Consider the following 57,025-nt stretch of genomic DNA (forward strand, 5'->3'; position numbering starts at 1 on the left):
AACGTGCTTAATCGCAAACCGCCATGCAGAAACCGTTAACATCACGTTTTGTTTATTAAATAAGTATTAAATCAAGACGTTACACAATCAATTAGCATTATAATACTTGCCTTATTTGATTATTTTTATCCCATTAGTTGTGAATAATCCCGCTCTGCGCGCATACTATAGAAAATTCATCCTGGTTCCATCAGAAGCTATCCCATGAAAGAAGTCGAAAAAAACGAAATTAAACGTCTGAGCGATCGCCTGGACGCCATCCGCCACCAGCAGGCCTCGCTATCCCTTGTCGATGCCGCTGACAAATATGCCGAGCTGGAAAAAGAGAAAGCCACGCTGGAAGCCGAGATCGTGCGCCTGCGTGACGTTCACAGCCAGAAGCTGAGTAAAGAAGCGCAAAAGCTGATGAACCTGCCGTTTCGCCGCGCGATTACTAAAAAAGAACAGGCCGATATGGGCAAGCTGAAGAAAAGCGTGCGCGGTCTGGTTGTCGTCCACCCAATGACGGCATTAGGCCGTGAAATGGGTCTGAAAGAGATGACCGGTTTCGCAAAAACCGAGTTTTAACCTTCTGCCGGGTACGCACACGCTTGCCCGGCTCGCCTTTTCCCTCCCCTCCCTCAATTGGCCCAACCAATTATCCCTTAATCCGATCACTGGTTCACAGTTCATTAAAATTCACCTACACTAGCGTTGCCAATAAGCAACATTTGATTAACCATTCATTGTCATTACCCCTACATCCCAATATTGGCAGGGCCACTTTTACACATAATGTGACAAAGAGATGAGCAAAAGACTCATTGCATTATGCGTGTGACCCTCAGGAGACCTGCAATGAATCTCTGGCAACAAAACTACGATCCGGCCGGTAACATCTGGATTTCCAGCCTGATCGCATCGCTTCCGATCCTGTTCTTTTTCTTCGCGCTGATTAAGCTCAAGATGAAAGGCTACATCGCCGCCTCCTGGACGGTCGCAATCGCGCTGGCTGTCGCGCTGCTGTTTTACAAAATGCCGGTGGATAACGCTCTGGCTGCTGTGGTGTATGGCTTCTTCTATGGTCTGTGGCCGATTGCCTGGATCATTATCGCCGCCGTCTTTGTCTATAAAATCTCTGTCAGAACCGGGCAATTCGACATCATCCGGTCATCAATATTGTCGATTACCCCTGACCAGCGTCTGCAAATGCTGATCGTCGGCTTTTCCTTCGGGGCATTCCTTGAAGGGGCAGCGGGCTTTGGCGCGCCAGTGGCGATTACTGCGGCTCTGCTAGTCGGCCTGGGCTTTAATCCGCTGTATGCGGCGGGTTTGTGCCTGATCGTCAACACCGCGCCGGTCGCGTTTGGCGCGATGGGGATTCCGATTCTGGTGGCCGGTCAGGTCACCGGGCTGGACAGCTTTGAGATCGGCCAGATGGTCGGCCGTCAGTTGCCGTTCCTGACCATTATCGTGCTGTTCTGGATCATGGCGATTATGGACGGCTGGCGCGGCGTGAAAGAGACCTGGCCTGCGGTGATGGTGGCGGGTGGTTCATTTGCTATCGCCCAGTACCTCAGCTCTAACTTTATCGGCCCGGAACTGCCGGACATCATCTCGTCGCTGGTCTCGCTGGTCTGTCTGACGCTGTTCCTGAAACGCTGGCAGCCGGTACGTATTTTCCGCTTTGGCGATATGGGCGCTTCACAGGTCGATCAGACGCTGGACCGCACCCATTACACGGTTGGTCAAGTCGTTCGCGCATGGTCGCCGTTCCTGTTCCTGACAGCGACCGTTACCCTCTGGAGCGTTCCGCCGTTTAAAGCGATGTTTGCCCCAGGCGGCGCGCTGTACGACTGGGTGATTAATATTCCGGTTCCGCATCTCGATAAGCTGGTTGCCCGTATGCCGCCAGTGGTGCATGAGGCAACCGCCTACGCTGCGGTCTATAAGTTCGACTGGTTCTCCGCTACCGGTACGGCCATTCTGTTCGCTGCGCTGCTGTCCGTCGTCTGGCTGAAAATGAAACCATCTGCCGCAATCCAGACATTCGGCAGCACGCTGAAAGAGTTAGCGCTGCCGATTTACTCCATCGGGATGGTGCTGGCATTCGCGTTTATCTCTAACTACTCCGGGCTCTCCTCTACGCTGGCGTTAGCGCTGGCGCATACGGGCAGCGCCTTTACCTTCTTCTCGCCGTTCCTTGGCTGGCTGGGCGTATTCCTGACAGGGTCTGATACCTCATCAAACGCGCTGTTTGCCGCCCTGCAGGCGACGGCCGCCCAGCAAATCGGCGTCTCTGACGTGCTGATGGTGGCGGCGAATACCACCGGCGGCGTAACCGGTAAGATGATCTCTCCGCAGTCTATCGCCATTGCCTGTGCGGCAGTGGGTCTGGTAGGGAAAGAGTCCGACCTGTTCCGCTTTACCGTTAAACACAGCCTGATTTTCACCTGCATGGTGGGTGTGATTACCACACTTCAGGCCTATGTCTTAACCTGGATGATTCCGTGATTGTGATGCCAAAACGCCTGTCAGACGAGGTTGCTTCTCGTGTGCGGGCGCTGATTGAAGAACAACAGCTGGAGGCGGGCATGAAGTTGCCCGCCGAGCGCCAGCTGGCCGTACAACTGGGTGTGTCGCGCAATTCTCTGCGCGAGGCGCTGGCGAAACTGGTCAGTGAAGGCGTGCTGATCAGCCGCCGGGGCGGCGGAACGTTCGTTCGCTGGCAGCATGAAACCTGGTCCGAACAGAATATCGTTCAGCCGTTGAAAACGCTGATGGCGGACGACCCGGACTACAGCTTCGACATTCTGGAAGCCCGCCACGCCATTGAAGCCAGCACCGCGTGGCACGCTGCAATGCGCGCCACACCCGCTGATAAAGAGAAAATTAAGCTCTGCTTTGACGCCACGCTCAGTGAGGACCCGGACCTCGCCTCTCAGGCGGATGTTCGCTTCCATCTCGCGATTGCGGAGGCCTCGCACAACGTCGTGCTGTTGCAGACCATGCGCGGCTTCTTTGATGTCCTGCAATCATCCGTGAAGCAGAGCCGCCAGCGTATGTATCTCGTTCCGCCGGTGTTTTCAAAACTGACGGAACAACATCAGGCGGTGATGGACGCCATTCTGGCCGGTGATGCCGACGGCGCACGTAAAGCCATGATGGCGCACCTCAGTTTCGTCCACACCACCATTAAACGATTTGATGAAGACCAGGCCCGCCAGGCGCGTATTACCCGCCTGCCCGGTGACCATAATGAGATTTCCAGGGAGAACAAAGCATGATCATTTCAGCAGCCAGCGATTATCGCGCCGCAGCCCAACGCATTCTGCCCCCTTTCTTGTTCCACTACATCGACGGCGGCGCCTATGCGGAATACACCCTGCGTCGTAACGTGGAAGACTTGTCAGAGGTGGCGCTCCGCCAGCGCGTGCTGAAGAATATGTCCGACCTGAGCCTGGAAACCACCCTGTTTAACGAAAAGCTGTCGATGCCGGTTGCACTGGCTCCGGTTGGCCTGTGCGGAATGTATGCGCGTCGCGGTGAAGTTCAGGCCGCCGCCGCCGCCGATGCGAAAGGGATTCCGTTTACCCTCTCCACCGTTTCTGTCTGCCCCATCGAGGAAGTCGCGCCGACGATTAAACGCCCGATGTGGTTCCAGCTGTACGTCCTGCGCGATCGCGGTTTTATGCGTAACGCGCTGGAGCGCGCCAAAGCGGCGGGCTGCTCCACGCTGGTCTTTACCGTCGATATGCCAACGCCTGGCGCGCGTTACCGTGACGCCCACTCCGGGATGAGCGGCCCGAATGCCGCCCTGCGCCGCTACTGGCAGGCTGCGACCCATCCACAATGGGCCTGGGATGTCGGCCTGAACGGTCGTCCGCACGATCTTGGCAATATCTCCGCCTACCTTGGCAAACCGACCGGGCTGGAAGATTACATCGGCTGGCTGGCGAACAACTTCGATCCGTCGATTTCCTGGAAAGACCTGGAGTGGATCCGTGAATTCTGGGACGGCCCAATGGTGATCAAAGGGATCCTCGATCCCGAAGACGCCCGCGACGCGGTACGCTTTGGCGCTGACGGCATCGTGGTCTCTAACCACGGCGGCCGCCAGCTCGACGGCGTGCTCTCCTCAGCCCGCGCCCTGCCCGCCATTGCCGATGCGGTGAAAGGCGATATCACCATTCTGGCGGACAGCGGAATTCGTAATGGTCTGGACGTGGTACGCATGATTGCGCTTGGGGCCGATAGCGTACTGCTTGGCCGTGCGTATCTGTACGCGCTGGCGACGGCGGGTCAGGCTGGCGTGGCGAACCTGCTGGATCTGATCGAAAAAGAGATGAAAGTCGCCATGACGCTGACCGGCGCAAAATCAATCAGCGAGATCAGCCGTGATTCACTGGTGCAGGAACTCGGTAAGTCTGTTCCGGCTGCGCTGGCGCCACTATCGCAGGGTGATGCGGCGTAGGCTGGATAAGGCGTCAGCCGCCATCCGGCAATGTAATGTGCATCGGGGAGCCTGATGGCGCTACGCTTATCAGGCCTACAGGGTGAGGGTGAACGTATTTTCTGCTATTCTGCCCCCCGCACTTAAGGGGGCAGTTAAGCATGTTGAATATCGTATTATTCGAACCAGAAATCCCACCAAACACCGGCAATATTATTCGTCTTTGCGCCAATACCGGTTTTCGTCTGCATATTATCGAGCCGATGGGCTTCACATGGGATGATAAACGTCTGCGCCGCGCGGGGCTGGACTATCACGAGTTTGCCGCCGTACAGCGCCATCACGATTACGCTGCCTTTGTCGCCGCCGAAAACCCACAGCGTCTGTTTGCTCTGACCACCAAAGGCACCCCTGCCCATAGCGCGGTGAGCTATCAGGATGGGGACTACCTGATGTTTGGCCCGGAAACGCGCGGTTTACCGGCGACCATTCTCGACGCGCTGCCCGCAGAACAAAAAATTCGTATTCCAATGATGCCGGACAGCCGCAGCATGAACCTGTCGAACGCGGTGTCGGTCGTGGTATATGAGGCATGGCGCCAGTTGGGGTATCCTGGCGCGGTATTGCGTAGTTGATTTCTGTCGGATGGCGGCTGACGCCTTATCCGACCTACGGATCTGGTAGGCCCGGTAAGCGGTAGCGCCACCGGGCATAAAGTCAGATGCCGTCGCCGTATTCGAACGTATGGTGAATCCCGTTAAAATGCTGATCCATATCCATTGACGGCTTATCGCTGTCGGGCTTGCCGACAATCCGCGCCGGAACGCCCGCTGCGGTAGTGTGTGGCGGTACGGGCTGCAAGACCACGGAGCCCGCGCCAATCTTCGCGCCGCGCCCCACTTCGATATTGCCAAGGATCTTCGCCCCGGCGCCAATCATCACGCCTTCACGAATTTTGGGATGACGATCGCCGCTGGTTTTCCCGGTCCCGCCAAGCGTGACCGATTGCAGGATCGAGACATCGTTTTCGATTACCGCCGTTTCACCGACCACAATCCCCGTCGCGTGATCGAGCATAATGCCGCGTCCAATTTTCGCCGCCGGGTGAATATCGACCTGGAAGGTGACAGAAACCTGATTTTGCAGGAATATCGCCAGCGCGCGGCGGCCTTCATTCCATAACCAGTGGCCGATACGGTAGGCCTGGAGAGCATGGAAGCCTTTCAGATACAGAAGCGGCGTCGAGTATTTGTCTACCGCCGGGTCGCGGGTGCGTACCGCCTGAATATCACAGGCAGCAGAGGCGATCATTTCCGGGTCGGCGGCGTAGGCCTCTTCCACCACTTCACGGATGGCGATGGCAGGCATAATCGGAGATGCGAGTTTGTTCGCCAGCATATAGCTCAGCGCACTGCCCAGGTTTTCATGCTTGAGTAGCGTCGCGTGGTAGAAACTGGCCAACATCGGCTCACAGTCCGCCAGAGCCCGGGCTTCGGCTTTAATATTGTTCCAGACGATATCCAGTTCTTCACATGACATTGCTGACTCCAGGTATCAGGCTAACGACCGGCCCGTTCTTCGCGGGCCGGGTCATTTAATAAAACAGATCCTTACGGCTAGTGGCGACTACGCTCGTCCTTGCGTGCACGACCTAATAACGTCAATGCTGCCTCGCGCGCGTTTTTTCCGCAATACAATACTTGATAAATTTCCTCGGTTATTGGCATTTCGACACCAAAACGGTGCGCCAACTCACGAACTTCTTTTGTATTACGGTAGCCTTCAACCACCTGACCAATTTTGTCCTGCGCGCTCTGAACATCCATGCCCTGACCGAGCATCATGCCAAAACGGCGGTTACGCGACTGGTTGTCAGTACAGGTCAGAACCAGGTCGCCCAAACCCGCCATTCCCATAAAGGTGGTCGGATCGGCCCCCAGCGCCGCGCCAAGACGCGACATTTCCGTCAGCCCACGCGTGATCAGCGCGGTACGTGCGTTTGCGCCAAAACCGATGCCGTCAGACATGCCTGCGCCAATCGCAATCACGTTTTTCACCGCACCGCCCAACTGCACGCCGATGAAATCGGGGTTGCTGTAGACGCGAAAACTCTTACCGCAGTGCAAAAGTTCCTGCAAATCATCCGCGAAGGTTTCGTCCGTCGACGCCAGAGAAATTGCCGTCGGCAAACCCGCCGCCAGTTCTTTAGCGAACGTCGGGCCGGATATCACCGCCAGCGGGATGTCATCGCCCAGCGCTTCACGGGCGACATCCTGCAACAGGCGCCCCGTTTCCGCTTCCAGACCTTTGGTCGCCCAGACCAGGCGCGCATCAGGACGCATCAGCGGTTTAATCTGTCGCAGCACCTCGCCAAAGACATGGCTTGGCACCACCACCAGAATGTTACGGCTGGCCGCCAGCGCGGTGGCTAAGTCGCTTTCAAGGCGTAGCGTATCGGGAAAAGGCACATCAGGGAGGAACGCGACGTTGCAGCGGTCTCGCTCAAGGGTCGCGACATGTTTAGGATCGTGGCCCCACAGGACAACCTGGTGGCCGTTTCTCGCCAGGGTGATGGCAAGAGCGGTGCCGTACGAGCCAGCACCGATCACAGTCATTGAAGCATTACTTTGGTTCATCAGGCATCCTGATGTTCTTCAGTACCTTCGCCAGCTTGCTGCTGTAAATAGTTCATGAACAGCGCATCGAAGTTAACCGGCGCAAGATTCAGTTGCGGGAACGTGCCGCGTGAAACCAGGCTGGTGATGCATTCGCGGGCATACGGGAACAGAATGTTCGGGCAGTATGCACCCAGGCAATGCGCCATCTGAGTTCCTTCAATACCACTGATGGAGAAAATGCCGCCCTGCTGAACTTCGCACAGGAAAGCGGTTTCTTCGCCCAGGGAAGCCGTTACGGTAACACGCAGTACCACTTCGTATACGTCATCTGCCAGTTGAGTAGACGCCGTATCAAGATCAAGTTTAACCTCTGGCTGCCAATCTTTCTGGAAAACATGCGGCGCATTTGGCGCTTCGAAAGACACATCCTTGGTGTAGATACGTTGGATCTGGAAAGCCATTTCGGTGTTATTTTGTTCTGACATGTGTAGAAAACCCTTTAGTGTTGTCCTTAAAATACTTGCGGCATGTTTTAACGCAGCAGGGGATCCAGTCCACCACGTGCATCCAACGCATACAAGTCGTCACAGCCGCCAATGTGCTGTGCATCAATAAAAATCTGCGGAACCGTCGTGCGGCCACTACGCTTGATCATCTCTTCACGTTTTACGGCATCGCCGTCAATCGGAAGTTCCTGGAAACTCACACCCTTACTGCTCAACAGCGCTTTTGCACGATGGCAAAACGGGCAGGTTGCTTTGGTGTAGATCTCGATGTTGGCCATGACTTATCTCCCGTGTTGAGTAACGCGTTATTTCCCGCGCACTAATGGCAGGTTCTCACCGCTCCAGCCCGCAACGCCTTCTTTCAGCACAAAAACTTTCTCAAAGCCCGCTTTGATCAGTGCGTTTGCGGATTCCTGACACTGCATACCGGAACCATCAACCACGATCAGAGGCTTATCTTTGTGCTTTTCAAGCTCGCCAACGTTGTTGGCCTTGATTTCGCTCGGCAGCAGGTTAGTCGCGCCCGCGATATGGCCTTTGCGGAAGTCGTCACGCTGACGTAAATCCACCACAACGGCGTCTTCTTTGTTGATAAGACGCGTCGCTTCGCCGCGAGTAATAACCTTAACTTTAGACATCAGGCCTTTGAAAGTGGTGAACAACACCGCCACCAGTAACGCAATCCAGGCGATACTCAGTATGGGATGGCGGCCAACAAATTGCATAATTTCTTGCATGGGGGGTAACAACTCCCGACTCAGTGATTAAAAAACCAGGAAAGGAGTATACCTGCGCGTTGGCGCAAATACAGCCAGAGCGTGCAATGGATTGCATTTTTGCGGGGCGCTACGGAAAAAAAACGTCGATCCGCGCCGTCCCCGGCTCGCTCTCTGCCCCATTCTTTGATCTTCTGAGGCTATTTTATCGATTCAGCTGTAGTAAAATTACGCAATTATTTTGTCTATTGAGTGTGAGGTTGTCGCAATGTCGGTTTCTAAAAAACCTATGGTACTGGTGATTCTGGATGGCTATGGCTACCGTGAAGACAGCCAGGATAACGCCATTTTGAATGCCAAAACCCCGGTAATGGATGCTCTGTGGGCAAAACGTCCGCATACCCTGATCGACGCTTCCGGTCTGGAAGTGGGTCTGCCGGACCGTCAGATGGGCAACTCCGAAGTGGGTCACGTTAACCTGGGCGCGGGCCGTATCGTGTATCAGGATCTGACGCGCCTGGATGTTGAAATTAAAGAACGTACCTTCTTCGCTAACCCGGAACTGACGGCGGCGGTCGATCAGGCGAAAAATACCGGTAAAGCCGTGCACATTATGGGCCTGCTGTCTGCGGGCGGCGTGCACAGCCACGAAGACCACATCATGGCGATGGTCGAACTGGCCGCAGAACGCGGCGCAGAGAAAATTTATCTGCACGCCTTCCTTGATGGCCGCGATACCCCGCCACGCAGCGCGGAATCCTCGCTGAAAAAATTCGAAGACAAGTTTGCCGCGCTGGGCAAAGGCCGCGTAGCGTCCATTATTGGTCGTTACTATGCAATGGACCGTGACAACCGCTGGGATCGCGTTGAGCAGGCCTATGACCTGATGACGCTGGCGCAGGGTGAATTCCAGGCCGATACCGCCGTTGCTGGCCTGCAGGCCGCTTACGCGCGCGACGAAAACGACGAATTTGTGAAAGCGACCGTCATTCGCGCGGAAGGTCAGGCCGATGCCGCGATGGAAGACGGCGACACGCTGATTTTCATGAACTTCCGTGCTGACCGTGCCCGCGAAATTACCCGCGCGTTCGTTAATGCTGATTTCGACGGCTTCGCCCGTAAGAAAGTGGTTAATCTGAACTTCGTCATGCTGACCGAGTACGCCGCTGATATCAAAACCGCCGTGGCTTACCCACCGGCATCGCTGGCAAACACCTTCGGCGAGTGGATGGCGAAGAACGACAGAACCCAGCTGCGCATTTCCGAAACGGAAAAATACGCCCACGTCACCTTCTTCTTCAACGGCGGCGTAGAAGAACCGTTTGCAGGCGAAGAACGCATCCTGATCAACTCGCCTAAAGTGGCGACCTACGATCTACAGCCGGAAATGAGTTCCGCAGAACTGACCGAAAAACTGGTTGCGGCTATCGGGAGCGGCAAGTATGACACCATCATCTGTAACTACCCGAACGGTGATATGGTCGGTCACACTGGCGTGATGGAAGCGGCGGTTAAAGCGGTTGAAGCGCTGGATCACTGCGTTGAGCAGGTTGCTAAAGCGGTTGAGTCCGTTGGCGGCCAACTGCTGATCACCGCAGACCACGGCAACGCCGAGCAGATGCGCGATCCATCCACCGGCCAGGCGCACACTGCGCATACCAACCTGCCGGTTCCGCTGATTTATGTCGGCGCGAAAAGCGTAAAAGCGGTCGAAGGCGGCAAACTTTCTGATATCGCACCGACGATGTTGACGCTGATGGGTATGGAAATCCCGAAAGAGATGACTGGTAAGCCGCTGTTCATCGTGGAATAATCCTTCCCCATGAGGGGAAAGGCGTTTAATTCCATTACACGGGCCGTGAAACCACGCAGGTTTTCAGTCAGACCCATGATTTACGCCAGCGTGTTGAGCGCTGGCGTATTGTTGTGCGCCTTTTCCGCCCATGCGGATGACCGCGATCAGCTCAAATCTATCCAGGCGGATATCGCCGCCAAAGAGCGTGCCGTACGCCAGCAACAGCAGCAACGTTCCAGTTTGCTCGCACAGCTCAAAACGCAGGAAGAGGCCATCTCCGCCGCCGCGCGTAAACTGCGTGAAACCCAGAATACCCTTGCCCAGTTGAATAAGCAGATCGACGCGATGAACGCGTCTATCGCGAAGCTGGAACAACAAAAAGCCATTCAGGAACGCAGCCTTGCCGCGCAGCTGGATGCGGCTTTTCGCCAGGGCGAGCATACGGGGATTCAGCTCATTCTTAGCGGTGAAGAGAGCCAGCGCGGGCAGCGTTTGCAGGCCTATTTCGGTTATCTGAACCAGGCGCGCCAGGACACCATTGCCGAACTGAAACAGACGCGTGAAGAGGTGGCGTCTCAGAAAGCGGCGCTGGAAGAGAAACAGAGCCAGCAACAGACGCTGCTGTATGAACAACGCGCCCAACAGGCGAAGCTGGAGCAGGCGCGTAATGAGCGTCAGAAAACGATCGCCAGTCTTGAGTCGTCAATCCAGCAGGGGCAACAGCAGTTAAGTGAATTGCGGGCGAACGAATCCCGCCTGCGCAACAGCATCGCGCGTGCAGAGGCGGCCGCCAAAGCCCGGGCGGAGCGAGAAGCCCGCGAAGCGCAGGCGGTGCGCAATCGTCAGCAGGAAGCCACTCGCAAAGGCACAACCTACAAACCAACCGAAAGCGAAAAATCGTTGATGTCCCGTACCGGCGGTCTGGGTTCACCGCGCGGTCAGGCATTCTGGCCCGTTCGCGGCCCAACGTTGCATCGTTATGGCGAACAGCTGCAAGGTGAGCTACGTTGGAAAGGAATGGTTATCGGTGCGTCTGAAGGTACTGAAGTCAAAGCAATTGCGGACGGCAGGGTGATTCTGGCGGACTGGTTGCAGGGCTACGGTCTGGTCGTCGTCGTGGAGCACGGTAAAGGCGATATGAGCCTTTACGGGTATAACCAGAGCGCACTGGTCAGCGTTGGCACACAGGTTCGCGCAGGCCAGCCTATTGCGCTTGTAGGCAGCAGCGGCGGTCAGGGCCGACCGTCACTCTATTTCGAAATTCGTCGCCAGGGTCAGGCCGTCAATCCACAGCCGTGGTTGGGAAGATAAGTTTTGCCTCACTTTCGTCGCACAATACTCTCACTCGCCAGCCTGCTGGCATTCGCCTCCCCTGTTTTTGCTGGCAAACTCGCCATCGTAATCGACGATTTTGGTTATCGTCCGCACAATGAAAATCAGGTGCTGGCGATGCCGTCCGCCCTCTCCGTTGCCGTCCTGCCCAATGCCCCACATGCCCGTGAAATGGCAACCAAAGCGCACAACAGCGGGCATGAGGTGCTGATCCATCTGCCGATGGCGCCGCTGAGCAAGCAGCCGCTGGAGAAAGATACGCTGCGCCCGGAGATGAGCAGCGACGAAATTGAACGCATTATTCGCGATGCGGTGAATAAGGTGCCGTATGCCGTGGGTCTCAACAACCACATGGGCAGCGCGATGACCTCCAGCCTGTTCGGCATGCAAAAAGTGATGCAGGCGCTGGAGCGTTATAACCTTTACTTCCTCGACAGCATGACCATTGGCAACAGCCAGGCGATGCGTGCCGCCTCCGGGACGGGCGTGAAGGTGATTAAGCGCAAAGTGTTCCTTGATGATACGCAGAACGAAGCGGATATTCGTCGCCAGTTTAATCGCGCCATTGAGTTAGCCCGTCGCAACGGGTCCGCTATCGCGATTGGGCACCCGCATCCATCAACGGTGCGAGTCCTTCAGCAGATGGTCTATAACCTGCCTGCGGATATTACGCTGGTGCGTCCGAGCAGCCTGCTCAACGAGCCGCAGACAGATACCTCTACGCCAAATCTGACGCCGCCGAAAAACGGTACGCCGGATGCGCCGCGAAATCCGTTCCGCGGCGTGAAGGTGTGTAAATCGAAGAAACCGTTAGAACCTGTCTACGCCAGCCGGTTCTTTAGCGTGTTAAGCGAAAGCATTACGCAGAGCACGATGGTGAACTACTTCCGGCATCAGTGGCAAGGCTGGGGCAAGATCGCTGCCCCCCAGAACGCTAACGCGGATTAATCGCTTTACGGGCAACGCGGTGGTGCGAAGCCGTTTTATCACGCCACCGGTATAACCGACCCGACCACAACAGCGCCTGATAAGCCGCCTTCGCGCTTCGTATGTTAAGCATCATGCGCTTATACATGCCGGAGGCAAATATTTCGGCGATCATCCGCTGGCGAATAAGCGTGTCCTGCTCCTTACGCACCGCATGACACACCCGCAGCGCTTCCCAGGTAATTTGTTGCTTAAATTCAGGATAGACGGGAATGCAATCCGCATAATCACTATTCAACTTTTCTAATAAACGCGTGATTTTAATGTAGTGTCGCTGGTAATGCAGATTACGCTCACCTTGTCGTTTCAGGCGGCTAACAGACTGATCGTGAAGAAAATATTTATACAACGCCTGTTCGGTATAGCGTACGCGCGTGGCATTGAACATCACTTCCGTGGTCCACAGGATATCCTGATGATGTAATCCGGGAACAAAGCTAATCGCGTGTTTTTCAATAAGGGCGCGCCGATAAACGCCCATCCAGACAACATGCGTCCAGCGGCGTGAAGCCAGCCCCATACGCAGCCAGTCCGGGCCGGTTAATACCCCTGTCGACCGAATGCGATCCGTGGGGATGGATGGCCAGGTATGCCCCGTCTCAAGAATGCACCAGTCTGCATTACACTGCGCCACATCCAGGTCATCCTGTAGCGCCATGGTCATCAGCGTTTCATACATGTTCGGATACACCAAATCATCGGCATCGACAAAAGCAACGTAGTCGCCGGTCGCCGCAGCCAACCCCCGGTTGCGGGCCACGGACGCGCCTGCATTATCCTGATGCAACAGGTGAACATGTGAATGGGTATCGGCAAAATGCCTTGCGATATCAACGGAGTTGTCGGTAGACCCGTCGTTAACAATGATGATCTCCAGCGCATTCCATGTTTGTGCAATCAAAGATTCCATGCATGCCTGGAAGCTATTACCCGCATTGTATAACGGAATAATAACACTCAGTGTACTTGTGCTGCTTTTCATAGAATGGCCCGTCAGTCTTTAATACATTGGCCTTTTCTACCGTGCTTTCATTAAGAAATTATTAAGTCCAGTGGAGATAATGGTTAAGGCGCACAAAACACCCTACAGATGAGAAGCCTCACCATGTATACTACGCCTTCGTATTATACGTATTTAGAATACTTATCTTGAGGGAAGTGATGACCATCAGTAAGACACATGAAAAGGGCTATACGGTCTATTACAAAGAGGAAAATAAAGACCTTAAGTCCCTGATGGATAAGTATATGAATAACGAAATCAGTGGCAAACCGCTGAACAGCGGCAACGAATTCCGCAGCGTAGAACTTGTTGAATACCAGTCACGGAAGTTCATCATCAAAAACGATCGCGAAATAGACCCACGATTTGAGAAAAAGATTCAGAATTTTCTCTCCGGGCCTTTTTATTCGCAGCTGATCCAAAAACTGGACAGCCTGGCGCCACAAGTGCGTGCCTGTACCGCTGATCTCTACTGTGTGGCCGAGAAAACACGTTTTCGCCAGTGCTATGATGTGTATACCCTTCATGAATATATTGAAGGGGAGCCATTAAATGATATTAATGAAAGCAATAAAGAAGATATTAAGGCGTGTATTCAGCAACTGCACCGGGCAGGTCTGGCCTCCAATGATATTCATGCCGGAAACTTTATCCGCACACCTTCCGGGGAATTGCGCATCATCGACTTATCCTGCAAAGGAAGTCTAAAAATTTGCCAGGCAAATGATATTTTAGTATTACAAAATAAATACCATATGAATATTGAAGGTCAGGGTCTGGTTTATAAACTTATTCAGCTTAAAGAGAAATTCAGACGCTTATCCCGCAAGATGCGCGGAAAATAAAAACGCCATTTTACGGCCAGGTTCGGGAAAACCTGGCCGCCAGCAGGATGCTATCAGTCCCAGCTCAGAATCACTTTTCCTGACTGGCCTGAACGCATCGCATCAAAGCCTTTCTGGAACTCATCGATGGAGAAACGGTGGGTGATGATCGGAGACAGATCCAAGACAGACTGAATCAGCGCCGCCATCTTATACCAGGTTTCAAACATCTCACGACCGTAAATACCTTTAATAAACAGCCCCTTGAAGATCACCTTCGTCCAGTCGATAGACATATCCGAAGGCGGAATCCCCAGCATCGCGATACGACCGCCGTGGTTCATGGTATCCAGCATGGCGCGAAACGCAGGCGGCGCACCGGACATCTCCAGGCCGACATCAAACCCTTCAGTCATGCCCAGATTAGCCATCACGTCGGTCAGGTTCTCTTTCGCAACGTTCACCGTGTGGATGATGCCCATTTTACGCGCCAGTTCCAGACGGTACTCATTCACATCCGTGATCACGACATGACGCGCGCCCACATGTTTCGCTACCGCCGCCGCCATGATGCCGATCGGGCCGGCACCGGAAACCAGCACATCTTCACCGACCAGATCGAACGACAGCACCGTGTGTACGGCATTGCCGAAGGGGTCGAAGATAGAGGCTAAATCATCGGAGATGTTATCCGGGATCTTAAAGGCGTTAAACGCCGGAAGTACCAGATATTCCGCAAAACAACCGGGACGGTTAACACCGACACCCAGAGTATTGCGGCACAAATGCGTACGGCCACCGCGACAGTTACGACAATGGCCGCAGGTAATATGGCCTTCGCCGGAAACGCGATCGCCAATCCTGAAGCCTTTAACTTCCTGACCGATACCGACCACCTCGCCGACATATTCATGCCCTACCACCATCGGAACCGGGATGGTTTTTTGCGACCATTCATCCCAGTTATAGATGTGAACGTCAGTGCCGCAGATGGCTGTTTTACGGATTTTAATCAGCAGATCGTTATGCCCGACTTCCGGTACCGGAACGTCAGTCATCCAGATGCCCTCTTCCGCTTTCAGTTTGGATAACGCTTTCATCTCACATCCTCAGGCAATAACGCCCAGTTGTTTACCAATACGTGTGAACGCCTCAACCGCACGCGTGATTTGCTCAGGGGTATGCGCCGCAGACATCTGGGTACGAATACGCGCCTGACCTTTCGGTACAACCGGATAGAAGAATCCGGTCACGTAAATCCCCTCTTTTTGCAGCTCGCGGGCAAATTGCTGCGCAACCACCGCATCACCCAGCATCACTGGAATAATAGCGTGATCGGCGCCAGCCAGCGTGAAGCCCGCAGCGGACATTTGCTCACGGAACTGGCGCGCATTCGCCCACAGGCGATCGCGCAGTTCGCTCCCCGCCTCAACCATCTCCAGCACTTTAAGGGAGGCCGCCACAATGGCAGGCGCCAGGGAGTTCGAGAACAGATACGGACGGGAACGCTGACGCAGCCACTCCACCACCTCTTTACGCGCCGCCGTATAACCGCCAGATGCCCCACCCAGCGCTTTGCCTAACGTACCGGTAATGATGTCCACGCGTCCCATTACGTCACAGTATTCGTGAGAACCGCGACCGTTCTCCCCGGCAAAACCGACAGCATGGGAGTCATCAACCATCACCAGCGCGCCGTAAATGTCTGCCAGGTCACAAACGCCTTTCAGGTTGGCGATAACGCCGTCCATCGAGAACACGCCGTCGGTGGCGATCAGCACATGACGAGCGCCAGCTTCACGGGCCTCTTTCAGACGCGCTTCCAGCTCTTGCATATCGTTGTTGGCATAGCGAAAACGCTTCGCTTTACACAGGCGAACGCCATCAATAATCGAGGCGTGGTTTAACGCATCCGAGATAATCGCATCTTCTGCGCCCAGCAGAGTTTCGAACAAGCCGCCGTTGGCGTCGAAGCAGGAAGAGTACAGAATAGCGTCCTCCATACCGAGGAAGTCCGCCAGTTTTTGCTCCAGCTGTTTATGGCTGTCCTGAGTGCCGCAGATAAAGCGCACTGAAGCCATGCCAAACCCGTGAGAATCCATTCCCGCTTTTGCTGCCGCAATCAGTTCGGGATGGTTAGCCAGCCCCAGATAGTTGTTGGCGCAAAAGTTGATGACGTGGCTTCCGTCTGCCACGGTGATGTCCGCCTGCTGCGCAGACGTGATAATGCGCTCTTCTTTAAACAATCCTTCCGCACGGGCGGTTTCCAGATCGTTGGTTAACTGCTTATAAAAATCCCCACGCATTGCGATTCTCCAGACTGGGCAAATTTCAGCACATATTACCCAAAGCTATACATTGATACGAGATGACGCATCATCACTTCTTGAAAATGCAGCATAAATCACGCGTACCCGCACAGCTTATCGGTGAATGGCTGAAGCCTGGGCCGTGTAGTGATATGATAAGAAGTATTCGTGTCTGAGATTGTCTCTGACTCCATAATTCGAAGGTTACAGTTATGATCATCGTTACCGGCGGCGCGGGCTTTATCGGCAGCAACATCGTTAAGTCCCTGAATGATAAAGGCATCACCGATATTCTGGTGGTAGACAACCTGAAAGACGGCACCAAGTTCGTCAACCTGGTGGACCTGAATATTGCTGACTATATGGATAAGGAAGACTTCCTGATCCAGATTATGGCCGGAGAAGAGTTCGGCGATATCGAAGCGGTTTTCCACGAAGGCGCCTGCTCTTCCACCACCGAGTGGGACGGCAAGTATATGATGGACAACAACTATCAATACTCCAAAGAGCTGCTGCACTACTGCCTGGAACGTGACATTCCGTTCCTGTATGCCTCTTCTGCGGCAACTTACGGCGGTCGCACCTCTGATTTCATTGAGTCTCGTGAATATGAGAAACCGCTAAACGTTTACGGCTACTCTAAATTCCTGTTCGACGAGTATGTACGCCAGATCCTGCCTGAAGCCAGCTCGCAGATTGTGGGTTTCCGCTATTTCAACGTTTACGGACCGCGTGAAGGCCATAAAGGCAGCATGGCGAGCGTCGCTTTCCATCTGAATACTCAGCTCAACAACGGTGAAACGCCAAAACTGTTTGAAGGCAGCGAAAACTTCAAACGCGATTTTGTCTACGTCGGCGACGTGGCTGATGTAAACCTGTGGTTCTGGGAAAACGGCGTGTCCGGCATCTTTAACCTGGGCACCGGGCGCGCGGAATCCTTCCAGGCCGTGGCGGATGCCGCGCTGGCTTATCACAAGAAAAGCGACCTTGAGTACATTCCGTTCCCGGAAAAACTGAAAGGCCGTTACCAGGCGTTCACGCAGGCGGATCTGACCAATCTGCGCGCCGCAGGCTATGACAAACCGTTCAAGACCGTTGCCGAAGGCGTAACGGAGTATATGGCCTGGCTGAATCGCGACGCGTAAGAAGAAACATGAAAATACTGGTGATTGGTCCGTCCTGGGTAGGCGACATGATGATGTCGCAAAGTCTTTATCGCACGCTCAAGGCGCGCTATCCCCAGGCGATAATCGACGTGATGGCGCCCGCGTGGTGCCGCCCGTTATTGTCGCGTATGCCGGAGGTCAACGACGCGATCCCCATGCCGCTTGGCCACGGGGCGCTGGAAATTGGCGAGCGGCGCAAGCTCGGTCATCGTCTGCGTGAAAAGCGCTATGACCGCGCCTATGTTCTGCCGAATTCGTTTAAATCCGCACTCGTTCCTTTCTTTGCCGGCATTCCGCATCGCACCGGCTGGCGCGGCGAGATGCGCTACGGCCTGCTCAACGACGCGCGCGTGTTAGATAAAGAGGCCTGGCCATTAATGGTGGAACGCTATGTGGCGCTGGCCTACGACAAAGGCGTTATGCGTACTGCCCAGGATCTGCCGCAGCCTCTGTTATGGCCGCAGCTACAGGTGAGCGAGGGCGAAAAGTCCCTCATCTGCAACGAATTTTCTCTTTCCGCTGAACGTCCGATGATCGGTTTTTGCCCCGGCGCGGAATTTGGCCCGGCGAAACGCTGGCCGCATTATCACTATGCGGAACTGGCAAAGCAGCTCATCGATGAAGGCCACCAGATCGTCTTGTTTGGCTCAGCAAAAGATCATGACGCCGGAAATGAAATTCTGGCTACACTGAATACTGAGCAGCAGGTCTGGTGCCGCAACCTGGCGGGAGAAACGCAGCTGGAACAAGCTGTTATCCTTCTATCCGCCTGCAAAGCCGTTGTTACGAATGACTCTGGTTTAATGCATGTCGCCGCTGCGCTGAACCGTCCGCTGGTCGCGCTGTACGGCCCCAGCAGCCCGGACTTTACTCCCCCACTTTCGCATAAAGCGCGGGTTATCCGTCTGATTACGGGTTATCACAAGGTGCGCAAAGGGGATGCTGCGGAGGGGTATCATCAGAGCCTGATTGACATCACGCCGACGCGTGTCCTGGAAGAACTCAATAGTCTGTTATTACAAGAGGAAGCCTGACGGATGCGGGTTCTGATAGTCAAAACATCATCAATGGGGGATGTGTTACACACATTGCCCGCACTGACTGACGCACAGCAAGTCATCCCGGGTATTCAGTTTGATTGGGTGGTAGAAGAAGGATTCGCGCAAATTCCATCCTGGCACGATGCTGTCGATCGCGTGATTCCCGTCGCTATTCGCCGTTGGCGTAAGGCCTGGTTTTCCGCGCCCATCAAAGCTGAACGTAAAGCCTTTCGCGATGCCGTACAGGCACAGCAATACGATGCGATTATTGATGCCCAGGGGCTGGTAAAAAGCGCGGCGCTGGTCACAAGACTGGGACGCGGCGTAAAGCACGGCATGGACTGGAGTACGGCCCGGGAGCCCCTGGCCAGCCTGTTTTACAACCGAAAGCATCACATCGCTAAAGCGCAGCATGCCGTTGAACGCACCCGCGAGCTGTTCGCCAAAAGCCTGGGGTACAGCAAGCCACAGTCTCAGGGCGATTATGCGATTGCGCAACATTTCCTGAGCAATCTGAATGCAGACGCAGGGCAATATGCGGTATTTTTACACGCGACCACCCGAGACGATAAGCACTGGCCGGAAGCAAACTGGCGAGATCTGATCGGCCAACTGCGTGATGCGGGTGTACGCATTAAGCTGCCCTGGGGTGCGCCCCATGAAGAAGCACGGGCAAAAAGATTAGCGGAAGGATTTGATTATGTGGATGTTTTACCACGAATGAGTCTGGAAGAGGTCGCACGCGAGTTGGCGGGGGCAAAATTTGTAGTGTCCGTTGATACCGGGCTTAGCCATTTAACCGCCGCCCTTGATCGACCTAATATCACGCTGTATGGCCCGACCGATCCGGGACTGATTGGGGGATATGGGAAGAATCAGTGCGCGCAAAAGAGTCATTCAGGGAAGATGTCAACTCTGGGTGCGGATGCCGTCAAAGTATCATTGCTTGATTTTAATTTGCTATAACTTTTAAAGAGATTAATCATGCTTCGTGGACACACGTTTTCTCGCTTTATCCGCAGCACGCAAAATAATCCGTTTAACGTTATCTATTTTTTATTTTATGCCGGGTGCCTGACGACCCTGGCGATGCTGCTGATCAATCCAGACGAAGCTTTAAAAGTTTTTATTGCATGTGCGGTTCTGTCGCTACCGATTATCGGTAAACACAGCAAGTCACTTCTGAGTGATAAGAAAAACCTGCTGTTACCCGTGATGCTGCTGCTCTTCGGTTTAGTACAAATTATTTGGGTTGAGATCTTTAAAGAACCGGGCTCATCCTTTACTGGCGCTTATCGCTCATACCAGAACGGCGGTAAAGTGATGATCTTTGCCGCACTGATTGTCACAGCCCTGCAATCGCCAATCGCATGTGCGATGAAAGATCGTATAACCCGCTACTGGGTGATTGCGACGGCTGTTGGTTTGTATCTTTTTGCGGGTTATCAACTCCTCACCTCACCAGATCCGCTTAACTACCGTGTCGAACTGGGTTTTGAACATCCGACAGGAGCGGCTTATGCGTTGACGTTTGTCGCATTGCTTGCGTCCCAGGCCATCATCAACTTGCGGCTGAAGCATACAATCCTGCTCTATTTATTACACTTTTTGGTATCACTGGCGGTTATCACTATAACGCAAACCCGCGCCGCCATTCTGGTCTATCCGGTTCTGAGCATAGGGCTATTTTTCTTACACTATCGGCATAACCGTACCGTTTTGCTGCGTACGTTACTGGCCTTTATTGTTCTCGCGGGGCTGGCGGCAATCCCTTTAAAATCGGTGATTGAAAAGCGCTATAACAGCTTCGTAACCGATATGCATTCTTACAGTAAGAAGAACAGTAATACCTCGATTGGCGCCCGACTCGCGATGCAACGGGCGGGTATTGATGCTGGAAAAAACCACTACTGGGGCCAATCACTTGAACAACGCGATGCTGGAATGCGGGATTTTGCCCGACAGGATACCTCGTTAAGAGGAGCACTTGGGTTCGTCGACATCCATTTGCATAACGAATTCATTGATACTTTTTCTCTTAAAGGGATTTCTGGCGTCATCGCTCTGCTCTTTTTGTATCTGGCGATGTTTTTAAAAGCTTATACACAACGTAGCCCTCTGTTATTCATCATTTCCAGTGCTATAGTTATCTATGGTTTAAGCGACTTATTATTATACGCCAAAGGTGAAACTCTGAGCAGTATGCTGGCATTATGCGCGGCGATGATGCTGACACCAGGCACGATGAGAGAGTTATGCCATGATTAACGCTTCAGATTATTTGCTGAGCATTATTATACCGGCATACAACAATGCCGAATTCATTACGGATACGCTGGCGTCTTTACATCAGGGCATCACTAATGAGGTAGAAGTAATCATTATTAATGATGGCTCAACGGATTTGACTGAAGAACGCATAAATGCGTTTTATCGCGAACATCATTGCAACAACGTGAAATACATCTACCAGGAAAATCATGGTGTTGCGATTACCCGCAACGTCGGGCTTTCACATGCGACAGGGAAGTATATTGGCTTTGTTGACAGCGATGACATTATTAGCCCGGATTATTTTTCGGTTCTTCTCCCTAAATTAAGAGAAGAGAAATATGATATCGTTGAATTCAACTTAACCCGTGACATTAATAATCTCTATCAATGCCAAAAAGATAAGCCGGATGCAGTAAAACAGAGTGAAATCACGTTAACGGATGAAAATTTAACGCAGTTATTACCCACTTTCCGTGCGGGTCAATGGCACCTTGTAACAAAATTCTTTCGCCGTGACATTATTGGGCAAGACCGCTTTGAAGAACATCATCGTTATGAGGACATTATTTTTTGTCCATTTCAATACTTTAAATGCCATAAGATCTTAAAAATAGATAACAAGCTATATTATTATCGAATAAACGATCGGAGCATTACCGAGAATATTCTTGAAAATGATGCACAATATATTTTCTTCGCCATGCGTAAAATGTGTGACTATATAAAAGAAAATGATGAAAAACGAACTGTAGCCACATTAATGATCATTAACTGCTTCCTTGAAGGACGCAAGTTGCTGCGCAAGAAGAAAGGTTATTATCGCTACGAAGAAGATATGATCAGTGACATTCAAGATGCACTGACATGCTGTGATACAAGCATCGTTAAAAGAAAAGTTATTTATAAAATGAAGTACCCACACATTGATCGTTTTATTTCAAAAATACGATTTAAAGCCATAAACGCTTGCAAAATGTTATTTGTTAGCAAGGAAAGTTAATATGTTTGATAAAGTAGAAAGAATTCTTATTTGCAAGCTTAAGTTTTATGGCGATGTTCTGCTCATTACCCCTGTTATTGCCAGTCTCCAGGCACGTTATCCGCACGCAAAAATTGATCTTCTTCTTTATAAAGACACCAGGGCAATTTTGGCTGCTGATGAGAGAATCAACAACTTTTACCTTATTGAAAAAAAGAAAGGTCTGCTGGAAACCATTAAAAATTATATATCAGTACGCCGCCAGCTGAAAAAAAACCACTATGACCTTATTGTCAACTTAACCGAGCAATGGCCTATTGCCGCACTTATCGCTTCCCTACGCCGCCCCTCTATTGCCTTTAAAAGGGACAAGAAGCAGTGGAATTGCCTTTTTACAAAAGTCACACCAACAACCGGAACTCATATTGTTGAGCAAAACTTATCCATTCTAAAAGGCCTCGACTTTAGTGAAAGCGAGCTCAAAAAAGAGATGTTGCTCTGCTATCGCGAGAGTGACTATCAATATTTACTGACTCAGCTTCCCGCGCTTCCCACGCAAAAATACGTTGTGATTCAACCCACTGCAAGACAGTCTTTTAAGTGCTGGGATGACGAGAAATTTGCGCATGTCATAGATTATTTGCAGCAACGCGGTCTGCATGTTTACCTGACCTGTGGACCCGCAGAACAAGAACAGCAGCAGGTAGCGCGTATCGCTGGACTGTGTCAATCACCACCAGACCTGACGGTGGCAGGTAAAACGACCTTCCTGCAACTGGCAGCGTTAATCGATCATGCAGTACTGTATATCGGCGTGGACTCCGCCCCCATGCATATGGCTGCCGCATTAGGTACGCCGCAGGTATGTTTGTTTGGCGCCACAAATTATCAACAGTGGAAACCCTGGTCAGATAAAGCTGCGCTGATCTGGGCAGGCGATTATCATCCAATGCCGACCCGGGCAGAACTGGACAGATCCCGGAAATACCTGACCTGGATACCAGAACACGCAGTTATTGACGCTATCGACACTGTGCTCCATGATAGCAACCCGGTTGAAGGAAATGAGACAGCGTAAATGGATAACAAAACTAACGTAATTAATATTGCCTACTGCACAGATGCTAATTATCTGGAGTATGTTGCCGTATCCATTATGTCTGTCATAATGAATAACCCTGAGCAATCTCTCGCATTTTTTGTCTTTGTCTATGATGTCAGCGATGAAGATATTGCGAAGCTACAGTCGACCAGTAATAAAATTCAGGTTATCACGATCGATAAGGCTGATATTGAAAAATATAACAATGATTTTGCGATAAAACATCTCAATCGCTCAACTTATATGCGTCTGGCTGTGCCCCGTTTACTTAAAGACAAAGTAGAGCGTTTTATCTATCTTGATGCCGATACGCTATGCTTTGACTCACTCAGTGAGATTAACAGCGTTGATATTGATGATGTTGTTTGCGCCGTCAGCCATGACTCTCTCAACATTCATGATAATAAACACGCCCGGCGATTAGGGCTGAGCATCGATCACTATTTTAACGCTGGCTTCCTCTATATTAATGTCGCGAACTGGATTAAGCATGACATTGAACATAAAGCAAATACCGTATTATTTGAGCAAGGAAAATCATTGCCTTACTTTGATCAGGATGCACTCAACATTGCAATGAACGGCAATATTACGTTTATTGATAACCGCTGGAATTTCCTGTTTAACTGGTTTACTGACGAACAGAAAGAAAATTTCTTCTATCACAGTGACACGCTGCCAAGAATCATTCATTTTACAGGCGGAAGAAAGCCGTGGTATAAAGAACATACGGGACTGTCGCAACAGCTTTATATTTTCTACCACCATTTCACGCCCTGGCGGAATGCAGAGTTACGCTCTTATGCCCCTCGTATGAGGCCTACCGATTATCGGGTGTACTCCCGTCAGGCGGCAAAAAAAGGTAATTATTTTACCGCCATAAAATGGTACGCAAAGTACCTCAAAACCAAGATTCATTAAAAAAAGCTCCCCGAGGGGAGCTTTTTTACTTACCTTTTACTTTTTCAGCCAGATAGCCTATGTAGCTGATAATTGAAGCAATATATTTACCCTGTAGCCTTTCATGACGTGACTTCTTCTTATACTGCTTTGGCGTTCTGGCAGGCAACAACGGCACATTCGCCCATGGTGAAGCCTTCCATGCCTCCACAAAATACTGTGCAGACGGATAATTTGCCCAAGAATTCCAGGGTTTAGTTACCCCAATATAGTGAATAAGAATTGTATCCGCCGTTATATATTCTTTATAGTGTGATATATCTTTGCTTTTTAACTCTTGTTTTATACCATATATCGCATTGTAGATACGCGGTAAAAAGATCACTTTATTTAAGAAAAGAATATTTAAAACATCCTGATCGGGGAAAGAGAGTTTCTGATTTTTATCCAGGAGGATATCAAATGCAGCACCAATAAAGTTCTGCTCTTTCCACTTTTTGAGATTCGCATAGATCACACCAGAGTTAAAATAATCACTATTTTTCTCAATATCTCTGGCAGGACTATCATCGACGTCCCTTACTACCGCAGCAACATGCTCATCAAGGTTGAGATGACTCAATTCAACAAGTGAGCCTTTGCATATTACGTCGGCATCAATGTACAGGAGTGAATCAACTTTTTCACCTAAATATTCAAATGCGATAAAACGGAAATACATCGCATGAGACCAGGCATTACCGCTGGGCAATACCTTTAGCCCCTCGGCATCCATAACATATATTGAGATGTTAGTAGAGAATTGCTGCGCCAGCATACTTATTTTCTGTTGATAATCATCATCCACATAATCAGTAAAAAGATGGAAATGGATATTGATGTCTTTATTATGTATCAACACTGATGTCATCGAAATCGCGGCGCCAAACATGAAGTTTTTATCAACACCCCAGGCGATATTGAGCTGTGGACTCTCCCCGGCTGGTGCTTGATTAAAATCAAGTATCTTTTTTATAGACTGATGGCAATCAAAAATCATTCACTACACCTATTTAAATTTATTTTCAACAAGCCACTCAATGCACTTTAGCGCCGTGTAGCTTATTTTTAATATACATTATATGGCTAAATATAGAACGAATATATTTTCGCTGTATCCTTTCATGGCGTGACTTACGCTTATATAATTTTGCCGTATTTGCATTGAGTAACGATTTTTCGGCCCATGCCGATTTTTTATAAGCCTCAATAAAGTACTTAGAAACCGGATAGTTAGCCCACGTATGCCACGGTTTTGTCACGCCGACATAATGAATTAATACCGTACTCTCAGTGATAAAGTCCTGATAACGATATTCATTTTTATTCTTCAGTTCCTGGTCTACGCCATAAATACAATTAAAATCACGCCTCAGCAGGATCACATGCCCAACAAATAAGATATTCAGGATATCCTGGTCAAAATAAAGCAGTTCTTTCTGACGCTCATGCAAAACTTCAAAGGCTTTGGATAACAGTTTTTTTTCTCTCCAGACATGGAGATTAGCGAATACCACCCCTGAATTAAAATAGTCACGAGCTAACTCAGGAATACCCAGTCTCTGCCCGGATTTTAAACGTACTCGATCAATATCATTAACAACAGCCGCATATTCTCCGGCAAAATGAATATCCGTCAGTTCCCGCAGCGAATTTTTACAAACGATATCGGCATCCAGATACAGCACAGAATCCAGTTCACGACTTAAATACTCGAACGCAAAATAGCGATAGTACATCGCATAGGTCCATGCTTTAGTACTCGGCAACTTGCGAAACGCCTCATTATCGAAAACTAAGACCGTTACCGTTGTACCATACATTTGCGTGAGTCGTTCCACGCTTTCCAGGTACTCATCATCAACATAGTCCGTCACAACATAGAAATGGATATCAATATCAGGGTTGTTCACCAACACTGATGTCATTGAAATTCCAGAGCCAAATAAAAAATTTCGATCTACACCATATGCAATATTCAGCTTTTTGCTTTTCTGGTGTGTAGCGTTGTCGATAACCTTTTTTTGAATTATTACGTTTTCAAAATCAATGTTCATGATGAGATCACCTCAAACCCTGTATGTGATTTTATAACGCTTTTCTTATCGTTCTTTGTTTGATTTTTTGTGCTTTCGCCGCCGCTTGCTCAAGCAAACTGGCTTCCTTGCGAAGAATTTCACGCAGTGGCATCGAGAAATAAACGCGTAAAAAACGATAAATATCTCTCGAGGTCAGGCCAATTTCGAGTGAGGAGAAATAGAGTCCAATCAGATCCTTATCACGCCAGCGACGCGGCACCCGGCGACGAATTTGCGCGCGATGCAGATCAATCACGGAAAGTTTTATATCAGCCACATCAGCCGGTAATGGTTGCTGTAGTAAAAAATGGCAAATATAACAATCCCGATGATTCACCCCACCACGATGCATTTTCCCCACCATCTCCGCCAGTCGGGTGATAATGGTTCGTTTTAAGGTGAGGTCAGGACGTTCTTCACTCCACCTGGCGCAAAAGTCTTCAAGGCTTATTGCCGGCGAGAGATCTTCCGTGATGATAAACGATGTCCGCTGCAACGGATTAAACCCTTTTTGCCCAAACGCGACGCCGGTCATGGTATCAACATTCAGTGATTGCAGACGGTGAATAGCCAGCCACTCGCGATCCGCGCCAAGAACGGGCATACGCAAGGAAATGAGGTTTTTTAGCACTTCTTTCAGCGTGGTTCCGTGATGGTATTTCAGGAAATACCCTTTACCCATCATCTCAAAACGCAGCGTCCTCCGGGTCTCCAGAGCGCGGAAAACCTCTCCGTCCAGTTTCGTTACTTCGACAAACGGATCTTTACCCTGCCACTGCGTAGCGAATGGCTCTTTTAATTCAATCATTCTCAAAACCTAAAATGATATCAGCCGCTTTATCAGCCAGACTGTAGAGATCTTCTGTATCGGCAAAGTGTCTTGCATGACTTGCCCATTCACTTCGCTGCTCACCTTTCTCCAGCGCATCGCAGAGGGAAGCATTCAGGATTTCCTGTGCAAAAGGCTCCGGTATAACAACGCCACACTGCGCAGCATTGATATAGTGCGCATATCCACAAACTTCGGTGGTCAACACGGGTAGCCCGGCGACAATCGCCTCTAATAATACGATTCCGGCCGCTTCCTGAACGGCAGGATGAAGCAGTAAATCAGCAGCAGACATCAGCGCTGAAATATCATCGCGCCCTGAAAAAAACTGCACCTGCTTCTCAATCCCTAATTGACGCGCCTGGGCCTGATACCGGTCGGCCTTGTCTTGCCCGACAACCATCAATCGCGTACGTTGACGTATTGCTTCAGGTAAAGAAGCTACCGCCAGTAACGTTCTTGGTACCCCTTTGCGTTTAAAATCCGAACCTACCTGTAAAAGCAGGAACTGATCTAACCCAATGCCATTTTTTTCTCTGACAATCTGTCTGCTGTTTTCAGGTTGCTGGCTGTATTTCCTGTCCGGGTATATCCCTGGCGGCAAAATATGAAAACGGCGATCCTCAGTATGATAATGATGCTTAAAGTCACCGATTTGCTTATTTGTTAACATCAAAAGCTCGGTATGAGCACCTTGCTGGAAGGTCGCTTTTTCAAAAGCTGCATAGTGCTTATAACGACTGGTCAGCTTATAAAAGAACCCCTTTTCACGGGCGACTTTTTCCGCGTAGCACACATCTGCCGCATAATAGACATCAAGCCCGGGCATTTTATTAAACCCAACGACGCGATCGACGGGATGTTGGCTCAGGTAACTCTGAACCCACTGATAATACTGCTCATTTTTTCCATGATTAGTTCTGGCAGTCACCGGAACAAGGATAATTTCAAGGTCGGAGGGACGTTCGCCCTGCCACTGTTGAGTCAATACCTGAACATGATGGCCACGCGCCGCAACCGTATGCGCTATTCGCAGGAAATCACGCTGCAACCCGCCATAGGGAAAATATTTGTACAAACAAAAAGCAATGGTCATGCAATAATATCCGCGTTACGTCGCCAAACATCCCAGGCCAGGCAGGTAAAAGCGCCGTAATCCTTGTCTGCAAACAAAGACTACCCTCCATATTCCCGGCGCCCTGAAGGCTGATGGCTGCCTGAATTTGCGCAGTAGTATACCATTGATTAGCTCCCGAACCGAAATGAATGTTTTTTAAGCAAAAAGTTAATTTTTAATTTCAAAACAATAAGATGTAAACCATTACTACTGAAGGACAGAGCACAATTTCACGCGTTATTCGGCGTTAACAGCCTGTTTTGATGTATCTGGAGAAAAACACCTACCGCAAATAATGTATTGTCAATTCAGGTGTTTTAGTGCAACAAGGATAAAAATGATGGTAAAGCCCAGGCTAAATACATAGAATCCCCAGCACATCCATCAGTCAGCTATTTACTATGCTCGAATTGCTTTACACCGCCCTTCTCTACCTTATTCAGCCCTTGATCTGGATACGGCTTTGGGTGCGTGGACGTAAAGCGCCAGCCTACCGTAAACGCTGGGGCGAACGTTACGGTTTTTACCGTCATCCGCTTAAACCTGGCGGGATCATGCTGCATTCCGTCTCTGTGGGTGAAACACTGGCGGCAATTCCTTTAGTTCGCGCCCTGCGACACCGTTATCCTGATTTGCCGATTACCGTCACCACCATGACGCCTACCGGCTCAGAGCGCGTACAGTCCGCATTCGGCAGCGATGTTCAGCACGTCTATCTTCCTTATGATTTGCCCGATGCGCTCAACCGTTTCCTGAATAAAGTTGACCCTAAACTGGTGTTGATTATGGAAACCGAGCTCTGGCCGAACCTGATTGCCGCGCTGCATAAACGTCATATTCCGTTGGTTATCGCCAACGCGCGCCTTTCCGCCCGGTCGGCTGCTGGATATACAAAGCTGGGGAAATTTGTTCGCAGACTGCTGCGCCGCATTACGCTAATCGCGGCGCAAAATGAAGAAGATGGCGCGCGTTTTATCGCGTTGGGTGCGAAAAATAACCAGCTCACCGTCACCGGCAGTCTGAAATTTGATATTTCCGTGACGCCGCAGCTTGCAGCAAAAGCAGTTACGCTGCGTCGCCAGTGGGCGCCGCACCGCCCGGTGTGGATCGCCACCAGTACGCATGACGGCGAAGAGAGTATTGTTATCGCCGCCCATCAGGCATTGCTGCATCAATTCCCTAACCTGCTGCTGATTCTGGTTCCTCGCCATCCAGAGCGGTTCCCGGATGCGATTAACCTCGTGCGCCAGGCAGGGCTCAGCTATACCACGCGTTCCTCAGGAGAGGTGCCGTCCGCCAGTACCCAGGTTGTTATTGGCGATACAATGGGCGAATTAATGCTACTGTATGGTATTGCGGACCTCGCATTTGTCGGCGGTTCGTTGATTGAACGCGGAGGACATAACCCGCTGGAAGCTGCCGCACACGCAATACCGGTATTGATGGGCCCTCATACCTTTAACTTCAAAGATATTTGCGCCCGACTGGAGCAAGCAAGCGGGCTGATTACCGTAACCGATGCCACAACGCTGGTAAAAGAGGTTTCGTCTTTACTGACCGACGCGGATTATCGTAATTTCTACGGTCGACACGCCGTTGAAGTGCTGTACCAAAACCAGGGTGCGCTACAGCGTCTGTTACAACTGCTGGAACCTTACCTGCCACCGAAAACGCATTGAGGGCTGTCATGCAAAAACGGGCGATTTATCCAGGAACCTTCGATCCGATCACCAACGGCCATATTGATATCGTGACGCGCGCGACGCAGATGTTCGATCACGTTATCCTCGCCATTGCCGCCAGCCCCAGCAAAAAACCGATGTTTACCCTTGAAGAGCGTGTAGCGCTGGCGCAACAGGCGACGGCGCACCTCGGCAACGTGGAAGTCATGGGATTCAGCGACTTAATGGCCAACTTCGCGCGCATTCAGCAGGCCAATATTTTGATTCGCGGCTTGCGCGCCGTGGCTGATTTTGAATATGAAATGCAACTGGCGCACATGAATCGCCATTTAATGCCGCAGCTTGAGAGCGTCTTCCTGATGCCTTCAAAAGAGTGGTCTTTTATCTCTTCTTCGCTGGTAAAAGAAGTGGCGCGCCATCAGGGCGACGTTACCCACTTCTTACCGGAGAACGTTCATCAGGCCCTGATGGATAAGCTGAAGTAAAACGCTTTTGCCGGATGGCGCGTCAGCGCGTTATCCGGCCTGCAATCCATCTTATTTCTGACACTGACGGCAGTAGAACGTCGCCCGTTGCGCGTGTTTAGCCGCAACGATCGGCGTACCGCAAACCCGGCACGGTTCCCCTTTACGTCCGTAAACCTGCAACTCCTGAGCAAAATAGCCCGGCTTACCGTCGCTTTGCAGAAAATCTTTCAACGTTGTACCACCCTGCTCGATGGAACGCAGTAAAACGGCCTTAATCACGCGGGCCAGCAGCTCACACTCAGCCTGCGATAATGACGACGCCAGACGGTCAGGATGGATGCCAGCCGCAAACAACGACTCGCTGGCGTAGATATTTCCCACGCCCACCACCAGTTTGTTATCCATCAGCCAGGGTTTAATTGCCGTTTTCTTCTTCGCACATTTCTGCTGCAAATAGGCCCCGTTAAAATCGTCGCTCAGCGGCTCCGGGCCGAGATGCGCCAGCACGTTATGCCCTTCCAGCTCTTTCGTCCACAGCCAGGCGCCAAAGCGGCGAGGATCGGTGTAGCGCAGGACTTTGCCATTGCTCATCACCAGATCAACGTGGTCATGTTTTTCAGCGGGAAGTTCTTCAGGAAGGATACGCAAACTGCCCGACATTCCCAGATGAATGATTATCCAGCCATCCGGTAACTCCAGCAGCAAATATTTCGCGCGGCGTTGAACGCTGAGTACGGGTTTATCGCTCAGGCGGTAGATCTCTTCCGATACCGGCCAGCGCAGACGTCCATTGCGCACATTGGCATGCAGAATAGTTGCCCCAACCAGATGCGGTTCAATGCCGCGGCGGCTGGTTTCAACTTCAGGTAATTCAGGCATAACGTCTCCGGCTCTGTTTCAGGTCTCATTAATATGGGGACGGCCAGAAAACAAAAAACCCCGCCGAAGCGAGGTTTTTCACTACATCAAAGCGAGAATTATTTGATTTTCGCTTCTTTGTAGATAACGTGCTGACGGACAACTGGATCGAACTTTTTCAGTTCCAGTTTTTCCGGCTTAGTACGTTTGTTCTTCGTGGTGGTATAGAAGTGACCAGTACCAGCAGAAGAAACCAGCTTGATTTTCTCACGAATACCTTTAGCCATGATTTATTTCCTCTAAGTACTTAGTACTTTTCGCCACGGGCACGCAGTTCGGACAGAACTGTTTCGATGCCTTTCTTATCAATTACACGCATACCTTTAGCAGATACACGCAGGGTGACAAAACGCTTCTCGCTCTCAACCCAGAAACGGTGAGAGTGCAGGTTAGGCAGGAAACGGCGTTTAGTCGCGTTCAGTGCGTGGGAACGGTTGTTACCGGTCACCGGACGCTTGCCAGTAACTTGGCAGACTCGGGACATGTCTATTCTCCAAAAATCAAATTAGCTCGAGCTTCGTATGGGGTATTGGCGCCTCGTCAGGCTTCTCAGCCTGGTTATCGCAGTTCATTGTGAACTCTCGATTGCCAGGCCCAAATGCCAAACCCGAGATTCTCAAAGGTGGCGTAGTATACGCTGTGTAAGCGATGTGCTCAAGTCCCGAACAGACAAAGATCCCGATGGATCGCGCGAAGTGTTCTAAATCCAACCACGTTCGGCAAAAGAAACGTACTCTCCGCGCCCAATCACAAGGTGATCCAGTACTCGTATATCCATGAACTGACAACATTTTACGACACGTTCGGTGATGAGTTTATCCGCTTTGCTCGGTTCTGCACACCCCGAGGGGTGATTATGCGCAAGGATCACCGCAGAAGCATTTAATTTTATCGCCTCGCGGATAATCTCGCGCGGATGCACCTCGACATGATTCAGCGTGCCGGAAAAAAGACGGCTGTGTTTAATCACCCGGTGCCGGGCATCCAGAAAGATCACAAGGAAGATCTCCCGCTCTTCCCCCGCCAACTGGCTTTGCAGAAACTCACGCGTCATTTCCGGGCTCAACAACGCGTTTTCCTTCATCATGCGCGCCTTGTAATAGCGCCTTGCCAGTTCGGCAATCCCCTTAAGCTGCGCATACTTAGCGATACCGATACCTGTACCGCGAAATTGCGCGAAATCCGCAGACAGCAACCCATAGAGCGACCCACTGCGTTGCAGCGTTTCATGCGCCAGAGCCATCACATCTTTTCCTGGCACTCCTGTACGTAAAAAGAGCGCCAGCAGTTCAACATCCGTCAGCGAACCAATTCCTGACTTCAACATTTTTTCCCGGGGCATTAAACGTTCCGGCGCATCCATACGTTCACCTCCTTAAGCACGCCTCATGGTGGCATAGCTCCTGAGGTGAATCGACGCCCGTATTTCACTCCTGCGTAGCGCCTCGCAAAGTGAATTACGGGCAACTGCACGACGGGATTCAGGATTGTGATAAAATGTCCGCCTTCTGGTGCAATCCAACAGGAAAGATCATGATGAGCCTGGCTGGCAAAAAAATCGTTCTCGGCGTGAGCGGCGGCATTGCTGCCTATAAAGCCCCTGAACTGGTGCGTCGTTTACGCGAACGCGGCGCCGACGTCCGCGTGGCGATGACCGAAGCGGCAAAAGCCTTTATCACGCCCCTGAGCCTACAGGCGGTGTCGGGTTATCCCGTTTCTGACAGTCTGCTTGACCCTGCCGCAGAAGCCGCGATGGGCCATATTGAGCTGGGGAAATGGGCGGATTTAGTTATCCTTGCGCCAGCCACGGCAGATCTGATCGCTCGCGTCGCTGCCGGTATGGCCAACGATCTGGTTTCAACGATTTGTCTGGCGACACCCGCCCCGATTGCCGTACTTCCGGCCATGAACCAGCAAATGTATCGCGCCGCCGCCACGCAACATAATCTGGATGTACTCGCGTCACGCGGAATGCTCATCTGGGGGCCGGACAGCGGCAGCCAGGCGTGTGGAGACGTGGGGCCAGGACGCATGCTCGACCCGTTGACCATTGTGGATATGGCGGCAGCGCATTTCTCCCCTGTCAACGATCTGCAACATCTCAACATCATGATTACGGCGGGCCCGACGCGCGAGCCGCTCGATCCGGTGCGTTATATCTCTAACCACAGCTCCGGTAAGATGGGATTTGCCATTGCCGCCGCCGCCGCACGACGCGGCGCCAACGTTACGCTGGTTTCTGGCCCCGTTGCGCTGCCCACGCCACCTTTTGTTCAGCGCATTGATGTGATGACCGCGCTGGAAATGGAAGCGGCGGTCCAGGCAGCGGTTCAGAAGCAGCATATTTTCATCGGCTGTGCTGCGGTTGCTGACTACCGTGCAGCCGCCGTCGCCAGCGAAAAAATTAAAAAACAAGCGACGCAGGGCGATGAATTAACAGTAAAAATGGTCAAGAACCCTGATATTGTCGCCGGGGTCGCCGCACTCAAAGACAAGCGACCTTATGTCGTTGGGTTTGCCGCGGAAACAAATAATGTGGAAGAATACGCCCGGCAAAAACGTATCCGTAAAAACCTTGATCTGATCTGCGCGAACGATGTTTCGCTTTCAACTCAAGGATTTAATAGCGACAGCAACGCATTACACCTTTTCTGGCAGGATGGAGATAAAGCCTTACCGCTCGAACGGAAAGCGCTCCTGGGCCAATTATTACTCGACGAGATCGTGACCCGTTATGATGAAAAAAATCGACGTTAAGATTCTGGACCCGCGCGTTGGGCAGCAATTTCCGCTTCCAACTTATGCCACCTCCGGCTCCGCCGGACTTGACCTGCGCGCCTGTCTCGATGACGCCGTAGAACTGGCGCCTGGCGCAACAACGCTGGTGCCGACCGGTCTGGCGATTCATATTGCCGATCCGTCTCTGGCGGCGGTAATGCTGCCACGTTCCGGCCTGGGCCATAAGCATGGTATTGTGCTCGGCAATCTGGTCGGCCTGATCGACTCTGACTATCAGGGTCAGTTGATGGTTTCCATCTGGAACCGTGGCCAGGACAGCTTTACCATTGAGCCAGGCGAACGTATTGCTCAGATGGTTTTCGTACCGGTTGTACAGGCCGAATTTAATCTGGTGGAAGAGTTTGAAGCCACCGACCGTGGTGAAGGCGGCTTCGGCCATTCTGGTCGCAAGTAAGACATTTACGCATCCTGATAACGACATAACATCGCCGCAAACGCTGAGTTTGCGGTCATAGTGTGGATGCTCGCCTGGCAAGTGCTTATTTTCAGGGGTATTTTGTAACATGGCAGAAAAACAAACTGCGAAAAGGAATCGTCGCGAAGAAATACTTCAGTCTCTGGCGCTGATGCTGGAATCCAGCGATGGAAGCCAACGCATCACAACAGCGAAACTGGCAGCCTCCGTCGGCGTTTCTGAAGCGGCGCTGTATCGCCATTTTCCCAGTAAGACTCGCATGTTCGATAGTCTGATTGAGTTTATCGAAGACAGTCTGATTACCCGTATCAATCTGATCTTAAAAGATGAGAAAGACACCAGCGCGCGTCTGCGTTTAATTGTGTTGTTGATTCTGGGCTTCGGCGAACGCAACCCAGGCCTGACGCGTATTCTCACCGGTCATGCGTTAATGTTTGAACAAGATCGCCTGCAAGGACGGATTAACCAGCTGTTTGAGCGCATTGAAGCGCAGCTGCGTCAGGTTCTGCGGGAAAAAAGAATGCGCGAAGGCGAAGGGTACGCCACGGATGAAACCCTGCTGGCAAGTCAGTTGCTGGCGTTTTGTGAAGGGATGTTGTCCCGCTTTGTACGCAGCGAGTTCAAATACCGCCCAACGGACGATTTCGACGCCCGCTGGCCGTTGGTTGCCGCGCAATTGCAGTAACAGCGTAGCCGGATGGCGGCGATGCCTTATCCGGCCTTACAGGCCCGGTAAGCGCTACGCCGCCGGGCAATTCACTTAAACCCCGTACGCTTCCCGATACGCACGCACTGCCGCCAGATGCTCCGCCATCTCTGGTTTCTCTTCCAGATACGCAATCAGGTCTTTCAGCGTGATAATCGAGATCACCTGACACCCGTAATCGCGTTCCACTTCCTGAATTGCGGAAATCTCGCCACGGCCACGCTCCTGACGATCCAAAGAAATCAGCACCCCCGCCAGACTTGCGCCATTCGCCTGGATAATCTCCATTGATTCACGAATCGCAGTACCCGCAGTGATCACATCATCCACCAGCATCACGCGTCCCTGTAATGGGCTCCCGACCAGACTTCCGCCTTCACCGTGGTCTTTGGCTTCCTTACGGTTAAAGCAGTACGGCAGGTCTTTGTCATGGTGTTCCGCCAGTGCAACAGCGGTGGTCGTCGCAATCGGAATACCTTTATAGGCCGGACCAAACAGCAGATCGAAATCGATACCCGAATCCACCAACGCTTCGGCATAAAAACGTCCCAGCAGAGCCAGATCGCGCCCGGTATTAAACAGCCCGGCGTTGAAGAAATAGGGGCTTTTGCGCCCGGATTTCAGCGTAAATTCGCCAAACTTTAGTACCTGCTTGTTAAGCGCAAACTCAATAAACTGGCGCTGATACGGTTTCATGGATTCGCTCCTCATTTCACTTTATTACAGACAAAAAAAAGGCGACTCGCTGGTCGCCTTAAAATCAATTTTCTAACGCCGCTTTCTGCGTCGCTACAATGGATTCGATTCCCCCTCGGGCTAATGCCAACAAGGTAAGGAGTTCTTCGTGACTGAACGGCTCGCCTTCTGCCGTTCCCTGCACTTCAATAATTCGACCGTCTTCGGTCATTACCACGTTCATATCGGTTTCAGCCGCGGAGTCTTCAACGTACTCCAGATCGCAGAGCGCTTCACCATTCACGATGCCGACGGAAACCGCAGCCACCATCCCTTTCATCGGGTTGGTTTTCAGCTTACCGTTCGCAACCAGCTTGTTCAGCGCATCGGCCAGCGCAACACAAGCCCCGGAGATAGATGCAGTACGCGTACCGCCGTCCGCCTGGATCACATCGCAATCCAGAGTGATAGTAAACTCGCCAAGCGTTTTAAGATCGACAGCAGCGCGCAGCGCGCGGGCGATCAAACGCTGGATTTCCATCGTGCGGCCGCCCTGCTTGCCTTTCGCCGCTTCACGCGCGTTACGAGTATGCGTAGCGCGTGGCAACATGCCATATTCTGCGGTGATCCACCCCTGGCCCTGCCCTTTCAAAAAGCGCGGTACGCCTTCTTCGATGGATGCCGTGCACAGCACTTTGGTATCTCCAAATTCGACCAGCACCGAGCCTTCAGCGTGTTTTGTATAGTTACGGGTCAGGGTTACGGGACGCACCTGATTAGCGCTACGGCCTGCTGGACGCATATTGAGATCTCCGGCTTGAAACGAATGTGGCTGCGCATTATACGGACTTCCGGCGGTTATTCCTATCCTGACAAGGCATGGATGGCTATAATCCTTCCATCTCTCCTTTAAAAACAGGAACGTCTATGATCCGCAGTATGACCGCCTACGCCCGGCGTGAAATCAAGGGTGAATGGGGTAGCGCTACCTGGGAAATGCGCTCGGTAAACCAGCGTTATCTGGAAACGTATTTTCGTCTGCCGGAACAGTTCCGTAGCCTTGAACCTGTTGTACGCGAACGCATTCGTACACGCCTGACGCGCGGAAAAATCGAATGTACTTTACGCTTTGAACCCGATGCCAGCGCGCAAGGCGAACTCATTCTGAATGAGAAGCTGGCAAAGCAGCTCGTTGCCTCCGCGAACTGGGTCAAAATGCAGAGCGATGAAGGGGAAATCAACCCGGTAGATATCCTGCGTTGGCCGGGCGTCATGGCCGCCCAGGAACAGGATCTGGACGCGATTGCCGCAGAGATCCTCGCCGCGCTGGACGGGACGCTGGATGACTTCATTGTCGCCCGGGAAACCGAAGGTCAGGCTTTGAAAGCGCTAATTGAGCAGCGTCTGGAGGGCGTCAGCGCTGAGGTAGTGAAAGTCCGCGCCCATATGCCGGAAATCCTGCAATGGCAGCGCGAACGTCTGGTAGCAAAACTGGAAGACGCACAGGTACAACTGGAAAATAACCGTCTGGAGCAAGAGCTGGTGCTGATGGCACAGCGCATTGACGTGTCGGAAGAGCTGGATCGTCTGGACGCGCACGTCAAAGAAACCTACAACATCCTGAAGAAAAAAGAGGCGGTTGGCCGTCGTCTGGACTTTATGATGCAGGAGTTCAACCGCGAGTCGAACACGCTGGCCTCCAAATCCATCAATGCTGATGTCACCAATTCTGCAATTGAGCTGAAAGTATTGATCGAGCAAATGCGCGAGCAAATACAGAATATCGAGTAAACCTCATTCCCACGTAGCCCGTCGCGATGCGATGGCGCTACGTGCTTCCTTTACACTCCGTACTGCCCTCGCCACTTTCGGATTACTTTTTCTTATTCATTTTCTAATCCATTAAAAATGAATAGCAAATAAATAGCGGATGAATCGCAATATCCGCATAAACTATAGTTATCAAAACTGCTTCACCTTAGAAAATCTCAATCGTGATATTACGCACAAATCGTTAGTCTCTGCCCTCAGTAAACCAGGGGGAAGACATGCTGTTACACGTTCTCTACTTAATTGGCATTACTGCCGAAGCCATGACCGGGGCGCTCGCTGCGGGTCGACGCCGCATGGATACATTTGGCGTTATTATCATTGCCACCGCGACAGCAATTGGCGGCGGTTCCGTACGCGATATTCTGCTCGGTCACTATCCGCTCGGTTGGGTACAGCACCCTGAGTACGTGATTATTGTCGCTTCTGCTGCGGTTCTGACGACGATCGTCGCCCCTGTAATGCCTTACCTACGCAAACTGTTCCTTGTACTTGATGCGCTGGGCTTAGTGGTCTTTTCTATTATCGGCGCTCAGGTTGCGCTGGATATGGGGCATAGCCCGGTCATCGCTATTGTGGCGGCTGTCATTACCGGCGTATTTGGCGGCGTATTGCGTGACATGTTCTGCAAACGTATTCCGCTGGTCTTCCAGAAAGAGCTGTATGCTGGTGTTTCCTTTGCGTCTGCCGTGTTGTACATCGCGCTACAACACTACGTATCCAACCAAGACGTCGTGGTTATCTCCACGCTGGTTTTTGGCTTTACCGCTCGCTTGCTGGCGCTGCGTCTCAAGCTTGGCCTGCCGGTGTTTTACTATCGCCACGAAGGTCACTAAGGGCTAAAGCCATTAATATGCCGGGCAGACAGCCAGTTGCCCAGCGCCCGTATTTCCGGGTTATCCCGCCACTGGATGACCCGCCTGGCGCGCCCCTCCCCTGTTGTCGGAAGCTGTTGCCAGTATTCTGCCGTGCGTGCCAGTAGCTGCCCCAATGAACGATCGCCGCTGGCCTTAAGCGCCGCCTGCGTTAACGGTATGCCCATCGCCATCACCCAGCGGATAAATGGCCGATGCCGCACCAGGTTAAACTGATGCCACAATTGCTTGCTTTTTTCTTTACTAAACCCAGGTGTCGCCTGTAGTTGTTCCTGCGTTAACGCGAGCCAGGAGAAAATATGCTTGAAACGATGCGCCTGGTGAAGCACACGCCATCCTGCTTCCCCCATCCCGTCAACCTCCAGCGCCTCCTTCGACCCCAGCCAGACCAGCCTGGCGATGAACTGCTCCTGGCATACCTCGGTCGCATAAAAACAGGTTAATGCGTTATAGCGATTCCCCGGCGGAGCGGGCTTATCCCGTTGAGTGCTACGCCAGACAACCTTATCAATACGCGGAATCCCCTGTCCGGCAAGGCTGACAAGAATGTGGTCACCTGGCGCAATGTCCCACTCCGCCCAGCGCCTGACAGACCCTACATTTACGCGCTTCACCCGTTTATCATCCAGCATCACTGGCGCAAGCGACGCCACAACCGAGATTTTCCCGCTCTTGCCGACAGCGAACTGAACCCCGGTGACTTCAGCCACTTTCGCGACCGGAGGATACTTCCAGGCAGCCAGCCAGTCACCCTGCCCAGGCATCCAGTGTCTGGCCTCGGGTTCTTTACCCGTTCTTACCACGACTCCATCGGTAACGAACGGTAATCCTGTTGTCCACCATGCTGTACGCACGCGTTCAACATCATCAGCGCTTTTCACCGGTTGAGAATATTGTTGTGCAAAGCCAAATCCTGCCCCGGACAGTTGACGCAAGCGTTCAGGCATCGTTGCCGGGCCATCAGGCCATGCCCAGATGAAAACAGACAGCGACTGGAGCGACGAGGTGTTATTCTGGCGCATCATCATTCCGGCGACCTTCGAGCGGGCATTCATTCCTCCCATTTGTCGCTGAATATGGTTGTCGCGCAGCAAAAAAATCTCACCCTGCAACGTGCTATTGGCAAGCGCGCCTTTTGTGCTTTGCGGTACTGCGGGTATTAAACGCACCTTCTGCGTCCAGTCCTCGCCTTTAAGCCCGCTTCCCCGGCTAATCGCGCTGACCAGGCGCCCATCCCGGTATACGAGAGTAACCGCCACTCCATCCACTTTCGGTTGCACCCACAAATCGCTGCGCTTACGCATCCACTGCTGCACCGCCTGTTTGTCCGCAAGCTTTCGCACACCCGTATGCGGAACAGGATGGGGCAATGAGCCGCTCACTGGCGGCGCCAGTTCTGCCCCGGTATCACCGCCAAAGCAGCGTTGCCATTGCACCAATTGCGCGCTGAGCTGATCGTAAACACTATCGTCTACCGCACTAACCCCCTGCTGCCAGTAACTGTCGTTCCACTGGGCGAGCTGCTGCTGTAGCCGGGCGATTTCATCATTCGCTCTGGCTGGCGACCAGTCAGGGCAAGCCGCCCATACCGGGAAATGCCACAGCAACAGACTCAGCACGATGCTTTTCCCTCTTCTCATCCGTACCTCCGCTGTAGATTGCGGGCCAGGTATAACGCGGGGCGTCATCAAAACCGAGAGGCAAAAAGCGATCGTGCGAACACGCTTCCAGACATTTTCATTGATTGCAGTAACTACACGGTAAATCAGGAAACAGGTACACAAAACGCAATAAACTGACGCAAAAAGTGTGACAAAGGCTACGTCACATAGCGGCGACGTGTATAATAAGCTCGTATGTAGGCTCTCTTTCGATAATCACATACATAAGATACTCATGGCTCAAGGCACGCTTTATATTGTTTCTGCCCCCAGTGGCGCGGGTAAATCCAGCCTGATTCAGGCGTTGTTAAAAACCCAACCGTTGTATGACACCCAGGTTTCTGTTTCACACACCACGCGCGCACCGCGTCCGGGTGAAGTGCATGGCGAGCATTATTTCTTTGTCGATCATCATGAGTTCAAAACCATGATTGGCAGAGATGCGTTTCTGGAGCACGCTGAAGTGTTTGGTAACTATTACGGCACATCGCGTGAAACCATTGAGCAAGTGCTGGCAACGGGTGTGGATGTTTTTCTGGATATCGACTGGCAGGGCGCGCAGCAAATTCGTGAGAAGATGCCGCAAGCACGCAGTATCTTTATTTTACCGCCGTCCAAAATTGAGCTGGACCGCCGCCTTCGCGGGCGCGGTCAGGATAGCGAAGAAGTAATCGCAAAACGTATGGCGCAAGCTGTTGCAGAAATGAGCCATTACGCCGAATATGATTACCTTATTGTGAATGATGATTTCGACACCGCCCTGGGCGATCTGAAAACCATTATTCGCGCCGAACGTCTGCGCATGAGCCGCCAAAAGCAGCGTCATGACGCTTTAATCAGCAAACTGTTGGCAGACTGAACCCACTTTCAGTATCATGCCCAGTCATTTCTTCACCTGTGGAGCATTTTAAATATGGCACGCGTAACTGTTCAGGACGCTGTAGAGAAAATTGGTAACCGTTTTGACCTGGTACTGGTCGCCGCGCGTCGCGCTCGTCAGATGCAGGTAGGCGGCAAGGACCCGCTTGTACCGGAAGAAAACGATAAAACTACCGTAATCGCGCTGCGCGAAATCGAAGAAGGTCTGATCAACAACCAGATCCTCGACGTCCGTGAGCGCCAGGAACAGCAAGAGCAGGAAGCCGCTGAATTACAAGCCGTTACCGCTATTGCTGAAGGCCGTCGTTAATCACAAAGCGGGTCGCCCTTGTATCTGTTTGAAAGCCTGAATCAACTGATTCAAAACTACCTGCCTGAAGACCAGATAAAACGTCTTCAGCAGGCGTATCTCGTTGCACGTGACGCTCACGAGGGTCAGACACGTTCAAGCGGTGAACCCTATATCACGCACCCGGTTGCGGTAGCCTGTATTCTGGCCGAGATGAAACTCGACTATGAAACGCTGATGGCTGCGCTGCTGCATGACGTGATTGAAGATACTCCTGCGACCTACCAGGACATGGAACAGCTTTTTGGTAAAAGCGTTGCAGAGCTGGTAGAAGGGGTATCCAAGCTTGATAAGCTTAAGTTCCGCGATAAGAAAGAAGCGCAGGCTGAAAACTTTCGCAAGATGATTATGGCGATGGTGCAGGATATCCGCGTCATTCTCATCAAACTTGCCGACCGCACTCACAACATGCGCACGCTGGGCTCATTACGCCCGGATAAACGTCGCCGCATCGCCCGTGAAACCCTTGAGATCTACAGTCCGCTGGCGCACCGTTTAGGTATTCATCACATTAAAACCGAGCTGGAAGAGCTGGGTTTTGAAGCGCTGTACCCAAACCGCTATCGCGTGATTAAAGAAGTGGTAAAAGCCGCTCGCGGCAACCGCAAAGAGATGATTCAAAAAATCCTCTCTGAGATCGAAGGGCGTTTGCAGGAAGCAGGCATTCCATGTCGCGTGAGCGGGCGTGAAAAGCATTTGTACTCTATCTACTGCAAAATGGTGCTCAAAGAGCAGCGTTTTCACTCCATCATGGACATCTACGCCTTTCGCGTGATCGTACATGATGCCGATACCTGCTATCGCGTACTCGGCCAGATGCACAGCCTGTATAAGCCGCGTCCGGGGCGCGTAAAAGACTATATCGCCATTCCAAAAGCGAACGGCTATCAGTCTTTACACACTTCGATGATCGGCCCGCACGGCGTTCCGGTTGAGGTACAGATCCGTACCGAAGACATGGACCAGATGGCGGAAATGGGGGTTGCGGCGCACTGGGCTTATAAAGAGCACGGTGAAACCAGCACCACCGCACAAATCCGCGCCCAGCGCTGGATGCAAAGCCTGCTGGAGCTGCAACAGAGCGCCGGTAGCTCGTTTGAATTTATCGAGAGCGTTAAATCCGATCTCTTCCCGGATGAGATTTACGTTTTCACACCGGAAGGGCGCATTGTTGAGCTGCCTGCCGGTGCCACGCCGGTCGACTTCGCCTATGCCGTACATACCGATATCGGTCATGCCTGCGTAGGCGCGCGCGTCGACAGGCAGCCATACCCGCTGTCACAGCCGCTCACCAGCGGTCAGACCGTCGAAATTATTACCGCCCCTGGCGCACGCCCGAATGCGGCATGGCTTAACTTTGTCGTCAGCTCAAAAGCTCGCGCCAAAATTCGCCAGTTGCTGAAGAACCTCAAGCGTGATGATTCCGTCAGCCTGGGGCGCCGTCTGCTCAACCATGCCCTCGGCGGCAGCCGTAAACTGGCTGAAATCCCGCAGGAGAACATCCAGCGCGAACTGGAGCGTATGAAGCTCGCAACGCTGGACGATCTGCTGGCGGAAATTGGTCTGGGCAATGCGATGAGCGTGGTGGTGGCGAAAAATCTTCAGCAAGGCGAAGCCGCCGCACCTGCCACAACGCAGTCCAATCATGGGCATTTGCCGATTAAAGGCGCGGATGGCGTGCTGATCACCTTTGCGAAGTGCTGCCGCCCGATTCCAGGCGACCCGATCATTGCGCACGTCAGCCCAGGTAAAGGGTTAGTGATCCACCATGAATCCTGCCGCAACATCCGTGGTTACCAGAAAGAGCCAGAGAAGTTTATGGCTGTGGAATGGGACAAAGAGACAGAGCAGGAGTTCATCACCGAAATTAAGGTGGATATGTTTAATCACCAGGGGGCGCTGGCCAACCTGACGGCGGCAATCAACACGACGACCTCCAATATTCAGAGTCTGAATACGGAAGAAAAGGATGGTCGCGTCTATAGCGCCTTTATTCGCCTCACCGCGCGTGACCGTGTTCATCTGGCGAATATCATGCGCAAAATCCGCGTGATGCCGGACGTGATAAAAGTCACCCGTAACCGAAACTAGTTTTATGAACTTACAGCGTTATGCGCGTATCTGCGAGATGCTCGCCAGGCGTCAGCCTGATCTGACGGTCTGCATGGAGCAGGTCCACAAACCTCATAATGTCTCGGCGATCATTCGCACCGCCGACGCAGTAGGCGTACACGAAGTTCACGCCGTCTGGCCGGGCAGCCGTATGCGCACCATGGCGTCGGCGGCAGCGGGCAGCAATAGCTGGGTACAGGTGAAAACCCACCGTACCATCGGCGATGCAGTCAGCCATTTGAAGGGCCGGGGCATGCAGGTTCTGGCGACTCATCTCTCTGATAAAGCGGTTGATTTCCGCGAAATCGATTACACGCGCCCAACCTGCATCCTGATGGGGCAGGAGAAAACCGGCATCACCCAGGAAGCCTTAGACCTGGCGGATCAGGACATCATCATCCCGATGATCGGCATGGTACAGTCACTTAACGTTTCCGTCGCTTCCGCTCTGATTCTCTACGAAGCGCAGCGCCAGCGGCAGAACGCAGGCATGTACCTGCGTGAAAACAGCATGCTGCCGGAAGACGAACAGCAGCGCCTGCTGTTTGAGGGTGGCTATCCGGTGCTGGCGAAAGTCGCTAAGCGCAAGGGCCTGCCCTACCCTCACGTAAACATGCAGGGTGAGATCGAGGCCGACGCCGCCTGGTGGTCCACGATGCAGGCGGCAGGGTAATCACATGAAAGGCCGTTTGCTGGATGCCATCCCGCTCAATTCCTTAACCGGCGTTGGCGCGGCACAAAGCAGCAAACTGGCGAAAATTGGCCTGCACACCGTGCAGGACCTCCTGTTGCACCTTCCCCTGCGTTATGAAGATCGCACCCATCTTTACCCGATTGGCGAACTGCTGCCGGGCATTTACGCCACTGTTGAAGGCGAAGTGCTGAACTGCAATATCACCTTCGGCGGTCGCAGGATGATGACCTGCCAGATTAGCGATGGCTCCGGCATTCTCACCATGCGCTTTTTCAACTTCAGCGCGGCAATGAAAAACAGCCTGGCGACCGGACGGCGCGTACTGGCCTATGGTGAAGCCAAACGCGGGAAGTACGGCGCGGAGATGATTCACCCTGAATACCGCGTGCAGGGCGATCTCAGCACGCCAGAGCTTCAGGAAACGCTCACGCCCGTTTATCCGACCACCGAAGGCATTAAGCAAGCCACGCTGCGTAAGCTCACCGACCAGGCGCTGGACCTGCTTGATACCTGCGCCATTGCCGAGCTTCTGCCGCCTGAACTTGCGCAAGGAATGACGAGCCTGCCGGAAGCCTTGCGCACGCTGCATCGCCCGCCACCGTCGTTACAGCTTAGCGATCTGAAAACCGGGCAGCATCCGGCGCAGCGACGCCTGATTCTGGAAGAACTACTGGCGCATAACCTGAGCATGCTGGCGCTGCGTGCCGGCGCGCAGCGTTTTCACGCCCAGCCGCTTAGCGCGAACGATTCACTGAAGAATCAGCTGCTGACCGCATTGCCGTTCAAACCAACGGGTGCGCAGGCGCGCGTAGTGGCGGAGATCGAACGTGACATGGCGCTCGATGTGCCAATGATGCGTCTGGTGCAGGGCGACGTCGGTTCCGGTAAAACGCTGGTCGCCGCACTGGCTGCGCTACGCGCCATTGCGCACGGCAAACAGGTGGCGTTGATGGCGCCGACAGAACTGCTGGCCGAGCAGCATGCCAGTAACTTCCGCAACTGGTTTGCACCGCTTGGTATTGAAGTGGGTTGGCTGGCAGGTAAACAGAAGGGGAAAGCGCGCCTGGCGCAGCAGGAAGCCATCGCCAGCGGGCAGGTACAGATGGTGGTCGGCACCCACGCGATTTTCCAGGAGCAGGTGCAATTTAACGGGCTGGCGCTGGTGATTATCGATGAACAGCACCGCTTCGGCGTCCATCAACGCCTGGCGCTGTGGGAAAAAGGTCAGCAGCAGGGGTTCCACCCGCATCAGTTAATCATGACCGCAACGCCGATCCCCCGCACCCTGGCAATGACCGCCTATGCCGATCTCGATACCTCCGTGATTGATGAGCTACCGCCGGGTCGCACACCTGTCACTACCGTTGCCATCCCGGACACCCGTCGTAGCGATATTATCGATCGCGTCCGCAATGCCTGTACCCAGGAAGGCCGCCAGGCATACTGGGTCTGTACGTTGATTGAAGAGTCAGATTTGTTAGAAGCCCAGGCTGCGGAAGCGACATGGGAAGAGCTCAGGCTCGCCTTACCGGAGTTGAAGATTGGTCTGGTTCATGGGCGGATGAAACCCGCAGAGAAGCAGGCGGTGATGGCGGCCTTTAAGCAAGGTGAGCTGCACCTGCTGGTCGCGACAACGGTGATTGAAGTCGGGGTGGATGTCCCCAACGCCAGCCTGATGATTATCGAAAACCCGGAACGGTTAGGTCTGGCACAATTACACCAGTTGCGTGGACGCGTGGGCCGTGGCGCGGTGGCCTCCCATTGCGTACTACTCTACAAATCACCGCTCTCGAAAACCGCACAGAAGCGCCTTCAGGTCTTACGGGACAGCAACGACGGCTTTGTGATTGCGCAAAAGGATTTAGAGATTCGCGGCCCCGGTGAACTGCTGGGCACGCGTCAGACGGGTAACGCCGAGTTCAAAGTGGCGGATTTGCTGCGCGATCAGGCCATTATCCCGGATGTTCAACGCATCGCCCGTCACATTCACGAACATTATCCGCAACAGGCAACCGCCCTGATTGAACGCTGGATGCCCGAAACCGAGCGTTATTCCAACGCCTGATAACCCCTTGCCCGAGACCGTTTGTAAAATTTATAAATGCAATCGTTTGCTTTTACCATCTGGTCAGATAAAATCACCGCTTTTCCACCATGGGATTGCCTCTGATGTCTGTTAACACCGTCGAGTCGGCAAATGCGCAACCGGTTGCGCAGACGCAAAACAGCGAACTGATTTACCGTCTTGAAGATCGCCCGCCGCTCCCTCAAACCCTGTTTGCCGCCTGTCAGCACCTGCTGGCAATGTTCGTCGCGGTCATCACGCCAGCGCTGTTAATCTGCCAGGCGCTCGGTTTACCGGCACAAGATACTCAACACATTATCAGTATGTCGCTGTTCGCCTCCGGTGTGGCCTCAATTATTCAAATCAAAGCATGGGGGCCGGTCGGTTCAGGGTTGTTATCTATTCAGGGCACCAGTTTTAACTTTGTCGCCCCGCTGATTATGGGCGGCACCGCGCTGAAAACCGGCGGAGCGGACGTCCCCACCATGATGGCAGCGCTATTCGGCACGCTGATGCTGGCAAGCTGCACTGAGATGGTTCTCTCCCGCATACTGCATCTGGCGCGCCGCATTATCACACCGCTGGTCTCCGGCGTGGTGGTGATGATTATCGGTCTGTCGCTGATCCAGGTGGGTTTAACATCCATTGGCGGCGGCTATGCCGCAATGAGCGACAACACCTTTGGCGCGCCCAAAAACCTGATGCTGGCAGGCGTCGTACTGGCGCTGATCATCCTGCTTAACCGCCAGCGCAACCCCTACCTGCGTGTGGCCTCGCTGGTGATCGCGATGGCGGCAGGCTATCTGCTGGCCTGGTTTATGGGGATGCTGCCGGAAAACACCACACCGGCAACACAAGACTTAATCATGGTGCCCACGCCGCTGTACTACGGTCTGGGCATTGACTGGAACCTGCTGCTGCCGCTGATGCTGGTCTTTATGATCACCTCACTGGAGACCATCGGCGATATCACCGCCACCTCCGATGTCTCCGAGCAGCCGGTCTCCGGGCCGCTGTATATGAAGCGCCTGAAAGGCGGCGTGCTGGCTAACGGCCTGAACTCCTTTGTTTCCGCCGTGTTCAATACCTTCCCCAACTCCTGTTTCGGGCAGAATAACGGCGTGATTCAGTTGACCGGCGTGGCCAGCCGTTATGTCGGCTTTGTGGTAGCGCTGATGCTGATCCTGCTCGGCCTGTTCCCGGCGGTAAGCGGCTTTGTGCAGCACATTCCTGAACCGGTGCTCGGCGGCGCCACGCTGGTGATGTTCGGCACCATCGCCGCTTCCGGCGTGCGTATCGTCTCCCGTGAGCCGCTGAACCGCCGCGCTATCCTGATTATCGCGCTGTCGCTGGCTGTCGGCCTGGGCGTTTCTCAGCAGCCGCTGATCCTGCAATTTGCGCCAGACTGGGTGAAAAACCTGCTCTCCTCCGGCATTGCCGCTGGGGGCATCACCGCTATCGTTCTGAACCTGATTTTCCCGCCAGAGAAGCCGTAAGCGAAATGCGGCGATGATCGACAATCATCGCCGCTGTAACGCTCTTTCACCATTCCCGCCTTGAGGATTGCGCGTAAATCGTGCATAACTCAGATGTGTGCACTTCGCGGGATGGAAGACCATGAAATTTATTGGAAAGCTGATTCTCTACATATTGATTGCCCTTTTGGTGGTGATCCTCGGCCTCTATTTTCTGCTGCAAACCCGCTGGGGCGCGGAGCATGTAAGCGCCTGGATATCAGAGAACAGCGGGTACAGCCTGACATTTGATGTCATGGATCACCGCTTTTCCGCACCGTCCCACGTTTTGCTTGAGAACGTCACGTTTGGCCGGGATGGCCAGCCCGCCACGTTAGTCGCGAAAACGGTGGATATCGGCCTGAGCAGTCGCCAGATAACCGATCCCCTGCACGTCGATGCCATCCTGTTGCAGGACGGCACGCTCAATATCTCCCCGCAGACCGCACCGCTTCCTGTTCAGGCTGACCGCCTGCAATTACAGAACATGGCGCTTAACAGCCCGGGCGGTGAGTGGAACCTGAGCGCTCAGCGCGTTAACGGCGGCGTGGTTCCCTGGCGTCCCGAAGCGGGCAAGGTATTGGGGAATAAGGCGCAGATCCAGCTCAGCGCCGGTTCACTCACGCTGAATGATGTTCCCGCGACCAACGTGCTGATTGAAGGCAGCATTGATAAGGAACAGGTAATCTTAAGCAACATTGGCGCAGACATTGCGCGCGGCGCCTTAACCGGCGTGGCGCGACGCAACGCGGACGGCAGTTGGGTGGTGGAAAATCTGCGTCTGAACGACATCCGGCTGCAAAGCGATAAATCGCTGACCGACTTTTTTGCCCCGCTTACCGCTATCCCGTCTCTGCAAATTGGCCGTCTTGAAGTGACCGATGCCCGCCTGCAAGGCCCGGACTGGGCAGTAACCGACCTCGATCTCAGTTTGCGCAACCTGACGTTCAGCAAAGATGACTGGCAGACGCAAGAAGGCAAACTATCGATGAATGCCAGCGAGTTCATCTACGGTTCTCTGCATTTCTTCGATCCCATTCTGAATGCCGAATTCTCACCGCAGGGCATTGCGCTACGCCAGTTCACGACCCGCTGGGAAGGCGGTATGGTCAGAACATCCGGCAACTGGCTGCGTAATGGCAAAGCGCTAATCCTCGACGATGCCGCCATTGCCGGGCTGGAATACACGCTGCCGGAAAACTGGAAGCAGCAGTGGATGAAACCTCTGCCTGGCTGGTTAAACAGCCTGACGCTGAAAAAATTCAGCGCCAGTCGCAACCTGGTGATTGATATCGACCCGGCTTTCCCGTGGCAGCTCACCGCGCTGGATGGTTATGGCGCAAATCTGGGACTGGTGCAGAACCATCAATGGGGCGTATGGAGTGGGAACGCAACGCTTAACGCGGCAGCCGCGACGTTTAACCGAGTAGACGTGCGTCGCCCCTCCCTGGCGCTGGCGGCAAACAGCAGCACAGTTAATATCAACGAACTGAGCGCATTTACGGAGAAGGGGCTGTTAGAAGCTACGGCCAGCGTTTCGCAACTCCCCCAGCGCCAGACAAAAGTCAGCCTGAACGGACGCGGCGTGCCAATGAACGTCTTGCAGCAATGGGGATGGCCTGCGCTGCCCATTTCCGGCGACGGCAACATCCAGCTTACCGCCAGCGGTAATATCCAGGCGGACGCCCCACTGAAGCCAACGGTAAACGGCCAGTTGCACGCGGTAAACGCCGATAAACAGCAGGTGACGCAAACAATGCGGGCAGGCGTTGTGTCAGGAGCGGAAGTCACGCAACCACAGCCTGCGCAATAGTGTGTTTTGCCCGGTGGCGCTACGCTTACCGGGCCTGTGACAGGTTTTCTCACGAAACGTCGCATGAACGTTATGTGTACTCATAATTCCCAAAAGATATGAAAACAGGTAACTCATGGATTTTGTGAAGGTTTATATGAAACCGATCATGGTAAGGCGAAAGGCTGATGAAAAAAGTGAGTGGGGGGATGTGGAAACCTTGAGAAAGTAGCTATAATGCGCCCCGCCTCCATGTAGCAATGTGGGCGCGGAAGATCGTCGTCTCCGGTGAGGCGGCTGGACTTCAAATCCAGTTGGGGCCGCCAGCGGTCCCGGGCAGGTTCGACTCCTGTGATCTTCCGCCAAAGTTCCTCACTCTCCCCTGGGTCTTAAGCCAATTCCCCAAACTCATTCCTTCATTGCGACCTGATCTTTAAACGCCCTCACCCATTATTAAGAAATCGATTATGGCTGTATCGTCCTGACGGCCTGGAGCGAACGGGAGAAAAGATTGCTCGGTGAGCTAAAAGAAGCACAACCGCAGTTAAAAGGGATTAAGGGCGCGCTGGCAGCGGCTCACTGATTCCCCTCGTTATATTACGCTTATCCGGCCTACACACTTTCCCGAAGGGAGAAAATCGTTATCCCGGAATATGACTCGCAAAATAAACGACCTGGACGTAATGAGCTTCAATATGGATCTCTGGCATACTAAGCGGATTACGGCACGGTGAGTCAGATTAAAGCGGAGGCGGCATGACGGATAAACACTTGACCCAATCCCCGGCAGGCGAATTTATTATGTTTGCCAGTGATGACGGTGAAGTGCGTGTTGAATGCCGCTTTGAGCAAGAGACACTGTGGCTACCTCAGGCAACCATTGCAAACCTTTATCAAATCACTCCCCAGGCTATAACGCAGCACATCAAAGCAATCTACGAAGAAGGCGAACTTGAACAAAACGCAACCTGTAAGTCTTACTTACAAGTTAAACAGGAAGGGAATCGTCAGGTAAGCCGCAATATGCTTCATTACAGCCTACCCGTCATTCTTGCCATCGGCTTTCGTGTCCGCTCCCCCCGAGGTACGCAATTTCGCCAGTGGGCAACCCAGACGCTTCAGGAATACCTGATCAAAGGTTTTGTGATGGACGATGAGCGGCTGAAAAACCCGCCCGTAGGAACATCGGCCGTTCCTGATTATTTCGATGAGATGCTCGAACGCATCCGCGATATTCGCGCCAGCGAACGTCGGGTTTATTTGCGAGTTAGAGAGATCTTTGCGTTGGCCGCCGACTATCAGCCCTCGCTTAAAGAGACAACGCAGTTTTTCCAAACCATCCAGAACAAATTGCATTTCGCCTGTACCGGCCATACGGCAGCTGAACTTATTTGTGAACGTGCTGACGCCAGGAAACCCCATATGGGGCTAACCAGCTATAAAGGCGAAGAGGTGCGTAAATGCGATGTAACAGTGGCAAAAAATTACCTCAACCAGGATGAAGTCAGCGAACTCAACCGTGTGGTCAACATGTGGCTGGATTTTGCCGAAGATCAGGCCCGGCGCCGTCAACAGGTGTTTCTGCGTGACTGGCAGGATAAGCTGGATCAGTTCCTGCAATTTAATGACCGGGAGGTTCTGCAAGGCGCAGGAAAGATCAGTAAGAAAACGGCAGAGGAAAAAGCACAGGCGGAATATATCCAGTTTGCAGAACAGCGACGGCGCTTAAAAGAAACTGAAGGAGAAAGGGACATTGCCAGTTTGCTACAGTGGAAAAAAGAGACCAAAAAGTAACGCTGCATAGTCTGTAGATAAGCCCGTAGCACGACAGAAGCTGAAAGAAATTAAAGACGCGCTGATTCCCCTCGTTATATTGTGCGCCGGATGGCGCTTACGCTTATCCGGCCTACAAACGGCAACGCGTATCGCCTTCACATCGGGGGGAGTTCCAGTCTTTCGCAGCGCGCTTTTACCGCTTCGTGCAGCAGGCGGACTGCCGTCGAAAGCTGTTTGCGGTGCGGGCAGATCATGTTCAGTGGGACTTTCTCTCCCTGATAATCTGGCATCAGGCGCTGCAATCGCCCGTCACGCACATCTTCAGAGACATCAAGCCAGGATTTATACGCCATCCCCTCTCCGGCGATAGCCAGCCGCCGGATAACTTCAGCATCGTCGCTCATCATGGTGCCGTTGACCTGTACGCTGCTGACGTCACCGTTGCGGATGAACGACCAGCGGTCATGCAGGCGTCCGCGCAACACGAACGTTAACGCATTCAGATGCGCTAAATCATCGGGATGACGCGGATCGCCGTGTTGCGCGACCCAGTCCGGCGAAGCCACCAGCACACGCCGGTTATCGGGGGAAACGGGCAGCGCGATGTAAGAAGCATCTTCCGTATTGCCGTAACGGAACGCGACATCAACCGGATCTTTAAATACATCGGCGACCTGATCGGAGAAAAACACCCGCAGGCGCAACGCAGGGTGGCGACGGCAAAACGACTGGAATACCGGGAGCAGTAAATTGCGCCCAAGATCGGAGGGCACGGCGATTTGCAGCGTACCGGAGATCTCATCTTCCGGCGTCTGAATTTTTTGCAGCCCGGCGTGCATCACCTCAAGCATCTGTCTGGCGTAGGGCAACCAGACCTCGCCTTCCGGCGTCAGCCGTAAGCTGCGGGTCGAGCGTGCGAACAGGCGAATGTTTAACGTAGACTCCAGCCGTTTGATGGCGGAACTGACCTGGGCAGGCTGTACCCCGGCTTCCCGCGCCGCATCGCTAAAACTGTTTAGCGCCGCCGCGCGAACAAACAACGTGAGATCTTCAAGCCGGAACATTTTCACTCCCCGAATATAAGTCCTGTCGTCGTGAGGCTATTTTTCCCGTTCTGCTGGCGGTTTACCATCGAATTATACAAACGATAAACCTGTTCCCACACCGGAGACGTTATGAAAGCCATCGCAATTACCCGCGCCGCGCCAGAAGGCAGCAATATTGAGTTTTTACAGGACATTGACCTCCCTGTTCCGGTCGCCGCCGGACATGACCTGCTGGTTGAGGTGAAAGCCATCTCTGTTAACCCGGTCGATACCAAAGTACGCGCGGGTTTTAACGCAGAGACCCCGCGCGTGCTGGGCTGGGATGCCACAGGCGTAGTGAAATCAGTCGGCGAGGCGGTGACATTGTTCGCACCGGGGGATGAAGTCTGGTATGCCGGCGCGTTGGGCCGTCCGGGAAGCAACAGCGAGTTCCAGCTTGTTGATGAGCGCATCGTCGCGTTGAAACCCAAAACGCTGGATAATGCCGCCGCCGCAGCGCTGCCGCTGACCTCGATCACCGCATGGGAAATGTTGTTTGACCGCCTCGGCGTTGAAGAAGGCGGCAACGAAGGGGATACGTTGCTGATTGTCGGCGCCGCAGGCGGCGTGGGCTCTATCCTGACGCAGCTGGCCCGCAAACTCACCCGACTGACGGTGATCGGCACCGCGTCGCGCCCGGAAAGCCAGAAATGGGTACGCGAAGCCGGTGCGCATCATGTCATCGACCATAGCAAACCGCTAACGGAAGAGCTGGCGCGGATCGGCATCAACGCAGTGACGCACGTCGCCAGCCTGACCCACACTGATAAGCATTACCCGCAGCTCATCGAAGCCCTGGCGCCGCAGGGTAAGCTGGCGCTGATAGACGATCCAGCAACGCTCGACGCACGACCGCTGAAAACAAAGAGTATTTCGCTGCACTGGGAGTTTATGTTTACCCGCTCAATGTTTGAAACCGACGACATGATCGCCCAGCATCAGCTACTGACCCGCGTGGCGCTGCTCATTGATGCTAAGGTGATTCACACCACGCTGGGCGAGCATTACGGAGCCATCAACGCGGCGAATATTCAGAAAGCGCACGCACAGCTTGAAACGGGCCGCTCCGTCGGCAAGATTGTGTTGGAAGGCTTCTGATAAGCCCCCCAGGGGCGAGAAAGTCGCCCCTGCTTTTTTTATGCGCCGCGTAAAACTATATGAACGGGTTGTCTCTTCCGGGACGAAATCGCTATGCTTGCCGCATCGCCCCTCTACCGCTAACGCCCATGATCAAAACGCTGCACATCGAAAACTACCGCTCGATTCGCCATCAGTCTCTGGAACTGGAACAGCTCAATATCGTCTTCGGCCCTAACGGCACCGGAAAGTCGAATATCTATAAGGCGATTCACCTGATGCACAGTGCGGCGCAGGGGCAGTTCTCACAGGCGCTGGCGAACGAAGGCGGTATTCTGAAGGTATTCTGGGCCGGGAAAACGCGCAGCGACCAGTTGCGGCGCATGACTCTGGCGGTAGAAACAGAAACCTATGAATACGAGTTACAGGTAGGGTTTGTCGAGAAGCTCCCCTACCCGTCGCAGTTCGATCTCGACCCGGTCATCAAAGAGGAGTCTGTCTGGTTGAGCGGGCACGCTCGCCGCCCCTCCTCACAGTTGATGAAACGTAAAAACCAGGTCGTATTCCTCAATAATATCCATCACGAGAAAGTCACCCACAGCGGCACGCTGTATGAGAACGAGTCGGTATTCGGCCAGTTGGGAGAGCCACACCTCTACCCGGAGGTGTCGCAGATGCGAGAAATGCTGCGCAACTGGCGCTTTTATCATGAGTTTTCAGTCTCGTCTGGTTCTGCGATTCGTGTTCCGCAGGTGGGATTCCGCTCACCGGTTCTGGCCAGCGACGGAGCAAACCTGGCGGCAGCGTTCCAGACAATCGTCGAGATTGGCGATGAACTGCTGCTGATGCGGATTCTCGATCGGGCATTTCCCGGTTGCGTGTTCTACAGCGATAACAGCGGCGGTCGCTTTCGCCTGATGATGAAACGCGAAGGGTTGACCCGTCCGCTGGAACCTGCGGAGTTCTCGGATGGCACGCTACGTTTCCTGTGCCTGGCCGTAGCGCTGTTAAGCCCGCGACCGCCAGCTTTTATCGCGCTCAACGAACCGGAAAACAGCCTGCATCCGCAGATGTTGCCCGCCCTCGCCCAACTGATCGCCGAAGCCAGCCGCCATTCGCAAATCTGGCTCACCAGTCATTCGCCTGAACTGGCCAATCTGATCGAGAAACATGCCGCGTTTTCGCTGTATCAACTGGCGATGGAGGACGGTGAAACACAGCTTACCCGACTGTCGTAAAAGTGGGCGATGCTAACGCCCGTCTCGTTTGTGCCGCCATCTCTGCTATGATGCCTGCACATAAAAAAGACAAAACACTATGTTGAGGAAAAAATGGGGTCCACCAGAAGAGGGATGCTGAACGTCCTGATTGCCGCCGTATTATGGGGAAGTTCAGGGGTTTGCGCGCAGTACATTATGGAACAAAGCCAGATGTCGTCGCAGTTTCTGACCATGACGCGTCTGATATTCGCCGGGTTGATTCTGCTGATGCTCTCGTTTGTTCACGGCGACAAAGTATTTTCCATTTTCAAAAACCGCCAGGACGCCCTAAGCCTGCTGTTCTTTTCCATCATGGGAGCGCTTACCGTACAGCTCACCTTCCTGCTCACCATTGAGAAATCTAATGCCGCCACCGCAACGGTGCTGCAATTTTTATCGCCGACGATTATCGTGGCGTGGTTCTCGCTGGTACGGAAAGCGCGCCCCGGCATTCTGGTGCTGACGGCCATTCTCACCTCCCTTATTGGCACCTTTTTGCTGGTAACGCACGGTAATCCGACATCGCTGTCTATCTCGCCTGCCGCGCTGTTCTGGGGGATTGCCTCCGCGTTTGCCGCAGCGTTTTATACAACCTGGCCCTCTACGCTGATCGCGCGTTACGGCACGCTTCCAGTCGTTGGCTGGAGCATGTTGATCGGCGGCGTGATATTGCTGCCCTTCTATGCCGGGCAGGGAACGGATTTTGTGGTCAGCGGCAGCCTGATTCTGGCGTTTTTCTATCTGGTGGTCATCGGCACATCGCTGACTTTCAGCCTGTATCTGAAAGGGGCGCAAATGATTGGCGGACCGAAAGCGAGCATTCTGAGCTGCGCGGAACCGCTAAGCAGCGCGTTGTTATCGCTGCTGTTGCTGGGCATCAGCTTCACCCTGCCGGACTGGCTTGGTACGTTGCTGATCCTCTCGTCGGTGGTGCTGATTTCAATGGATTCCCGCCGTCGCGCCCGGGCGGCATAAGGCAAAAGAGTGGACTCCAATAATCTGGTCCACTCTTTTATCGCTTATAATGTCGCGTTAATGTTTATTAGCCTTTTGTATAATCTGCAATTTTTCTGGTCGATAAGCTTACGCGTCAGCGCCCAGCGCTCCCGATAAACCAGTTTATCGCTCACATTTAATTCCAGTGCGATTTCTTTAACCGACATGCCTTGTAAGAGATGAAACACAATTTGCTGCTCACGCAGCGTGAACAAGAAACTACTTGAACGGCATTTTCTATTACCATTAATCACCGCATTACAATGCACCATGAAAGCATCCATGCGCTCCCTGACCGCCGTAAGGCCATGCAGTCCGGCGACCGAAAGAAAAGAGGTATGGTCAGGGTTATACATATCGACAAAAAAGAGTATATGATTAAAACGCATTCGCTTTATCTCTTCCCCTTTTGCCGAGAGGGTAATATCGTGTTCGAGCGTGCGACTGCGTTGTTTATACGTCGCATCAAACCGCAATGAAAACGGAATAAAATTACTGTACTTATCGATCAGGTGAAAGGGTATATCTTCATTAAGCCCCATTTTCAATCCTGATTCATGCAGGGCATCTTCAAAAAGTGTATGAATGGCAATACCATCATAAATATTTTTCGTCAGGTAAATAAATTTAAAACGTAAGGATGAAGGGTTAAAATTAAGCATAACGTTATCCTTCGCATTAGTAGTTATAGGTATTGACCACGCCATAATCATCAATCCATGAGAGTGTTTTGACTGTGCCCTCCCCTTTTGTGTTTTTGGGTAAAACAACCGTTTTAGTTGACAATGGTGCCCAAAGACCATCATCAGGTAATTGCTTTATTTCTGTACCGTCATTCAACGTAAGATCCATTAATGTTACGTACAAAGGTGAGTTATTCTTTACTAACAGGCAGCGTTTTCCTCCACAATCAGATAAAGAGATGTGTAATTCTTTTATACTTTCCTCAAGGGTGATTGCTGCCAGTGCAGTGGGCCGCCAGAATAACTTCACCCGAGTACGAAAAGCGACCTGTAGCGCGCCCTTCTCCGCTTTACCATCAGCCACAGGAGGGACTTCCAGCGTGTTCAGCCAGAATAAAGATTCTCTGTCAGCAGGTAATGTATGCTGGTCGCCAGTAAACTGTACCCGCACCGCCCGGGATGTTTTTCCTTCAAGCCGAAAAATCGGAGGTAAAATGATAAACGGTGTTTTAATCTCCTCGGGACGATCAAAAATATTGTCTTTTTCAGTCCACAACTGCAATAAAACGGGTTTCAGCCCTTCATTGTAAATAGTAAATGATGTTTCGCGCGCCTTTTCATTAATTATCACTCGCGTGTAATTAATATACGTTGCCGACATAGCCGATGA

The 57,025-nt window shown here is 52.6% G+C and carries 56 protein-coding genes and 1 tRNA gene (1 of these 57 running past the window's edge); 35 read left to right on the top strand and 22 right to left on the bottom strand.

Annotated elements, in window-relative coordinates; genetic code table 11:
* Positions 1-204: 204 nt before the first annotated feature.
* From OGV79_RS01490 to trmL, 5 genes are all read left to right on the top strand, one after another.
* Positions 205-567 (top strand): YibL family ribosome-associated protein, encoded by a 363-nt coding sequence (locus OGV79_RS01490; RefSeq protein ID WP_012135739.1) that lies wholly within the window; start codon positions 205-207, stop codon positions 565-567.
* Between the two features lie 270 nt (positions 568-837).
* Positions 838-2,493 (top strand): L-lactate permease, encoded by a 1,656-nt coding sequence (lldP, locus tag OGV79_RS01495; protein WP_286466780.1) that lies wholly within the window; start codon positions 838-840, stop codon positions 2,491-2,493.
* The gene (lldR, locus tag OGV79_RS01500; RefSeq protein ID WP_012135741.1) at positions 2,490-3,266 is read left to right on the top strand and encodes a transcriptional regulator LldR; all 777 of its coding nucleotides are present in this window, start codon (positions 2,490-2,492) and stop codon (positions 3,264-3,266) included. Before lldP ends, lldR begins: the two co-directional genes overlap by 4 nt.
* Complete coding sequence (gene lldD / locus OGV79_RS01505; protein WP_110493655.1) at positions 3,263-4,453, top strand: FMN-dependent L-lactate dehydrogenase LldD; 1,191 nt, start codon at positions 3,263-3,265, stop codon at positions 4,451-4,453. Before lldR ends, lldD begins: the two co-directional genes overlap by 4 nt.
* A gap of 140 nt (positions 4,454-4,593) precedes the next feature.
* Positions 4,594-5,067 carry a tRNA (uridine(34)/cytosine(34)/5-carboxymethylaminomethyluridine(34)-2'-O)-methyltransferase TrmL gene (gene trmL, locus OGV79_RS01510; protein WP_047460282.1) on the top strand — a complete coding sequence of 158 codons (474 nt, stop codon included), beginning with the start codon at positions 4,594-4,596 and terminating at the stop codon, positions 5,065-5,067.
* A gap of 82 nt (positions 5,068-5,149) precedes the next feature.
* Here the strand turns inward: trmL and cysE are convergent, their stop codons facing one another.
* The 5 genes from cysE to OGV79_RS01535 all read right to left on the bottom strand — a co-directional run bounded on the left by cysE (position 5,150) and on the right by OGV79_RS01535 (position 8,293).
* Positions 5,150-5,971 (bottom strand): serine O-acetyltransferase, encoded by an 822-nt coding sequence (gene cysE / locus OGV79_RS01515; RefSeq protein ID WP_012135745.1) that lies wholly within the window; start codon positions 5,969-5,971, stop codon positions 5,150-5,152.
* A gap of 77 nt (positions 5,972-6,048) precedes the next feature.
* The gene (gpsA, locus tag OGV79_RS01520) at positions 6,049-7,068 is read right to left on the bottom strand and encodes an NAD(P)H-dependent glycerol-3-phosphate dehydrogenase (protein ID WP_012135746.1); all 1,020 of its coding nucleotides are present in this window, start codon (positions 7,066-7,068) and stop codon (positions 6,049-6,051) included.
* On the bottom strand, positions 7,068-7,535 hold the full coding sequence (gene secB / locus OGV79_RS01525) for a protein-export chaperone SecB (protein ID WP_003024155.1): 468 nt from the start codon (positions 7,533-7,535) through the stop codon (positions 7,068-7,070). Before secB ends, gpsA begins: the two co-directional genes overlap by 1 nt.
* Positions 7,536-7,582: 47 nt before the next feature.
* On the bottom strand, positions 7,583-7,834 hold the full coding sequence (gene grxC, locus OGV79_RS01530; protein WP_047358806.1) for a glutaredoxin 3: 252 nt from the start codon (positions 7,832-7,834) through the stop codon (positions 7,583-7,585).
* Positions 7,835-7,861: 27 nt separating this feature from the next.
* Positions 7,862-8,293 (bottom strand): rhodanese-like domain-containing protein, encoded by a 432-nt coding sequence (locus tag OGV79_RS01535; protein ID WP_012135748.1) that lies wholly within the window; start codon positions 8,291-8,293, stop codon positions 7,862-7,864.
* A 247-nt stretch (positions 8,294-8,540) separates the two neighbouring features.
* Between OGV79_RS01535 and gpmM the strand changes: the two genes are divergently transcribed.
* Genes gpmM through OGV79_RS01550 form a run of 3 tightly spaced genes read left to right on the top strand, consistent with a single transcriptional unit; the run spans position 8,541 to position 12,347 of the window.
* On the top strand, positions 8,541-10,085 hold the full coding sequence (gene gpmM / locus OGV79_RS01540; RefSeq protein ID WP_110493654.1) for a 2,3-bisphosphoglycerate-independent phosphoglycerate mutase: 1,545 nt from the start codon (positions 8,541-8,543) through the stop codon (positions 10,083-10,085).
* 33 nt (positions 10,086-10,118) lie between these two features.
* Positions 10,119-11,378, top strand: a complete 1,260-nt coding sequence (envC, locus tag OGV79_RS01545) for a murein hydrolase activator EnvC (RefSeq protein WP_258371875.1) — start codon at positions 10,119-10,121, stop codon at positions 11,376-11,378.
* A gap of 3 nt (positions 11,379-11,381) precedes the next feature.
* A complete protein-coding gene (locus OGV79_RS01550) occupies positions 11,382-12,347 on the top strand; it encodes a divergent polysaccharide deacetylase family protein (protein WP_110493652.1) in 966 nt (321 codons plus the stop codon).
* Here the strand turns inward: OGV79_RS01550 and OGV79_RS01555 are convergent.
* Positions 12,334-13,368: a glycosyltransferase gene (locus OGV79_RS01555; protein ID WP_110493651.1), complete on the bottom strand. Its 1,035-nt coding sequence runs from the start codon at positions 13,366-13,368 to the stop codon at positions 12,334-12,336. The two genes, OGV79_RS01550 and OGV79_RS01555, sit on opposite strands and share 14 nt — an antisense overlap.
* 179 nt (positions 13,369-13,547) lie before the next feature.
* Here OGV79_RS01555 and rfaY point away from each other — a divergent pair, with 179 nt between their 5' ends.
* Positions 13,548-14,234, top strand: a complete 687-nt coding sequence (rfaY, locus tag OGV79_RS01560) for a lipopolysaccharide core heptose(II) kinase RfaY (protein ID WP_110493650.1) — start codon at positions 13,548-13,550, stop codon at positions 14,232-14,234.
* Positions 14,235-14,287: 53 nt separating this feature from the next.
* Here the strand turns inward: rfaY and tdh are convergent, their stop codons facing one another.
* A complete protein-coding gene (tdh, locus tag OGV79_RS01565; RefSeq protein WP_286466796.1) occupies positions 14,288-15,313 on the bottom strand; it encodes an L-threonine 3-dehydrogenase in 1,026 nt (341 codons plus the stop codon).
* Between the two features lie 9 nt (positions 15,314-15,322).
* A complete protein-coding gene (gene kbl, locus OGV79_RS01570; RefSeq protein ID WP_286466798.1) occupies positions 15,323-16,519 on the bottom strand; it encodes a glycine C-acetyltransferase in 1,197 nt (398 codons plus the stop codon).
* Between the two features lie 215 nt (positions 16,520-16,734).
* Here kbl and rfaD point away from each other — a divergent pair, with 215 nt between their 5' ends.
* The 7 genes from rfaD to OGV79_RS01605 are packed head-to-tail and all read left to right on the top strand — an operon-like array spanning position 16,735 to position 24,004.
* Entirely contained in the window at positions 16,735-17,667 is a 933-nt protein-coding gene (gene rfaD, locus OGV79_RS01575; protein WP_012135758.1) for an ADP-glyceromanno-heptose 6-epimerase, read from the top strand.
* Positions 17,668-17,675: 8 nt separating this feature from the next.
* Positions 17,676-18,722, top strand: coding sequence for an ADP-heptose--LPS heptosyltransferase RfaF (rfaF, locus tag OGV79_RS01580; protein WP_012135759.1), 1,047 nt, complete (start codon positions 17,676-17,678; stop codon positions 18,720-18,722).
* Positions 18,723-18,725: 3 nt separating this feature from the next.
* On the top strand, positions 18,726-19,694 hold the full coding sequence (gene rfaC / locus OGV79_RS01585) for a lipopolysaccharide heptosyltransferase RfaC (RefSeq protein WP_230009575.1): 969 nt from the start codon (positions 18,726-18,728) through the stop codon (positions 19,692-19,694).
* Positions 19,695-19,712: 18 nt separating this feature from the next.
* The gene (locus OGV79_RS01590) at positions 19,713-20,996 is read left to right on the top strand and encodes an O-antigen ligase family protein (protein ID WP_181421280.1); all 1,284 of its coding nucleotides are present in this window, start codon (positions 19,713-19,715) and stop codon (positions 20,994-20,996) included.
* Positions 20,989-22,002: a glycosyltransferase family 2 protein gene (locus OGV79_RS01595; protein WP_012135762.1), complete on the top strand. Its 1,014-nt coding sequence runs from the start codon at positions 20,989-20,991 to the stop codon at positions 22,000-22,002. Before OGV79_RS01590 ends, OGV79_RS01595 begins: the two co-directional genes overlap by 8 nt.
* Before the next feature lies 1 nt (position 22,003).
* A complete protein-coding gene (gene rfaQ / locus OGV79_RS01600; RefSeq protein WP_110493648.1) occupies positions 22,004-23,059 on the top strand; it encodes a lipopolysaccharide core heptosyltransferase RfaQ in 1,056 nt (351 codons plus the stop codon).
* Positions 23,060-24,004, top strand: coding sequence for a glycosyltransferase family 8 protein (locus tag OGV79_RS01605; protein ID WP_058668284.1), 945 nt, complete (start codon positions 23,060-23,062; stop codon positions 24,002-24,004).
* A 25-nt stretch (positions 24,005-24,029) separates the two neighbouring features.
* Here the strand turns inward: OGV79_RS01605 and OGV79_RS01610 are convergent, their stop codons facing one another.
* Genes OGV79_RS01610 through OGV79_RS01625 form a run of 4 tightly spaced genes read right to left on the bottom strand, consistent with a single transcriptional unit; the run spans position 24,030 to position 28,025 of the window.
* Positions 24,030-25,022: a glycosyltransferase family 8 protein gene (locus OGV79_RS01610; protein WP_110493647.1), complete on the bottom strand. Its 993-nt coding sequence runs from the start codon at positions 25,020-25,022 to the stop codon at positions 24,030-24,032.
* A 37-nt stretch (positions 25,023-25,059) separates the two neighbouring features.
* A complete protein-coding gene (locus OGV79_RS01615; protein ID WP_012135766.1) occupies positions 25,060-26,079 on the bottom strand; it encodes a glycosyltransferase family 8 protein in 1,020 nt (339 codons plus the stop codon).
* 31 nt (positions 26,080-26,110) lie between these two features.
* Entirely contained in the window at positions 26,111-26,908 is a 798-nt protein-coding gene (gene rfaP / locus OGV79_RS01620; RefSeq protein ID WP_047460260.1) for a lipopolysaccharide core heptose(I) kinase RfaP, read from the bottom strand.
* Positions 26,901-28,025: a glycosyltransferase family 4 protein gene (locus tag OGV79_RS01625; RefSeq protein WP_110493646.1), complete on the bottom strand. Its 1,125-nt coding sequence runs from the start codon at positions 28,023-28,025 to the stop codon at positions 26,901-26,903. The genes rfaP and OGV79_RS01625 overlap by 8 nt, the downstream gene beginning before the upstream one ends.
* A 422-nt stretch (positions 28,026-28,447) precedes the next feature.
* Between OGV79_RS01625 and waaA the strand changes: the two genes are divergently transcribed.
* Positions 28,448-29,725: a lipid IV(A) 3-deoxy-D-manno-octulosonic acid transferase gene (gene waaA, locus OGV79_RS01630; protein WP_286466813.1), complete on the top strand. Its 1,278-nt coding sequence runs from the start codon at positions 28,448-28,450 to the stop codon at positions 29,723-29,725.
* Positions 29,726-29,733: 8 nt separating this feature from the next.
* On the top strand, positions 29,734-30,213 hold the full coding sequence (gene coaD / locus OGV79_RS01635) for a pantetheine-phosphate adenylyltransferase (RefSeq protein ID WP_012135771.1): 480 nt from the start codon (positions 29,734-29,736) through the stop codon (positions 30,211-30,213).
* Between the two features lie 51 nt (positions 30,214-30,264).
* On the opposite strand, the gene mutM is transcribed toward coaD, so the two are convergent.
* The 4 genes from mutM to radC all read right to left on the bottom strand — a co-directional run bounded on the left by mutM (position 30,265) and on the right by radC (position 32,476).
* Complete coding sequence (mutM, locus tag OGV79_RS01640; protein WP_047460253.1) at positions 30,265-31,074, bottom strand: bifunctional DNA-formamidopyrimidine glycosylase/DNA-(apurinic or apyrimidinic site) lyase; 810 nt, start codon at positions 31,072-31,074, stop codon at positions 30,265-30,267.
* A 98-nt stretch (positions 31,075-31,172) separates the two neighbouring features.
* Positions 31,173-31,340, bottom strand: coding sequence for a 50S ribosomal protein L33 (gene rpmG, locus OGV79_RS01645; RefSeq protein ID WP_001051798.1), 168 nt, complete (start codon positions 31,338-31,340; stop codon positions 31,173-31,175).
* A 20-nt stretch (positions 31,341-31,360) separates the two neighbouring features.
* Complete coding sequence (gene rpmB / locus OGV79_RS01650; RefSeq protein ID WP_003024071.1) at positions 31,361-31,597, bottom strand: 50S ribosomal protein L28; 237 nt, start codon at positions 31,595-31,597, stop codon at positions 31,361-31,363.
* 216 nt (positions 31,598-31,813) lie between these two features.
* On the bottom strand, positions 31,814-32,476 hold the full coding sequence (gene radC / locus OGV79_RS01655) for a RadC family protein (protein WP_047460249.1): 663 nt from the start codon (positions 32,474-32,476) through the stop codon (positions 31,814-31,816).
* A gap of 173 nt (positions 32,477-32,649) precedes the next feature.
* Between radC and coaBC the strand changes: the two genes are divergently transcribed.
* The 3 genes from coaBC (at position 32,650) to slmA (ending at position 35,012) form a co-directional block, all read left to right on the top strand.
* The gene (gene coaBC / locus OGV79_RS01660; RefSeq protein WP_096753935.1) at positions 32,650-33,870 is read left to right on the top strand and encodes a bifunctional phosphopantothenoylcysteine decarboxylase/phosphopantothenate--cysteine ligase CoaBC; all 1,221 of its coding nucleotides are present in this window, start codon (positions 32,650-32,652) and stop codon (positions 33,868-33,870) included.
* Positions 33,848-34,306 (top strand): dUTP diphosphatase, encoded by a 459-nt coding sequence (dut, locus tag OGV79_RS01665; RefSeq protein WP_006687626.1) that lies wholly within the window; start codon positions 33,848-33,850, stop codon positions 34,304-34,306. Before coaBC ends, dut begins: the two co-directional genes overlap by 23 nt.
* Before the next feature lie 109 nt (positions 34,307-34,415).
* A complete protein-coding gene (gene slmA / locus OGV79_RS01670) occupies positions 34,416-35,012 on the top strand; it encodes a nucleoid occlusion factor SlmA (RefSeq protein ID WP_012135776.1) in 597 nt (198 codons plus the stop codon).
* A gap of 75 nt (positions 35,013-35,087) precedes the next feature.
* Here slmA and pyrE read toward each other — a convergent pair whose 3' ends face one another.
* Positions 35,088-35,729 carry an orotate phosphoribosyltransferase gene (pyrE, locus tag OGV79_RS01675; RefSeq protein ID WP_024131063.1) on the bottom strand — a complete coding sequence of 214 codons (642 nt, stop codon included), beginning with the start codon at positions 35,727-35,729 and terminating at the stop codon, positions 35,088-35,090.
* A gap of 64 nt (positions 35,730-35,793) precedes the next feature.
* On the bottom strand, positions 35,794-36,510 hold the full coding sequence (gene rph, locus OGV79_RS01680; RefSeq protein WP_012135779.1) for a ribonuclease PH: 717 nt from the start codon (positions 36,508-36,510) through the stop codon (positions 35,794-35,796).
* A 125-nt stretch (positions 36,511-36,635) separates the two neighbouring features.
* Between rph and OGV79_RS01685 the strand changes: the two genes are divergently transcribed.
* Both OGV79_RS01685 and OGV79_RS01690 read left to right on the top strand, forming a co-directional pair.
* A complete protein-coding gene (locus tag OGV79_RS01685) occupies positions 36,636-37,499 on the top strand; it encodes a YicC/YloC family endoribonuclease (RefSeq protein WP_286466821.1) in 864 nt (287 codons plus the stop codon).
* Between the two features lie 257 nt (positions 37,500-37,756).
* Positions 37,757-38,374: a trimeric intracellular cation channel family protein gene (locus OGV79_RS01690; RefSeq protein WP_012135781.1), complete on the top strand. Its 618-nt coding sequence runs from the start codon at positions 37,757-37,759 to the stop codon at positions 38,372-38,374.
* Here OGV79_RS01690 and ligB read toward each other — a convergent pair.
* Positions 38,371-40,053, bottom strand: a complete 1,683-nt coding sequence (gene ligB, locus OGV79_RS01695) for an NAD-dependent DNA ligase LigB (RefSeq protein WP_286466828.1) — start codon at positions 40,051-40,053, stop codon at positions 38,371-38,373. The genes OGV79_RS01690 and ligB overlap by 4 nt on opposite strands.
* Positions 40,054-40,309: 256 nt before the next feature.
* On the opposite strand from ligB, the gene gmk reads away from it, so the two are divergent.
* The 9 genes from gmk (at position 40,310) to OGV79_RS01740 (ending at position 51,273) form a co-directional block, all read left to right on the top strand.
* A complete protein-coding gene (gene gmk / locus OGV79_RS01700; protein WP_012135783.1) occupies positions 40,310-40,933 on the top strand; it encodes a guanylate kinase in 624 nt (207 codons plus the stop codon).
* Positions 40,934-40,987: 54 nt separating this feature from the next.
* Entirely contained in the window at positions 40,988-41,263 is a 276-nt protein-coding gene (gene rpoZ, locus OGV79_RS01705) for a DNA-directed RNA polymerase subunit omega (protein WP_000135058.1), read from the top strand.
* A gap of 18 nt (positions 41,264-41,281) precedes the next feature.
* Positions 41,282-43,393 carry a bifunctional GTP diphosphokinase/guanosine-3',5'-bis pyrophosphate 3'-pyrophosphohydrolase gene (gene spoT / locus OGV79_RS01710; RefSeq protein ID WP_012135784.1) on the top strand — a complete coding sequence of 704 codons (2,112 nt, stop codon included), beginning with the start codon at positions 41,282-41,284 and terminating at the stop codon, positions 43,391-43,393.
* A gap of 4 nt (positions 43,394-43,397) precedes the next feature.
* Positions 43,398-44,087 (top strand): tRNA (guanosine(18)-2'-O)-methyltransferase TrmH, encoded by a 690-nt coding sequence (gene trmH, locus OGV79_RS01715; protein WP_049011031.1) that lies wholly within the window; start codon positions 43,398-43,400, stop codon positions 44,085-44,087.
* 4 nt (positions 44,088-44,091) lie between these two features.
* Entirely contained in the window at positions 44,092-46,173 is a 2,082-nt protein-coding gene (gene recG, locus OGV79_RS01720) for an ATP-dependent DNA helicase RecG (RefSeq protein ID WP_286466842.1), read from the top strand.
* A gap of 104 nt (positions 46,174-46,277) precedes the next feature.
* Positions 46,278-47,669 carry a xanthine/proton symporter XanP gene (gene xanP, locus OGV79_RS01725; protein WP_024131065.1) on the top strand — a complete coding sequence of 464 codons (1,392 nt, stop codon included), beginning with the start codon at positions 46,278-46,280 and terminating at the stop codon, positions 47,667-47,669.
* A gap of 121 nt (positions 47,670-47,790) precedes the next feature.
* Positions 47,791-49,500, top strand: coding sequence for an AsmA family protein (locus OGV79_RS01730; protein WP_112001397.1), 1,710 nt, complete (start codon positions 47,791-47,793; stop codon positions 49,498-49,500).
* A gap of 249 nt (positions 49,501-49,749) precedes the next feature.
* Positions 49,750-49,844 (top strand) — tRNA-Sec (locus OGV79_RS01735).
* 391 nt (positions 49,845-50,235) lie between these two features.
* The gene (locus OGV79_RS01740; RefSeq protein WP_058668295.1) at positions 50,236-51,273 is read left to right on the top strand and encodes a virulence RhuM family protein; all 1,038 of its coding nucleotides are present in this window, start codon (positions 50,236-50,238) and stop codon (positions 51,271-51,273) included.
* Positions 51,274-51,410: 137 nt separating this feature from the next.
* Here OGV79_RS01740 and OGV79_RS01745 read toward each other — a convergent pair whose 3' ends face one another.
* Positions 51,411-52,319, bottom strand: coding sequence for a LysR family transcriptional regulator (locus OGV79_RS01745; protein WP_286466851.1), 909 nt, complete (start codon positions 52,317-52,319; stop codon positions 51,411-51,413).
* Between the two features lie 111 nt (positions 52,320-52,430).
* Between OGV79_RS01745 and OGV79_RS01750 the strand changes: the two genes are divergently transcribed.
* The 3 genes from OGV79_RS01750 (at position 52,431) to OGV79_RS01760 (ending at position 55,651) form a co-directional block, all read left to right on the top strand.
* Positions 52,431-53,438, top strand: coding sequence for a zinc-binding alcohol dehydrogenase family protein (locus OGV79_RS01750; RefSeq protein ID WP_286466858.1), 1,008 nt, complete (start codon positions 52,431-52,433; stop codon positions 53,436-53,438).
* Positions 53,439-53,566: 128 nt separating this feature from the next.
* Entirely contained in the window at positions 53,567-54,655 is a 1,089-nt protein-coding gene (locus tag OGV79_RS01755; RefSeq protein WP_012135794.1) for an AAA family ATPase, read from the top strand.
* Between the two features lie 93 nt (positions 54,656-54,748).
* Positions 54,749-55,651, top strand: coding sequence for a carboxylate/amino acid/amine transporter (locus OGV79_RS01760; RefSeq protein ID WP_024131066.1), 903 nt, complete (start codon positions 54,749-54,751; stop codon positions 55,649-55,651).
* A gap of 44 nt (positions 55,652-55,695) precedes the next feature.
* On the opposite strand, the gene OGV79_RS01765 is transcribed toward OGV79_RS01760, so the two are convergent.
* Together OGV79_RS01765 and OGV79_RS01770 are read right to left on the bottom strand one after the other, a co-directional pair.
* Entirely contained in the window at positions 55,696-56,334 is a 639-nt protein-coding gene (locus OGV79_RS01765; protein WP_012135796.1) for a helix-turn-helix domain-containing protein, read from the bottom strand.
* A 16-nt stretch (positions 56,335-56,350) separates the two neighbouring features.
* Positions 56,351-57,025, bottom strand: partial view of a fimbrial biogenesis chaperone gene (locus tag OGV79_RS01770; protein WP_199977393.1) — the 3' portion only. Its footprint extends 57 nt past the window's final position; 675 of the gene's 732 nt are visible here — the last part of the coding sequence; the start codon falls outside the window, past its right edge; the stop codon is at positions 56,351-56,353.

The sequence above is a fragment of the Citrobacter sp. CK185 genome (assembly GCF_030333565.1).
GTDB classification, from domain to species: Bacteria; Pseudomonadota; Gammaproteobacteria; order Enterobacterales; family Enterobacteriaceae; genus Citrobacter_B; species Citrobacter_B koseri.

Coding starts and splice junctions, on each gene's coding strand:
- trmH (WP_049011031.1), top strand. CDS start 43,398: ATGAACTTACAGCGTTATGCGCGTATCTGCGAGATGCTCGCCAGGCGT.
- OGV79_RS01745 (WP_286466851.1), bottom strand. CDS start 52,319: ATGTTCCGGCTTGAAGATCTCACGTTGTTTGTTCGCGCGGCGGCGCTA.
- slmA (WP_012135776.1), top strand. CDS start 34,416: ATGGCAGAAAAACAAACTGCGAAAAGGAATCGTCGCGAAGAAATACTT.
- rfaY (WP_110493650.1), top strand. CDS start 13,548: ATGACCATCAGTAAGACACATGAAAAGGGCTATACGGTCTATTACAAA.
- OGV79_RS01750 (WP_286466858.1), top strand. CDS start 52,431: ATGAAAGCCATCGCAATTACCCGCGCCGCGCCAGAAGGCAGCAATATT.
- OGV79_RS01765 (WP_012135796.1), bottom strand. CDS start 56,334: ATGCTTAATTTTAACCCTTCATCCTTACGTTTTAAATTTATTTACCTG.
- rph (WP_012135779.1), bottom strand. CDS start 36,510: ATGCGTCCAGCAGGCCGTAGCGCTAATCAGGTGCGTCCCGTAACCCTG.
- coaD (WP_012135771.1), top strand. CDS start 29,734: ATGCAAAAACGGGCGATTTATCCAGGAACCTTCGATCCGATCACCAAC.
- ligB (WP_286466828.1), bottom strand. CDS start 40,053: ATGAGAAGAGGGAAAAGCATCGTGCTGAGTCTGTTGCTGTGGCATTTC.
- OGV79_RS01490 (WP_012135739.1), top strand. CDS start 205: ATGAAAGAAGTCGAAAAAAACGAAATTAAACGTCTGAGCGATCGCCTG.
- dut (WP_006687626.1), top strand. CDS start 33,848: ATGATGAAAAAAATCGACGTTAAGATTCTGGACCCGCGCGTTGGGCAG.
- OGV79_RS01690 (WP_012135781.1), top strand. CDS start 37,757: ATGCTGTTACACGTTCTCTACTTAATTGGCATTACTGCCGAAGCCATG.
- gmk (WP_012135783.1), top strand. CDS start 40,310: ATGGCTCAAGGCACGCTTTATATTGTTTCTGCCCCCAGTGGCGCGGGT.
- xanP (WP_024131065.1), top strand. CDS start 46,278: ATGTCTGTTAACACCGTCGAGTCGGCAAATGCGCAACCGGTTGCGCAG.
- recG (WP_286466842.1), top strand. CDS start 44,092: ATGAAAGGCCGTTTGCTGGATGCCATCCCGCTCAATTCCTTAACCGGC.
- trmL (WP_047460282.1), top strand. CDS start 4,594: ATGTTGAATATCGTATTATTCGAACCAGAAATCCCACCAAACACCGGC.
- coaBC (WP_096753935.1), top strand. CDS start 32,650: ATGAGCCTGGCTGGCAAAAAAATCGTTCTCGGCGTGAGCGGCGGCATT.
- rpmG (WP_001051798.1), bottom strand. CDS start 31,340: ATGGCTAAAGGTATTCGTGAGAAAATCAAGCTGGTTTCTTCTGCTGGT.
- radC (WP_047460249.1), bottom strand. CDS start 32,476: ATGGATGCGCCGGAACGTTTAATGCCCCGGGAAAAAATGTTGAAGTCA.
- rfaC (WP_230009575.1), top strand. CDS start 18,726: ATGCGGGTTCTGATAGTCAAAACATCATCAATGGGGGATGTGTTACAC.
- grxC (WP_047358806.1), bottom strand. CDS start 7,834: ATGGCCAACATCGAGATCTACACCAAAGCAACCTGCCCGTTTTGCCAT.
- waaA (WP_286466813.1), top strand. CDS start 28,448: ATGCTCGAATTGCTTTACACCGCCCTTCTCTACCTTATTCAGCCCTTG.
- rfaF (WP_012135759.1), top strand. CDS start 17,676: ATGAAAATACTGGTGATTGGTCCGTCCTGGGTAGGCGACATGATGATG.
- OGV79_RS01590 (WP_181421280.1), top strand. CDS start 19,713: ATGCTTCGTGGACACACGTTTTCTCGCTTTATCCGCAGCACGCAAAAT.
- lldD (WP_110493655.1), top strand. CDS start 3,263: ATGATCATTTCAGCAGCCAGCGATTATCGCGCCGCAGCCCAACGCATT.
- OGV79_RS01610 (WP_110493647.1), bottom strand. CDS start 25,022: ATGATTTTTGATTGCCATCAGTCTATAAAAAAGATACTTGATTTTAAT.
- rpmB (WP_003024071.1), bottom strand. CDS start 31,597: ATGTCCCGAGTCTGCCAAGTTACTGGCAAGCGTCCGGTGACCGGTAAC.
- secB (WP_003024155.1), bottom strand. CDS start 7,535: ATGTCAGAACAAAATAACACCGAAATGGCTTTCCAGATCCAACGTATC.
- tdh (WP_286466796.1), bottom strand. CDS start 15,313: ATGAAAGCGTTATCCAAACTGAAAGCGGAAGAGGGCATCTGGATGACT.
- lldP (WP_286466780.1), top strand. CDS start 838: ATGAATCTCTGGCAACAAAACTACGATCCGGCCGGTAACATCTGGATT.
- OGV79_RS01555 (WP_110493651.1), bottom strand. CDS start 13,368: ATGAAAAGCAGCACAAGTACACTGAGTGTTATTATTCCGTTATACAAT.
- gpmM (WP_110493654.1), top strand. CDS start 8,541: ATGTCGGTTTCTAAAAAACCTATGGTACTGGTGATTCTGGATGGCTAT.
- pyrE (WP_024131063.1), bottom strand. CDS start 35,729: ATGAAACCGTATCAGCGCCAGTTTATTGAGTTTGCGCTTAACAAGCAG.
- rfaD (WP_012135758.1), top strand. CDS start 16,735: ATGATCATCGTTACCGGCGGCGCGGGCTTTATCGGCAGCAACATCGTT.
- rfaP (WP_047460260.1), bottom strand. CDS start 26,908: ATGATTGAATTAAAAGAGCCATTCGCTACGCAGTGGCAGGGTAAAGAT.
- mutM (WP_047460253.1), bottom strand. CDS start 31,074: ATGCCTGAATTACCTGAAGTTGAAACCAGCCGCCGCGGCATTGAACCG.
- OGV79_RS01535 (WP_012135748.1), bottom strand. CDS start 8,293: ATGCAAGAAATTATGCAATTTGTTGGCCGCCATCCCATACTGAGTATC.
- rpoZ (WP_000135058.1), top strand. CDS start 40,988: ATGGCACGCGTAACTGTTCAGGACGCTGTAGAGAAAATTGGTAACCGT.
- cysE (WP_012135745.1), bottom strand. CDS start 5,971: ATGTCATGTGAAGAACTGGATATCGTCTGGAACAATATTAAAGCCGAA.
- OGV79_RS01740 (WP_058668295.1), top strand. CDS start 50,236: ATGACGGATAAACACTTGACCCAATCCCCGGCAGGCGAATTTATTATG.
- OGV79_RS01755 (WP_012135794.1), top strand. CDS start 53,567: ATGATCAAAACGCTGCACATCGAAAACTACCGCTCGATTCGCCATCAG.
- gpsA (WP_012135746.1), bottom strand. CDS start 7,068: ATGAACCAAAGTAATGCTTCAATGACTGTGATCGGTGCTGGCTCGTAC.
- OGV79_RS01625 (WP_110493646.1), bottom strand. CDS start 28,025: ATGACCATTGCTTTTTGTTTGTACAAATATTTTCCCTATGGCGGGTTG.
- OGV79_RS01615 (WP_012135766.1), bottom strand. CDS start 26,079: ATGAACATTGATTTTGAAAACGTAATAATTCAAAAAAAGGTTATCGAC.
- rfaQ (WP_110493648.1), top strand. CDS start 22,004: ATGTTTGATAAAGTAGAAAGAATTCTTATTTGCAAGCTTAAGTTTTAT.
- OGV79_RS01595 (WP_012135762.1), top strand. CDS start 20,989: ATGATTAACGCTTCAGATTATTTGCTGAGCATTATTATACCGGCATAC.
- OGV79_RS01760 (WP_024131066.1), top strand. CDS start 54,749: ATGGGGTCCACCAGAAGAGGGATGCTGAACGTCCTGATTGCCGCCGTA.
- kbl (WP_286466798.1), bottom strand. CDS start 16,519: ATGCGTGGGGATTTTTATAAGCAGTTAACCAACGATCTGGAAACCGCC.
- OGV79_RS01605 (WP_058668284.1), top strand. CDS start 23,060: ATGGATAACAAAACTAACGTAATTAATATTGCCTACTGCACAGATGCT.
- OGV79_RS01685 (WP_286466821.1), top strand. CDS start 36,636: ATGATCCGCAGTATGACCGCCTACGCCCGGCGTGAAATCAAGGGTGAA.
- OGV79_RS01730 (WP_112001397.1), top strand. CDS start 47,791: ATGAAATTTATTGGAAAGCTGATTCTCTACATATTGATTGCCCTTTTG.